The sequence below is a fragment of the Microbacterium testaceum StLB037 genome, from assembly GCF_008763945.1.
GTDB lineage: Bacteria > Actinomycetota > Actinomycetes > Actinomycetales > Microbacteriaceae > Microbacterium > Microbacterium testaceum_G.
Map to the genome: position 1 here is coordinate 495,045 of NZ_VTQH01000001.1, position 57,671 is coordinate 552,715.

The 57,671-nt window shown below is 69.7% G+C and carries 48 protein-coding genes (1 of these 48 only partly in view); 23 read left to right on the forward strand and 25 right to left on the reverse strand.

The genetic code is table 11. The features are described from left to right. The first annotated feature begins 197 nt into the window (after window positions 1-197). From F9B98_RS02355 to F9B98_RS02380, 6 genes are all read left to right on the forward strand, one after another. The gene (locus F9B98_RS02355; protein WP_191966635.1) at window positions 198-1,334 is read left to right on the forward strand and encodes an NAD-dependent epimerase/dehydratase family protein; all 1,137 of its coding nucleotides are present in this window, start codon (window positions 198-200) and stop codon (window positions 1,332-1,334) included. A gap of 242 nt (window positions 1,335-1,576) precedes the next feature. Further along, window positions 1,577-3,571, forward strand: a complete 1,995-nt coding sequence (locus F9B98_RS02360; protein WP_150952326.1) for a hypothetical protein — start codon at window positions 1,577-1,579, stop codon at window positions 3,569-3,571. Between the two features lie 46 nt (window positions 3,572-3,617). Next, entirely contained in the window at window positions 3,618-4,490 is an 873-nt protein-coding gene (gene rfbA, locus F9B98_RS02365) for a glucose-1-phosphate thymidylyltransferase RfbA (protein WP_150952329.1), read from the forward strand. Beyond that, on the forward strand, window positions 4,487-5,485 hold the full coding sequence (gene rfbB / locus F9B98_RS02370; protein WP_150952332.1) for a dTDP-glucose 4,6-dehydratase: 999 nt from the start codon (window positions 4,487-4,489) through the stop codon (window positions 5,483-5,485). Before rfbA ends, rfbB begins: the two co-directional genes overlap by 4 nt. A gap of 12 nt (window positions 5,486-5,497) precedes the next feature. Further along, window positions 5,498-6,922, forward strand: coding sequence for a dTDP-4-dehydrorhamnose reductase (rfbD, locus tag F9B98_RS02375; RefSeq protein WP_150952335.1), 1,425 nt, complete (start codon window positions 5,498-5,500; stop codon window positions 6,920-6,922). A 236-nt stretch (window positions 6,923-7,158) separates the two neighbouring features. Then, window positions 7,159-7,482, forward strand: a complete 324-nt coding sequence (locus F9B98_RS02380; protein ID WP_150952338.1) for a hypothetical protein — start codon at window positions 7,159-7,161, stop codon at window positions 7,480-7,482. Between the two features lie 2 nt (window positions 7,483-7,484). Here F9B98_RS02380 and F9B98_RS02385 read toward each other — a convergent pair whose 3' ends face one another. The 17 genes from F9B98_RS02385 to F9B98_RS02460 all read right to left on the reverse strand — a co-directional run bounded on the left by F9B98_RS02385 (window position 7,485) and on the right by F9B98_RS02460 (window position 25,050). After that, window positions 7,485-8,357 carry an NAD-dependent epimerase/dehydratase family protein gene (locus F9B98_RS02385; RefSeq protein WP_150952341.1) on the reverse strand — a complete coding sequence of 291 codons (873 nt, stop codon included), beginning with the start codon at window positions 8,355-8,357 and terminating at the stop codon, window positions 7,485-7,487. 54 nt (window positions 8,358-8,411) lie between these two features. Further along, a complete protein-coding gene (locus tag F9B98_RS02390) occupies window positions 8,412-9,350 on the reverse strand; it encodes a glycosyltransferase family 2 protein (protein ID WP_150952344.1) in 939 nt (312 codons plus the stop codon). Between the two features lie 65 nt (window positions 9,351-9,415). Further along, the gene (locus F9B98_RS02395) at window positions 9,416-11,524 is read right to left on the reverse strand and encodes a hypothetical protein (protein ID WP_150952347.1); all 2,109 of its coding nucleotides are present in this window, start codon (window positions 11,522-11,524) and stop codon (window positions 9,416-9,418) included. A 114-nt stretch (window positions 11,525-11,638) separates the two neighbouring features. Continuing rightward, on the reverse strand, window positions 11,639-12,589 hold the full coding sequence (locus F9B98_RS02400; protein WP_150952350.1) for a glycosyltransferase family 2 protein: 951 nt from the start codon (window positions 12,587-12,589) through the stop codon (window positions 11,639-11,641). Beyond that, window positions 12,589-13,737, reverse strand: a complete 1,149-nt coding sequence (locus tag F9B98_RS02405; protein ID WP_150952353.1) for a DegT/DnrJ/EryC1/StrS family aminotransferase — start codon at window positions 13,735-13,737, stop codon at window positions 12,589-12,591. Before F9B98_RS02405 ends, F9B98_RS02400 begins: the two co-directional genes overlap by 1 nt. Further along, a complete protein-coding gene (locus tag F9B98_RS02410) occupies window positions 13,727-14,371 on the reverse strand; it encodes a DapH/DapD/GlmU-related protein (RefSeq protein ID WP_150952356.1) in 645 nt (214 codons plus the stop codon). Before F9B98_RS02410 ends, F9B98_RS02405 begins: the two co-directional genes overlap by 11 nt. Beyond that, window positions 14,368-15,471 (reverse strand): glycosyltransferase family 2 protein, encoded by a 1,104-nt coding sequence (locus F9B98_RS02415; RefSeq protein WP_191966636.1) that lies wholly within the window; start codon window positions 15,469-15,471, stop codon window positions 14,368-14,370. Before F9B98_RS02415 ends, F9B98_RS02410 begins: the two co-directional genes overlap by 4 nt. A 13-nt stretch (window positions 15,472-15,484) precedes the next feature. Further along, the gene (locus F9B98_RS15830; protein WP_191966637.1) at window positions 15,485-16,363 is read right to left on the reverse strand and encodes a glycosyltransferase family 2 protein; all 879 of its coding nucleotides are present in this window, start codon (window positions 16,361-16,363) and stop codon (window positions 15,485-15,487) included. Between the two features lie 22 nt (window positions 16,364-16,385). Beyond that, window positions 16,386-17,618 (reverse strand): acyltransferase family protein, encoded by a 1,233-nt coding sequence (locus F9B98_RS02420; protein WP_150952362.1) that lies wholly within the window; start codon window positions 17,616-17,618, stop codon window positions 16,386-16,388. 27 nt (window positions 17,619-17,645) lie between these two features. Further along, complete coding sequence (locus F9B98_RS02425; protein ID WP_225310193.1) at window positions 17,646-18,386, reverse strand: ABC transporter ATP-binding protein; 741 nt, start codon at window positions 18,384-18,386, stop codon at window positions 17,646-17,648. Further along, complete coding sequence (locus F9B98_RS02430; RefSeq protein WP_150952365.1) at window positions 18,383-19,219, reverse strand: ABC transporter permease; 837 nt, start codon at window positions 19,217-19,219, stop codon at window positions 18,383-18,385. Before F9B98_RS02430 ends, F9B98_RS02425 begins: the two co-directional genes overlap by 4 nt. Before the next feature lie 79 nt (window positions 19,220-19,298). Next, window positions 19,299-20,402, reverse strand: a complete 1,104-nt coding sequence (locus F9B98_RS02435; RefSeq protein WP_150952368.1) for a glycosyltransferase family 4 protein — start codon at window positions 20,400-20,402, stop codon at window positions 19,299-19,301. Beyond that, entirely contained in the window at window positions 20,399-21,805 is a 1,407-nt protein-coding gene (locus F9B98_RS02440) for an LCP family protein (protein ID WP_150952371.1), read from the reverse strand. Before F9B98_RS02440 ends, F9B98_RS02435 begins: the two co-directional genes overlap by 4 nt. Before the next feature lie 53 nt (window positions 21,806-21,858). Beyond that, window positions 21,859-22,326, reverse strand: a complete 468-nt coding sequence (gene purE / locus F9B98_RS02445; RefSeq protein ID WP_150955774.1) for a 5-(carboxyamino)imidazole ribonucleotide mutase — start codon at window positions 22,324-22,326, stop codon at window positions 21,859-21,861. A 120-nt stretch (window positions 22,327-22,446) separates the two neighbouring features. Continuing rightward, a complete protein-coding gene (locus F9B98_RS02450) occupies window positions 22,447-23,580 on the reverse strand; it encodes a 5-(carboxyamino)imidazole ribonucleotide synthase (RefSeq protein WP_150952373.1) in 1,134 nt (377 codons plus the stop codon). Between the two features lie 73 nt (window positions 23,581-23,653). Further along, a complete protein-coding gene (locus tag F9B98_RS02455; protein WP_150952376.1) occupies window positions 23,654-24,208 on the reverse strand; it encodes a PH domain-containing protein in 555 nt (184 codons plus the stop codon). Window positions 24,209-24,267: 59 nt separating this feature from the next. Beyond that, complete coding sequence (locus F9B98_RS02460) at window positions 24,268-25,050, reverse strand: biotin--[acetyl-CoA-carboxylase] ligase (protein ID WP_150952379.1); 783 nt, start codon at window positions 25,048-25,050, stop codon at window positions 24,268-24,270. 158 nt (window positions 25,051-25,208) lie between these two features. On the opposite strand from F9B98_RS02460, the gene F9B98_RS02465 reads away from it, so the two are divergent. After that, complete coding sequence (locus tag F9B98_RS02465) at window positions 25,209-26,798, forward strand: acyl-CoA carboxylase subunit beta (RefSeq protein ID WP_412177022.1); 1,590 nt, start codon at window positions 25,209-25,211, stop codon at window positions 26,796-26,798. Further along, window positions 26,795-27,031 (forward strand): acyl-CoA carboxylase subunit epsilon, encoded by a 237-nt coding sequence (locus F9B98_RS02470; RefSeq protein ID WP_150952385.1) that lies wholly within the window; start codon window positions 26,795-26,797, stop codon window positions 27,029-27,031. The genes F9B98_RS02465 and F9B98_RS02470 overlap by 4 nt, the downstream gene beginning before the upstream one ends. Window positions 27,032-27,559: 528 nt before the next feature. On the opposite strand, the gene F9B98_RS02475 is transcribed toward F9B98_RS02470, so the two are convergent. Genes F9B98_RS02475 through F9B98_RS02490 form a run of 4 tightly spaced genes read right to left on the reverse strand, consistent with a single transcriptional unit; the run spans window position 27,560 to window position 31,818 of the window. Further along, the gene (locus F9B98_RS02475) at window positions 27,560-28,588 is read right to left on the reverse strand and encodes a hypothetical protein (RefSeq protein ID WP_150952388.1); all 1,029 of its coding nucleotides are present in this window, start codon (window positions 28,586-28,588) and stop codon (window positions 27,560-27,562) included. After that, window positions 28,582-29,838: an ATP-binding protein gene (locus F9B98_RS02480; RefSeq protein WP_225310194.1), complete on the reverse strand. Its 1,257-nt coding sequence runs from the start codon at window positions 29,836-29,838 to the stop codon at window positions 28,582-28,584. Before F9B98_RS02480 ends, F9B98_RS02475 begins: the two co-directional genes overlap by 7 nt. Further along, on the reverse strand, window positions 29,831-30,499 hold the full coding sequence (locus tag F9B98_RS02485; RefSeq protein WP_150952391.1) for a response regulator transcription factor: 669 nt from the start codon (window positions 30,497-30,499) through the stop codon (window positions 29,831-29,833). Before F9B98_RS02485 ends, F9B98_RS02480 begins: the two co-directional genes overlap by 8 nt. A gap of 59 nt (window positions 30,500-30,558) precedes the next feature. Then, complete coding sequence (locus F9B98_RS02490) at window positions 30,559-31,818, reverse strand: class I SAM-dependent RNA methyltransferase (RefSeq protein WP_150952394.1); 1,260 nt, start codon at window positions 31,816-31,818, stop codon at window positions 30,559-30,561. A 108-nt stretch (window positions 31,819-31,926) separates the two neighbouring features. On the opposite strand from F9B98_RS02490, the gene F9B98_RS02495 reads away from it, so the two are divergent. Next, window positions 31,927-32,574: a Maf family protein gene (locus F9B98_RS02495; protein ID WP_150952397.1), complete on the forward strand. Its 648-nt coding sequence runs from the start codon at window positions 31,927-31,929 to the stop codon at window positions 32,572-32,574. Between the two features lie 77 nt (window positions 32,575-32,651). Beyond that, complete coding sequence (locus tag F9B98_RS02500) at window positions 32,652-34,418, forward strand: biotin carboxylase N-terminal domain-containing protein (RefSeq protein WP_150952400.1); 1,767 nt, start codon at window positions 32,652-32,654, stop codon at window positions 34,416-34,418. Between the two features lie 368 nt (window positions 34,419-34,786). On the opposite strand, the gene F9B98_RS02505 is transcribed toward F9B98_RS02500, so the two are convergent. Then, on the reverse strand, window positions 34,787-36,247 hold the full coding sequence (locus F9B98_RS02505) for an NAD(P)H-quinone dehydrogenase (RefSeq protein ID WP_191966639.1): 1,461 nt from the start codon (window positions 36,245-36,247) through the stop codon (window positions 34,787-34,789). Between the two features lie 73 nt (window positions 36,248-36,320). Between F9B98_RS02505 and F9B98_RS02510 the strand changes: the two genes are divergently transcribed. From F9B98_RS02510 to F9B98_RS02520, 3 genes are all read left to right on the forward strand, one after another. Further along, window positions 36,321-37,154, forward strand: coding sequence for a purine-nucleoside phosphorylase (locus F9B98_RS02510; protein WP_150952407.1), 834 nt, complete (start codon window positions 36,321-36,323; stop codon window positions 37,152-37,154). Beyond that, on the forward strand, window positions 37,151-38,842 hold the full coding sequence (locus F9B98_RS02515; RefSeq protein ID WP_150952411.1) for a phospho-sugar mutase: 1,692 nt from the start codon (window positions 37,151-37,153) through the stop codon (window positions 38,840-38,842). The genes F9B98_RS02510 and F9B98_RS02515 overlap by 4 nt, the downstream gene beginning before the upstream one ends. 295 nt (window positions 38,843-39,137) lie before the next feature. Continuing rightward, window positions 39,138-39,998, forward strand: coding sequence for a hypothetical protein (locus F9B98_RS02520; RefSeq protein ID WP_150952413.1), 861 nt, complete (start codon window positions 39,138-39,140; stop codon window positions 39,996-39,998). 295 nt (window positions 39,999-40,293) lie between these two features. Here F9B98_RS02520 and F9B98_RS02525 read toward each other — a convergent pair whose 3' ends face one another. After that, the gene (locus F9B98_RS02525) at window positions 40,294-42,222 is read right to left on the reverse strand and encodes a BglG family transcription antiterminator (protein ID WP_191966640.1); all 1,929 of its coding nucleotides are present in this window, start codon (window positions 42,220-42,222) and stop codon (window positions 40,294-40,296) included. Between the two features lie 189 nt (window positions 42,223-42,411). Here F9B98_RS02525 and F9B98_RS02530 point away from each other — a divergent pair, with 189 nt between their 5' ends. From F9B98_RS02530 to F9B98_RS02575, 10 genes are all read left to right on the forward strand, one after another. After that, complete coding sequence (locus F9B98_RS02530; protein ID WP_150952416.1) at window positions 42,412-42,738, forward strand: PTS sugar transporter subunit IIB; 327 nt, start codon at window positions 42,412-42,414, stop codon at window positions 42,736-42,738. 19 nt (window positions 42,739-42,757) lie between these two features. Beyond that, entirely contained in the window at window positions 42,758-43,033 is a 276-nt protein-coding gene (locus tag F9B98_RS02535) for an HPr family phosphocarrier protein (protein ID WP_150952419.1), read from the forward strand. Between the two features lie 15 nt (window positions 43,034-43,048). Next, entirely contained in the window at window positions 43,049-44,734 is a 1,686-nt protein-coding gene (gene ptsP / locus F9B98_RS02540) for a phosphoenolpyruvate--protein phosphotransferase (RefSeq protein ID WP_150952422.1), read from the forward strand. A 52-nt stretch (window positions 44,735-44,786) separates the two neighbouring features. Beyond that, window positions 44,787-46,451 (forward strand): PTS mannitol transporter subunit IICB, encoded by a 1,665-nt coding sequence (locus tag F9B98_RS02545; protein ID WP_150952424.1) that lies wholly within the window; start codon window positions 44,787-44,789, stop codon window positions 46,449-46,451. Window positions 46,452-46,554: 103 nt separating this feature from the next. Beyond that, window positions 46,555-46,992: a PTS sugar transporter subunit IIA gene (locus F9B98_RS02550; RefSeq protein ID WP_150952427.1), complete on the forward strand. Its 438-nt coding sequence runs from the start codon at window positions 46,555-46,557 to the stop codon at window positions 46,990-46,992. After that, entirely contained in the window at window positions 46,989-48,140 is a 1,152-nt protein-coding gene (locus F9B98_RS02555) for a mannitol-1-phosphate 5-dehydrogenase (protein ID WP_150952430.1), read from the forward strand. The genes F9B98_RS02550 and F9B98_RS02555 overlap by 4 nt, the downstream gene beginning before the upstream one ends. Before the next feature lie 21 nt (window positions 48,141-48,161). Further along, on the forward strand, window positions 48,162-48,944 hold the full coding sequence (locus tag F9B98_RS02560) for an alpha/beta hydrolase (RefSeq protein WP_150952433.1): 783 nt from the start codon (window positions 48,162-48,164) through the stop codon (window positions 48,942-48,944). A gap of 223 nt (window positions 48,945-49,167) precedes the next feature. Next, complete coding sequence (locus F9B98_RS02565; RefSeq protein ID WP_150952436.1) at window positions 49,168-53,508, forward strand: LPXTG cell wall anchor domain-containing protein; 4,341 nt, start codon at window positions 49,168-49,170, stop codon at window positions 53,506-53,508. Window positions 53,509-53,573: 65 nt separating this feature from the next. Then, entirely contained in the window at window positions 53,574-55,106 is a 1,533-nt protein-coding gene (locus F9B98_RS02570) for a SpaH/EbpB family LPXTG-anchored major pilin (RefSeq protein ID WP_263641776.1), read from the forward strand. Between the two features lie 101 nt (window positions 55,107-55,207). After that, entirely contained in the window at window positions 55,208-56,110 is a 903-nt protein-coding gene (locus tag F9B98_RS02575) for a class C sortase (protein WP_225310195.1), read from the forward strand. An 85-nt stretch (window positions 56,111-56,195) separates the two neighbouring features. Here F9B98_RS02575 and F9B98_RS02580 read toward each other — a convergent pair whose 3' ends face one another. Then, complete coding sequence (locus F9B98_RS02580; RefSeq protein ID WP_225310196.1) at window positions 56,196-57,326, reverse strand: adenosine deaminase; 1,131 nt, start codon at window positions 57,324-57,326, stop codon at window positions 56,196-56,198. Next, window positions 57,326-57,671 carry the final stretch of a thymidine phosphorylase gene (locus F9B98_RS02585; protein ID WP_150952449.1) on the reverse strand. It continues 944 nt past the right edge of the window, so only the last 346 of its 1,290 coding nucleotides appear in the window; its start codon lies beyond the right edge, outside the window; it ends in the stop codon at window positions 57,326-57,328. Before F9B98_RS02585 ends, F9B98_RS02580 begins: the two co-directional genes overlap by 1 nt.

The window sequence follows — 57,671 nt, forward strand, 5'->3', positions numbered from 1 at the left end:
CACCGATGCCTGCCTCGCTAAATCGCACCGACCCTCACCCCAATCATCGACGGCTTGCTCCACCCGCGGAACCCTCGCACGACGCGCATCTGGCCCGGCCTGATATGACACGATGAAGAGCGACGACAACTGCTCCCCGCGCTCGCCGAAGTGGAACTCGCACCCGGAGCCCTGTACTGAACCAGCGGAGTGAGATCTTGCCCGAACGCGTACTAATAACCGGAGGAGCCGGATTCATCGGCGGCCGACTCGCCGTGCGCCTGCACCGCGAGGGGCACGATGTGAGGGTTCTGGACAATCTCATTCCCCAGGTCCATGGACCGGACCCCGAGCGGAACTCTCCCCTTCTCGGCACAGTGCGTGGGGTCGCTGAGGTGCGACGCGGATCGGTGACGTCTCTGACAGATCTCCGAAGCGCCATCTCTGACATCGATATCGTCGTGCATCTCGCTGCCGAGACGGGTACCGGGCAGTCGATGTACGAGATCGATCGATACGTCGAAACGAACGTGGGTGGCACCGCAAAGCTCATGGATCTGTTGACGAACGAGTCCCATGAGGTTCGACGGGTAGTGGTCGCGTCGTCGCGAGCCGTCTACGGCGAGGGTGCGTACCGCTCTCGCACAGGCCGTGTCGTCTACCCCCCGCATCGAGACGAGCACTCGATGGCCGCGGGGGTCTTCGACGTTCTCGATGAGAACGATGAGGTGCTCGTCAGCATCCCTACGGCCGAGGACGCTCTCCTCCAACCCTCGTCGGTGTACGGCATCACCAAGCAGGTACAGGAATCCCTCGTAATGACCGTCGCCGCGTCAATCGGCGTGGATGCGGTCGCGCTTCGCTACCAGAACGTCTACGGTCCCGGTCAGTCCCTGCAAAACCCGTACACGGGCATTCTCTCCATCTTCAGCACCCTGATTCGGCGCGCGGAAGCCATAGACATCTTCGAGGACGGTGAGGAGAGTCGCGACTTCGTCTACATTGACGACGTCGTCGAGGCGACCCTGCGTGCCATGAGCCGCCCGGAGGCCGTCGGTCAGATCCTCAACGTGGGGTCTGGCGTCGCCACAACGGTCAACGAGGTCGTCGAGACCCTGATGCGACATTTTGGGGAGACAGTCCCCTCGCGGGTCACCGGACGCTTTCGCGTCGGCGACATCCGGCACAACGTTGCCGATACCGCCCGACTCTCGGCCGCGCTCGACTTCACGCCCGCTGTGTCCTTCGACGAAGGCGTGCGCCAATTCGTGGACTGGGCCCGGACCGAGCCAGTCAGCTCCGCCGCTTATCAACGTTCGCTAGAGGAGATGACTGCTCGGAGCCTCCTCAAATGAGGACATTCGGTGGCACGCGCCAATGGGAGGCCTTCATCGAACGCCTCCGGCGACATCGCCTCCTTGGCCGTGTCGCGCGGCAGGTCGATCGAACCTGGTGGGCTTGGGTCATCCTCCGTGCCCGCGTCGTCGACACTGCCTACGTGAGTGCGCAACTCGGACGCAGGGTTGGCGTCGTCGGCGCGGTAGTTCGATACGTCGCGCGCGGATACGGCCGGGGGCTCCGTCTGAACCCACTGTTCGTGGACACCTCCGTCGGCGATCACCTCCCCGATGCACATCGGGTTCCCGCGTTGTACGCCTACCTCATTGCCGACCCGCGCCGTCTGACGATCAGCCCTGTATGGGACGCTGCGGGATATCTGGAGAGGCATCCGGCTCGCGCGGCTGAGCGCGGCGGGGCCGTGGGCGCCGCCTGGCGCCGCAGGAACATCGAATCTCTTCCCATCGATCCACCCGCCGGCCCTCCTGTGCCGTGGTCGCACCTTCATTCGCGGGTATTAGACGCCACGTCACGTGCCCGCCGGGGCCAGACCGACGCGGAAAGCTGGAACCGTAGCGGTCGTTATGTCGGAGTCGAATACTTCCTCATCCTCGACGCGGACGAATGGGATTTCGACGAGTCGATCGCCCTCGCGGCAGAGCTGGCGGGAGAACCGGACTCGGGAGTCACAATCGTGCAACGCGGCGGTCGCGTAGAGGATTGGGCGCAGACCGTCCTACTCGCGGAGGCCACGTACAACATCCGCGCGATCCGCACGAGTGGATCCACGCCGGCCTCGGAGTCCATCGATCTCGCCGATGGATGCCACGCCGAAGTAGTGGTGTGGCGTGGACCCAACGTCGACGCCACCGCCGACACCCTGCGAGGGCTCGCCGCGACCGCAAGCCGCGGTGCCGTCGTCGGCCCCCTCTGGCTGGATGGGGACGGCACCATCGCCGCGGCAGGTGCAGCCTCAGAGGGACGGCTGCTAGCCGGACACCCTCGGGAGGACGCGGACGAGCTGCCCGGCGCACCCGATACGGCTCCTCCGGCGATAGCCGGAGCGACATTCGCCGCCCCCCGCACCCTCGCCACGTTCTCGCGGGTGGACAGCGCTGATCACGCCGCCTGGGCCTCGCTCGACGCACGTCTCCGGGGCATACCGGTCTCCGTCCGAACCGATGTGAGCGTGAGAACCCGGTCGGTCGCTCCCCTGCCCGACCTTCCCGCGGGTCTCGACGGGGCGAAGGACCTTATCTCAGCCGCGGGCTGGACTGCGGTCGCTGACGGGCCGATGCCTCGCCTGCGCCGCCGACTCGAAAACGTCACCTTGGAGGACGGGATGGTCGTGCCCTCGCTGCGCTGGGCACTGCGCACCGCAGCTCCCGTAGGGCCACGCGGCGAATGGTGGGGCGATGTGCACTTCGCGCGAGCGCTGGCGGATGCTCTTCGCAAACTCGGCCAGAACGTGGTCGTCGACGCCTATCCCGCCCGGAATCGGAGCACCCGTCATCTCGACGACGTGACGGTGGCGCTGCGCGGGCCAGAACCGATCGATCCTAGTCCGTATGGGCTCTCCGTCCTGTGGATCATCAGTCATCCCGACGACATCGACCTCCGCGCCCTAAGCGGTTTCGGGCTGATATACGCCGCTTCCACCCCGTGGGCCGCCCGCGCCACCGCCGAATCCGGCCGACTGATTTCCCCGTTGCTCCAATGCACCGACCCCTCGCGCTTCCGTCCGTCAGGACGAGCCCGCACCTCGGACATCGTCTTCGTTGGCACGGCCCGAGGCATCCATCGCCCCTCCATCGTCGAACCGGTCCGCGCCGGTATTCCCGTCCGCGTCTACGGCCCTGATTGGCGGGGGTGGATTCCCGCTTCCTCCATCGCAGGCACGGGAGTCCCGAATGCAGACCTACCGGGGCTGTACGAGAGCGCGTCGGTCGTCTTGAACGATCACTGGCCCTCCATGCAGCGCCACGGGTTCATCGCCAACCGTCCCTACGACGTCGTCGCGGCCGGCGGACGCGTGATCAGCGACGAGGTGACCGGCATCTCCGAGGTTTTCCAAGGCGCCGTCGCCACGTATCGGACCACTGACGAGCTTCTCGATTTGCTGCGCGGCGACCTTGACGATGCCTTTCCCACGCCCGAGCACCTGGCCGACGTCTCGCGAACCATTCGCGAGCGGGATTCCTTCCTCGCACGCGCCCGGACCCTCCTGCACGACGTGACGGCGACTCTCGGCTGAGAACCCCGGACGGGCGGCATGACTCGCGTATGACACGATGAGTCGTGTGAAGGGCATCATTCTCGCCGGCGGTTCCGGTACCCGACTTCATCCGATCACACTGGGCGTCTCGAAGCAGCTGATCCCCGTGTACGACAAGCCGATGGTGTACTACCCGCTGTCCACCCTCATGCTCGCCGGCATCCGTGACATCCTGGTGATCACGACCCCCCACGATGCCCCGTTCTTCCATCGTCTGCTGGGTGACGGGTCGCAGTTTGGAATCGACCTCTCGTTCGCAGAGCAGCCCTCGCCCGATGGGTTGGCGCAGGCGTTCACCATCGGCGCCGACTTCATCGGAGACGACAGTGTCGCTCTCGTCCTGGGCGACAACCTGCTCTACGGCCCGGGACTCGGCTCGCAGCTCAAGCGGCACAACGACGTCGACGGCGGGGCGGTCTTTGCGTACTGGGTGGCGGAGCCCGAGGCCTACGGTGTTGTCGAGTTCGACCGGCACGGACGGGCAGTCTCCCTCGAAGAGAAACCCACCCATCCGAAGAGCAACTACGCGGTCCCCGGACTGTACTTCTACGACAAGGACGTCGTGGAGATCGCGAGAGGCCTGCGCCCTTCGGCACGCGGCGAGTACGAGATCACAGACGTGAACGCGGAATATCTCCGACGTGGAAAACTGCAGGTCGAAGTGCTTCCCAGGGGCACGGCATGGCTGGACACGGGGACCTTCGACCAGATGACGGATGCCGCCGACTACGTGCGCACCATCGAGCGTCGGACCGGGTTGCGCATCGGCGTCCCGGAGGAGGTGGCGTGGCGACAGGGGTTCCTGAGTGATGAAGCCCTGCGCGATCGGGCGAACCGGCTCGTGAAATCCGGTTACGGAACGTACCTTTTCGAAGTTCTTGAAAGAGGACGCGGATGACCCATCTGCTCGTGACCGGCGGAGCCGGTTTCATCGGCTCCAACTTCGTGCATCACGTCGTGGCGAACACCGACGACACGGTGACGGTGCTCGACAAGCTCACCTACGCGGGCAATCGTGCGTCTCTGGCGGGCCTGCCCGAGGACCGCGTGCGCCTGGTGGTGGGCGATATCGCGGAGGCCTCCGTCGTCGACCCCCTGATGGCCGAGGCCGACGCCGTCGTTCACTACGCGGCGGAATCCCACAACGACAACTCGCTGCACGACCCCCGCCCGTTCCTGGACACGAACATCATCGGCACGTACACGCTGCTCGAGTCGGCGCGCCGGCACGACGTCCGCTTCCACCACATCTCCACCGACGAGGTGTACGGCGATCTCGAGTTGAACGACCCGGCGCGATTCACCGAACAGACGCCATACAACCCCTCGTCCCCGTATTCGTCCACCAAAGCCGGATCGGACCTTCTCGTGCGCGCCTGGGTTCGTTCCTTCGGCGTCCGAGCGACCATCAGCAACTGCTCGAACAACTACGGGCCCTACCAGCACGTGGAGAAGTTCATCCCGCGCCAGATCACCAACGTTCTGCGCGGCGAACGGCCCAAGCTGTACGGCGCCGGTCAGAACGTCCGAGATTGGATTCATGCAGATGACCACTCCTCCGCGGTCCTCGCGATCCTCGCGAAGGGCGAGATCGGCGAGACCTACCTCATCGGAGCGGACGGCGAGAAGAGTAACAGGGACGTCGTTGAACTCATCCTGGAGCTGACAGGGCAGCCCGCCGACGCCTACGATCTGGTCGCGGACCGCCCCGGGCACGACATGCGGTACGCCATCGATTCGAGCAAGCTCAGATCATCGCTCGGATGGTCGCCCTCCTACGCCGACTTCACCGCCGGCCTCGCAGCGACGATCGAGTGGTATCGGGCCAACGAGTCTTGGTGGGCTCCCGCCAAAGACGGCGTCGAAGCCTTCTACGCTAGCAAGGGTCAGTGAGGACGAAGCTTCATGCAATTCGGTAAGGCTCTTGCCTCGCACACCACATCGATCCCGGGTCTGCTGGTGATCGATCTCCCGGTTCACGGCGATGATCGCGGTTGGTTCAAAGAGAACTGGCAGCGGCAGAAGATGACGGCCGCAGACATCGGTCTGCCCGATTTCGCTCCGGTGCAGAACAACATTTCCTTCAACGACGAAGTGGGCACCACGCGGGGGATCCACGCGGAGCCGTGGGACAAATTGGTATCGGTGGCGAGCGGACGCATCTTCGGCGCGTGGGTCGACCTGCGCGAGGGCGAAAGCTTCGGCTCCGTCTTCAGTGCGGAGATCGATCCGTCCACCGCAATCTTCGTGCCGCGAGGAGTGGGGAACTCCTATCAGACGCTCGAGGCCGACACGGCGTACTCCTACCTGGTCAACGACCATTGGGCACACGACGCGACCTACACCTTCCTGAACCTCGCGGATGAGACCGTCGCGATCGATTGGCCGATCCCCCTGGACCGGGTGCCGATCAGTCAGAAGGACAGAGTCCACCCGCGGCTGGCCGATGTTGTGCCCATGCCCCCGAAGAAGATCCTCGTCGTCGGCGCGGACGGCCAGCTCGGGCGAGCCCTCGAGGCCGAATTCGGACGTCATTCGTGGATCGAGTACGCGGGACGTGACGCGTTCGATCTCTCCTCGGACGACATGACCTCCTCACGCCGATGGCGCGACTACACCGCGATCGTGAACGCTGCGGGCTTCACGGACGTCGACGGGGCTGAGACGCACGACGGGCGCGCCGAAGCGTGGGCCACCAATGTCAGCGCACTGTCCGCCCTCGCCCGTGTCGCCGTCACGAATGACCTTCTGCTCGTGCATGTCTCCAGCGACTATGTCTTCGACGGCCGGAAGCCGGATGCCTACACGGAAACGGACCGGCTCAGTCCTCTGGGCGTCTACGGACAGACCAAGGCAGCGGGCGAAGCGGTCGCCTCGGTCGTGCCGCGCCACTACATCCTGCGAACGAGCTGGCTGATCGGGGATGGTGCCAATTTCGTGAAGACGATGGTGCACCTGGCTCAGACGGGAGCGGCTCCGACGGTCGTGGACGATCAGGTGGGCTCTCTGACCTTCGCCCGAGATCTCGCCAAGGTGGTGAAAGAGCTGCTCGAGACCCGCGCCCCGTACGGGATCTACAACTTCGTGGGTCGAGAGGGAGCCAAATCGTGGTTCGGGTGGGCGCAGGACGTCTTCGCCGCGCTCGGTCACGACCCCGCTCGTGTCGCCCCCATCGGAACCGCGTCCTATTCGAAGAAGCACGGTGGCGAAATCGCCCCGCGACCCGCGAACAGCATCCTCTCCACGCAGAAGATCGAAGCGACTCTGAAAGGGCTCACGCCGACCGCGTCGCTCGCGGACTACCTCGAGAGCATCAACTCGGTAAGGTAACGCCTTCCTGGTGCGTCGCCTCCGGGTGGGACCCGCACCCGATCTATCATCAGGGTGTGTCCCGTACTCTCCCGTCCCTGCTCACCGGCGCGATCATCGTCATCGCTCTGAGCGGCTGCGCCCAGCAAGCTCCCTCGACGAGCGGAATGGGCTCGGAGAGCGCGCGGCCGTCCGCTACATCGCCGGCTCCGACGGCGACTCCGTCACCCACCCCTTCGGCTTCGGCGTCACCCACGGTGGCACCGAGCCGCAACTCTGAACCCGCCGACGATCCCTTCCCCACGTCGGCACTCGCGGACGTGTGCGTCACGGGCGTGCTCGAATCGGGCGCACCGACCGCTCGTACCGATATCGGCGCAGCCGAACGGGCACAGGAGGCGAACGGATTGTGGGCCGTCGCAGTGCCCGGAGTGACCGATGCGGGGGCCGACGTCCTCTTCCTCTGCACCGTGTCGGGTACCGCGGACGCCTTCCAGCTCGAGCTCCGCGCTCAGATTGACGGTCGACTCGATACGTCCTGGCAGTCGCGGCTGGGTGATCTCGAAGCGGGCCGGATCTGACGCTACCGGTTCGAACGATCCTGATGCAGGATCTCCCGCACGCGCGTCGCGTCACCCCACACAGCGGGTGAATCGTAGGGGCGGTCCGGGAAAGCGCCGTAATCCAGCCGAATGGGCAGCGCGTTGTCCGCGATGAAACTCTCCACCTGGTCGGCGAGAGCGACCGGTACCCCGCTGCAGCAATTGATCACGCCCGTGGCCCCGGCGGTCAGGGCGACGGCCGAGATCTGATCGGCCAGTGCGCGGACATCGATGAAGTCGTACCGATTCCGCCCCGTGGTGAATGGAATCGACTCCTTCCCCTCATCCACCGCATCGAGCAGACGCGCGAAGATCGATTTGTTGCGGCGATCGTCACCATGGATGTAGAAGCAACGGACCCAGCTCAGCTCGGCCCGCTCCCAGGACTCCGAGGAGAGCATCAGGGACCGTCGAAGCGCGTCCTTGGCGATACCGTACTGAGAACGCGGCGCCGTCGGGGTCTCGGCGGTGATCGCGCCCTCCCAGTACCCGACCTCATGCATCGTGCCCAGCACGACGACTCGGTCCACGAGATGAGCCACCGTCTCGATGAAACGCACGTGGGCCGACAGGTTACCCATGTGAGTGGGGGCGCTGTGCTGGAAGCCGTCCTGCCACGCCAGATGGATGAGCCGACTCGACGTCTCGCCCACGATGGATGCGACGTCGGTCGACGGATCGAGGACGTCGGCGATCACGGTCGTGGCACGCGGATCGACGTCCGCGCCCGCCTGACGAACGACAGCCCGGACGGCGTGCCCCCGATCGAGGAGGTCTGTCACGACGTGTCGCCCGACGTACCCGCCCGCCCCGGTCACGACCACCGTCTCGCGGCGTGGGACTTCACTGGTCATCGGCTCTCCTCTGTCTCGTTCGTGCGTGGACGACCCCCTCGGGGCATCTCGTCCTCAGCTGTCCCCACCACCTCGGATGAGCCGACGCTTCATGCGTCGCCATCGCCTTCCGAGCGGTGATCGCGCTTCCAGCTCTTCCGCGACGATCCTCCTGACCTCGTCGCGCACGATGGTCCGCATCTGCTCCGACAGTCGTTCGACGGTCTGCCTCTGAAGATGGGCGAGGTAGAGGGGCAGCCCCGTGCCGTTCTGCTGCACCCACGACGTGAGTTCTCGGTCCCGCACGGTCAGATCGTCGCGGATGTGCTCGTGCTGCAGCCCCAGTGTCGAGTTGGCCTCCGACTGAGTCGCCCCGGGACGATGCACCCAGTAGGCGAGTGGCGGCCCGCTGATGAACCCGATGGGGAAACGGGGTAGCACCCGCAGGTAGAAGTCCCAGTCCTCGACCGCGTCGAGGCTCTCGTCGTACCACCCCACGGCATCGTGGACGCTCCGACGGTAGAGGAACGAGATGGGTACGGCGCGATTGATCTCGAGGAGCTCGGTGAGGGAGACACGCTCCATTCCCGACCAGAACGGAACGCGATCGATCTCGCGCCAGGCCGACCCGTCTCGTTCCTCGAGAACGATGGCGGTGCTCGTCATCACGCCCGCGCACCCGGTGTCGGCATCCAATCGCTCCACCGTCCGCAACAGGAATTCGGGGTGCCAGCGGTCGTCGTCGTCGTGCAGGACGACGTACTCCCCCCTCGATTCCCGGATGCCGAGGTTCGCCGCTCGGCACCGCCCGCGAGGCTCGACCGTGTCGACGACGCGAACGGTGTTCACACCGGACCGGGCGGCGATGTCCCGCAGATGCTCGCCGCCGTCACCGTCGTTGACCAGGACGACCTCAAGATCGGTGAACTTCTGCGCCGCCACATCGTCCAGTGCGCGCTGCACGAAGTCGGGCCTGTTCCGGGTACGGATGACGACAGAGACACGAACCGGCACCGCACCAGCCTAAATGACGCGTCGGACCGCCGCCGGACCATCCCCGCTCGCGATCCGGGGTGATCTCACGGCGTTCGCACCTGCACGCACTCGGGTTTGGTGTCCGCGCCCGAATTGCGGTTCACCGCGTAGGCGCACACCCAGTGCGTCCCCGCAGCCACCGGCACCTCGCCGTAGTACCCGCGGGTCTGACCGGCAGAGGGGTAGGTGTCCGCGAGCGGGGCGTATCCGAGGTTCGCCGGCCAACGGAACCACTGCGAATCGACCTGGACGATCACATCCGTCGTCGCGTCGAGGGCGTCGGGATCGAAGGCGTAACCCCACACCGCCAGCCCCTTGCCTGCCGGGTAGGCGCCCATCATGCGGGTGACCGGTGACTGGTCGGCAGGCTGCGGGACCTGCACCTGACGACAATCCGCGGCGGGGTCCGCCCCGTCGTTGGCGTTCAGGTAGTAGATGCAGATCCAATGAGTGCCGGGGGTGGTGGGGACGCTTCCGGCATAACCGTGGTCCGCCCCGGCATCGGGGAACGTGGCGAGCGAGTCGCGGTTCGGCTTGTCGGCCGACCAGCGGTACCACTGGGAGTCGACCTGAACGATCACGGGAACGGCCGCCGCGGCTGCGTCGGGATCCACGACCCATCCGGACACGTTGATCACGCGGCCGTCGGTGGTGACGCTCTGGACCGCGCCCTGCGGCGAGACGTCCGCGATCGAGGGGACCTTGACGTCACGGCAACCGAACGGGACATTCGTCCCGGCGTTCTTGTTGATCATCGTAAGGCAGATGGTGTGCGCGCCCGCCGGGATCGGAAGGACAGCTCCGAAGCCATGCTGGTAGTTCGCGCCGGCGACGAGCTCCGGTCCGAGAGCGTAGGGCTGATTCGCCGTCACGACGTACCAGGTCTTGTCGACCAGGACGTGCAAATCCACACTCGCGTCGACCGCGTCGGGATCGATCGCCCACCCCCAGAAGTGGATTCCGCGAACCGTCGTCCAGAGGTCCTTGAGCTCCCCGCGAGGTGAGACGCGAGCAGGGAAGTCGACGGCACGGCATCCCAGAGACTGATCTGTTCCCGTGTTCTGGTTCACCGCCGTCACGCAGACGTTCTGCGTCGACCCCGGCGGGCCGGGAATGAGGCCCCTGAACCCGTGATTCGGGCCCGCCCCCGGGAAGTTGTCGGCGACCGGTTGATACGGCTGATCGGCCGTCAGGTAGGACGTGCTCCCTCCGACGTCGATCTTGATCTGCAGTGCCGAGGTGAGCGCATCCCCGTCCACGGCCCAGCCACCGATCCAGACTCCGTCTTCGGTCGCGCTCATCTCGGTGAGGACGCCCACCGGAGACTTGACGTTCTTGGTGGGATCACCGAACCAGTCGGTCCACATCCGCCAGAAATTGCGATTGCCGTACGCCGAGCAGCGATCGCCCTCACCGTAGAGGTTCCGCATGGCGGCGTCGTTGGGGGTGTACGGGGTGTAGATGTACAGACCGGCGGTCGCCTGGTTCTGGATGAAGACGGCTTTCGTGCCGCAGTTGCGCGCGGGATCCGGGTGGTAGTTGATGTTGTTCACCCGACCGGCGACATAATTCCATCCGCCGGTCGTCGCCGTGACGCGATAGATCTGGAACTGCCGGGCGCCGTAGTACAGCTGCGAGAAGAAGCCCGCGAACGCGGGGTCGCAGGGCGCCGTATCCGGACATGATTGGCCGAGCGCGTGGTCCAGCGCGTACTGCGACGGGTTCGACGACGTGATGAGGCCCTGCTCCTTCTGGAGCATCACGAGGAGCGTCCGCTGGCTGATGCTGCAGGCAGCGCCGACCCTCGCGATCATGCTCGCGGCGGTTTCCTGGGTCCGGCCGTCCATCGCCTTGCAGTACCGTGAAGCGGCCATCGAAGGGGTGTTGCCCTTCAGCGCGGCGACGCAGTTCGCCTTCTGTCCGCATCGGTTGTTCGCATCGAGGAACGATTGAACCTCGGACGCGGACATCGCCGACCCGTCGTAGAAATTCTCGTCGGTGATGATCAGCCCCGGGTCGAACCTCGACGCGTCGGCCGCCGCAGCGGGCTGCGAATCGAGAAGGCCCGTCGCGGGGAGCCCCGCACCGAGAATCAACGCGGCGAAAGCCACCACCGCGAACAGCCGGCGGAGGATCGGCGATGGTTCACGCATGGAGGGGCCTCTCTGACACGGGCGCCCGCCGTACCCGCACGCCATCGCGTTAGCGTCTCACACTCGATGCGATGACACGTGCAGCACGCCGGGAAGACCGGATGTCGTCCGGTCTCAGGCGTCGTCGCGCTTGTCGAAGCGGACCATGTTCATGAAGGCGTGCACGTCACGGGTCGAACTCATCCTGACCCCGGCCGCGACCATACGACGAGCCAGGTTCCAATCGCCGGGCTCGTCCACGCGCCAGCTCTCCGTGTCGTACTCGAAGAAGCGCAGACCGGAGAGGTACAGAGTCGATTGGAAGCTGAATCCGCCCGCCGCGGGCGGGTCGCTGAAGATCACGCGGTCGACACCCTCGGTCCGGTCGCGCTGGATGAGGGCGCCGTAGACCAGTTCGGCCCGCTCGGCACGCGCCAGCTCGAGCAGTCTCTCGATATGGTCCGCCGCGAACTCGTCGTCGTCGTCCAGCGGGGCGATCCAGGCTCCCTCCGCACGACGAGCAGCTTCGTTCATGGCGGGGGACCCCGCGACCATCCACCGCAGGTGCTGATGAGCCGGGTATGCCGCTCGTTCCGGCAGCTCGAAGTAGCGCACGCGCGGATCGCCCAGGCCCTCGAGGGCAGCGCGCGTCGCGGGGTTCGGACCGTCGTTGACAACGACGATCTCGAGGCGCTGATAGGTCTGCTGCAGGACGGACGCCAGCGCGGTCTCGACGAGCTCGCGCGTCCGGTTGTAGCTCGCGATACGGATGGTCACCAGCGGCTCGGTCTCGTCCCACAGTGCGTCGTAGCCGGGCGACATCCGGAAACCGTCGAGCGCGGCCCGAAGATCCTCGATGCCGTCCCGCTCTCGACGGGCGGATTCGATCTGGGCTTGCGAACGCAACTCGAGATGGCGAAGAAGTCCGTCCGTCTCGCGCCACCACTCGCGGGTCTCATCCCTGAAGCCGAGCTGAACCGCCGCGGACTCGTTCACCGAATCTTCGAGACGTTGCATGCGAGCCGCCAGATCGGCGACGGCCCACTCCAGCGAACCGGGGGTGGGGCCTGTTACGGGGTCGGTCATCAGGTGCTCCGGGGGGTAAGGCGGTCGATGATGTCGGCGAGATGGTGGAAGACCTGTTCCGGAAGGCCTTCGAAGACGGGCAGGGCGATGCACCGTCGGCTCATCGCGTCGGTTGTCGCCAGGGTCCCCTGGCGGACGGCTCCGACGAATCGAGGCTGCTGATGAACCGGCGGCGCGTAGTAGACCCTCGCCTCCACGCCGGCTGCGCGCATCCCCGCGAGGATGGCATCCCTCGTCCCCTCGTCGGGCAGGACGATCGTGGCGAAGCAGACGGAGGACAGCTCGGCATGAGGGACGAGGCGAGCCCCCGGAAGGGCTTCGAAGACGAGGGCGTAGCGTCGCAGCAACTCGCGACGGCGGCTGAGCGACTCCTCGAAACGCTCGAGTTGCCTCAGACCGATCGCGGCGTTGATCTCCTGCAGCTTGCCGTTCAAGCCGGCACGGACCGACCCGCCGGACGCGAAGCCGAAGTTCGAGTACGAGCGGGCGGACTCGATCAGGTCGAGGTCGCGCGAGATGATCGCACCCCCCTCGCCGATGGCGAAGGGTTTGGTCGCGTGGAACGAGAAGACCTCGCATGTGCCGCGCGCTCCGACGGGCGCCCCATCGGGATACACGGAGCCGAATCCGGCCGCCGAATCGATTACGAGCGGCACGCCGTGCTCTGCGGCCAATTCCTCCCACGCTCCGACGTCAGGATTGCCGACGCCGAACGAATTGCACAGAAGGATGCCGTCGATCTCGGATCGTCGGTCGCGCAGAGCATTGCGTGCCGCAGCCAAGGACGGCTGGAGGGTCTCGCCGTCGACGTCGATGAGGAGCGGTTCGCGGCCGACGGCGTGAATCGACTGCGGCCCCGCGGCGAAAGTGAACGACGGCACGATGACGAACCGTCGTCGAACAGGGGTGTCGGTCGGCACCGGGTCGCCCAGGACGACCGACAGCGCCGCGACCAGCGCGATGGTCGCATTGCAGAATGTCGCCGCACCGAAGTCGTCGCCGACGAACGCGGCGATCCGAGTCGCGAAGTCCCGCTCCTTCGGCCCGAAATTCGTGAACCAGTTGGATTCGACGATGTCGGTGACATCGCTCGCGATGGTCGCGGCAGGCGGGAAGACGGGCCGGATGAAAGGGATCTCATACGACATCGAGCCACCCCCTCTCGACGCGAAGGATCCGGGCGGGGACCCCGACGTGCACTTCGAGCGCGGGGACGTCGTGACGGACGACGGCGCCGGCGCCGACCACCGCGCCCTCTTCGACGCGCACACCCTGGAAGATCGTGGCCCCTAGGCCGATGAACGCTCCCGCACCGATGGCAGTCCGCCCGCCGATCCGCACCCCGGGAGAGATCGTGGCGTAGGCGCCGATCACCGTATCGTGGCCGACCGTGGCCCCCGCGTTGATCAGCGCGTGCTCACCCACGACAACCCCCGACATGATGATCGCGCCGGGAGCGACCATCGTTCCCACGCCCAACCGCGCGTCAACGGCCACATACGCCGCCCGCGACACCGCTTGGGCGAAGAGCGAACCAGGCCATCGCTGAACGATACCCCGGCGCGCTCCGGGCGCTCCCAGCGCCGCGACGACGGGTACACTCCGCTCCCCCTCCGCGGAGGAGAGGCTGACGACGGGGGTGGGTCCGTTGATCGCTGCCCGAGCGGTGGGGAGATGCTCGTCGTCGACGGCGAAGAAGGCGACCGTCTCGCGCAGGAACTCTGCGACCTCACGCGCCTGACCACCCGCCCCCAGGATGCCGATCCGGAGCGCCTCGGTCACGGCCGCGATCGATTCGCCACTCTCGCGCGAAGGCCTTGCGTCTTCCGACGACCGAAATCGGCCACCCGCATGGCGAACCGGATCGGGGCGGCGTATCGGAAGCCGCGGCTCCGCAGGAGCGCATCGAGATCGCCGCGGACGCGTCGCAGTTCATCGCGATCGTTCAGAAGCGACACGATCTCGGCGACGGTCCCGCCCCGGCCCAGCACGACGTGCTCATCGATCTTGGCCGACACCCTCAGCTGAGAGGCCTGCCATTGCGTCTGATCGTGGGCGGTGTAGGACGACTCCCGTCCTTCCCATCGCCGGTAGATCGCTGTCATCTCCCCCGCGTCGGCGACTCCCAGGAGCAGCGATCCTCGCAGGATCATGTCCCAGTCCTCGCAGACGTAGAGCTCCTCGTCGAACCGCAGGCCCAGGACGGTGAACAGTTGAACAGGAAAGGCCCACCCCATGAAGGGAGAGAAATTCATCCGCAGGTGGGCGAACTGGTCGAATGTGGCCGGGTATTCCGCGCGAGGCCATGAGGTGTGACGGAAGCCGTCCTTTCCGCCCGCCCACGACTCGTGGTGCGCTTTCTGCGAGGCGACGACCGAGCGCACGAGCTTTCCCGGCTCGCGTTCGGCGATCTTCGCGAACGTCTCGACCCAATTGCCGAAGACCAGATCGTCGTCGTCGAAGAAGGAGAGGTATCGCCCGCGGGAGAGTTCGATGGCCTCGTTCAAGGGCCTGGCCCGGCGCCCGCCTCCGACGCGGACGACGCGGATGCGTTCCCGGAAGCTCGCGGGCTGCGCCGCCACGAGCTCCTCGACGATCTGCTGCTCCGCGGGATCGGTGTGATGGCACATCACCAGGACCTCGAAATCCTGGGAGGTCTGGCCCGCGAGACAGAGGAGGGAGTCCTTGAGCGTCTCGGGGCGACGGCCCTGGGTTCGGAGGACCACGGTGAGGAAGCAGGTGCGCGTCGCACCCGCCTGGGACAACTCCACCGTGAGCAGGTCGGTGAGGCGGTGGGCCCCACGGCTGGACGCGGGCTGCTCTTCGATGTGGTGGAACAGAGCGGTGAGCGAGTCCGCGCGCGCCGCAGGTATGCGCTCCACCCGGTTGGTCCGATCAGAAGCGGTGCTGTGCATAGTGATCTCCGATGAATCTGGCCACGGTGTGCTCAGGGTCGAGAGGGCTCGGCAGATCCCCCGCCGCGCGTCGGGAATTGAATGCGCGCCCAGCTCGCTCGAGGAACTCGACGTCGCTGGTGCGGAACACCTCCAGCAGCTGCTCGACGCGCTCGGAATGGGAGTACTTCCAGGCGAGCATGAGCGACGCTTCGGCGGAGTAGTAGCGTTCGGCCGGCGTGGTGGGCCATGACGCGTCGACCAGGAGGCGCTTGTCGTGGAACACGGCCGCAGCGGGCTCGAAGAGGACACGAAGTCCCTCGAGCCGCACGCGCCAGGAGTAGTCCACATCGTCGCCGTAGAGGAAGAACGTCTCGGAGTCGAAACCGCCCACGCGTTCGAAGAGTTCCCGCGGGGTGACCGCGCAGGCGGTCGACGCCCAGCTCGTGTCGCCGGTCCCGGGCTCGTAGTCCTTGGGGTGATCGAGGGGGACCTGCCGCGCCTCGACGACCCCGACGTCGCCGCGCAATGCACGCACGAGGGATTCGACGGCGTCCGGGGCCATCCTGGCATCCGGATTCAGGAAGAGCAGGACGTCCGCATCGGACCGCGCCGCGAGCCTGTTGTGCCCGGCGGCCGAGCCGAGGTTCGCCGCGAAGAACTCGACGTCGGACCGACCGCCCGCCTCGACGGCCGACCGGCCGATCTCGGCGACGACCTCGTCCGGCAGCGTGGGCGAGGGGGCGCAGTCACCGAGGCGGTAGTCCCACCCGCTCACCACTCCCGCGGCCATCGCACGCTCTAGAGAGTTGAAGGCCGCCTCGGCGGCCCGTCGGACGTCTTCCGGCGAGTTGGCGTACAGGACCGATTGCACGGTCACTCGTCTACTCATTCGTCTTTCCCTACTCCACTCCGATGGGCGACGCCGAGGCGTCCGTCGATGCACTTCGCGATCGTGACGTCCAGCGCGAACGCCAGAACGCGATCCCCTTGCCGGGGCCCCAGTTCTTCAGCGCGAGGGCGCGCTTCTCGATCACATGCCAACTCAACCATGCCAAGAAGAACGTGATGGGCACGGCCGCGAGGGTGAAGAGCACGTAGCCGGCGCGGAAGACCCCGAGGTAGGCCAAGCACTGCTGGACGAGGAAGCCGTAGACGTACACGCCGTAGGAGTAGTCGTTCTTCGCACCGATCCACTGCAGCCACCGCGGCAGACGGGCGGCCAGGTACAGCACCAGGTATCCCCCGGCGGGGATACCGAGGACGGCGAACCCGCCCGTGAACATCGTGCCGATCAGTACCACGGCGGCGAGAATCCCCAGTCGATCGTCGTAGGCGATGCGCTCGGAGTAGATGCCGAGCGTCGAGCCCACGAGGAAGGCGGTGCCGAGGAAGATGACTTGCGGATCCGCCAGCAAGGGCAGGATCGCGCCCATGCGATCGGGGGCGACCACCGAGGCCACATGCGCGACCAGAAACGCACCGGTCAGGGCCGGCACGACGATCCGCGCGCGCGCCAGGACCGCCGAGACCGCGAGGACCGCGATCAGAAGATAGAAGCCCCACTCGTAGGCCAGCGTCCACAGCGACCCGTTCAGAACGCTCGCTTGCACGGTTTGCCCGTACGGCGTCTCGACGAAGAGGTCGTGGATGCCGTACGCACCGATCGACAGGGTCCAGTTGGCGGTCACGTAGCCGAACGGACCTCCGGGGCCGAGGGTGAAGTATTCGCCCAGCGGGCGCCCCTCCGCCCACCAGACGGATGGGCCGACGACGAACGCCGCGAAGACGAGCACCCCCCAGAAAGCGGGGAAGATGCGGATGGCACGTCGCCACAGGAACTGGACGACGTCGGTCGCGACGCCGCTCTTGACGATGAGGTACCCGCTCACCGCGAAGAAGCCGCCGACCGCGAGACCACCGAGGGAGGTTTGTCCGTTGGTGTACCTCCAGAACGGGTCCTCGTCGAAACCGCCGAGCGGGAACGCGTGGTCGACGATGACCAGGGAGGCGAGGATCAGCCGCAGGACGCCGAGGGAGTTGCGATGACCGTCGAGAGCCTCGCCGAGCGAGACCCCTGAGCCCCGAAGCAGATTCGAGCGGGGAACATCCGTCGTCGAACTCACCGAGACCATGTCTTCGCCCCTCCTCGGAACGTTCCGTCAGCCACCATGATGCAGGGAGGCGAGATAACGCTCGATGACGATATCCGCGGCGCCGGTCTCGACCAAAGACCCGTCCTTCATCCACGCGACGTTGTCGCACATTTCTTTCACCGCTTCCATGGCGTGGCTCACGAGGATGACCGTCTTGCCCTGGCGCTTGAATTCGACGAACTTCTCCGCGCATTTCTCCTGGAACTCGACGTCACCGACCGCCAGCACCTCGTCCACGACGAGGATGTCGGGATCGACGTTGATGGCCACAGCGAACCCCAGACGCACGTACATGCCCGACGAGTAGTTCTTCACGGGCTGATCGATGAAGTCCGCGACGCCCGAGAAGTCGACGATCTCGTCGAACTTCGCCTTGATCTCCCGTTGCGACATCCCCAGGATGGAGCCGTTCAGGTACACGTTCTCTCGACCCGTCAATTCGGGGTGGAATCCCGATCCGACTTCGAGCAGCGCCGCGATCTTGCCCTGCGGGCGGATGTCGCCCTCATCGGGGACCAGGATGCGAGCCAGGCACTTCAAGAGGGTCGACTTACCCGACCCGTTGCTCCCGATGAGCCCGAAGGTCGAACCGGCCGGGACCGTGAAGCTGACATCGCGCACGGCCCAGAAGTCCTTGTGGACGGAGATGCGACCCCGCATGACCGCCGATTTGAGGCTCTGATTGCGCTCTTTGTAGAGACGGAACTTCTTGCCCACGCCCTCGATGTCGACCTGACCGATGCTCACAGGACCTCCGCCAATCGTCTTTCGCTCCGACGGAAGACCCACAGGCCGACGACGAGAGCGGCCAATGCCCACGCCGCCGCCGCCGCCCAGTCACCGGGTTCCGGGAACGTGTTGTCGTAAAGAAGTGTGCGGAAGATCTCGACGAACCGATCCATCGGGTTGATGCGATAGAGATCCAGCACGGTGAGGGACGTCCCGAAGAGCGGTCCCGTCGTCGCCGAGAGGTTCTCGACGTAGGAGACGGGATAGATGATGGGCGTCAGGTAGAGCCAGAACTGCATGACCAACCCGAGCAGGTACTGCGTGTCCCGGAAGTACACGTTGGCGACCGAGAGCATTAGCGCGAGTCCCGCGGAGAACAGGACGAGGAGCACCATCCCTGCGAGCACGAGCGGGATCCACGGCCACACGACCGCGCCGAAAAGGCTGAGGATGACGATCAGAACAGCCGTCTCGATCAGCCAGGTGTACGCGATCGACAGCACGATGGAAAGCGGGAGCACGATCCGGGGGAAATACACCTTCTGGATCAGGCTCGCATTGTCGACGAGAGAGCCCATGCCCACGGACACCGCGTTCGAGAAGAACAACCACGGCAGCAGTCCGGACAACAACCACAAGGCGAAGACGTCGAGACCGCTGGGGTCACCCGGGTCCGGCTTGACGCGCAGGATGAGCGAGAAGACCGCCGTGTAGATGAGCATCAAGGCGAGCGGGTTCGCGAGCGACCACAGCTGGCCGAGAACGGTCCTCTTGTACTTCCCCCTGATTTCGCGGAGGGCGAGGTTCGCCAGCAGTTCGCGCGCCGAGAGGAGCTCTCTCACATACCCCATGAAACCTCGTGTCGATCAGGGAACACAACAACGGTCAAATGTATCCCAATCGCACCTGGGGAATAGGCGGGAGCCGCCCTCACAGCTCCGCGTGCAGCGCCCACACCCGGTCGGCCGACGCACCCCAGGCGAAGCCCTTCGCGCGGTCGCCGGCCAGGACGCGCAGGCGGTCGGCGTCCTCCCCCAGCGCCCGGGCGAGGGCGTCGCCGAGCTGGTCGGCGGGGGCGAAGGCGGCGGCGTCGGCCAGCACCTCGCGCAGCACGGGGGCGTCGACGGCGGCGATGGGGACCCCTACCGCGAGGGCGTCGACCGCGCGCCAGGGCCAGTCGGCTCGGGCGCAGGAGGCGACGAAGGCGGCGGCGTGCGACAGCACGGCAGCCCGGTCCCAGCGGTCCAGGGACCCGCGCGCGTGCAGGCGCCCCTCGGCCAGGCCCGCGGCGGAGGCCACGTCGGCGACGGCGGGTTCGTCTCCCTCCGGGACGTCGAGGACGACCACGTCGCCCTCCCACCCGGAGGCGACGACGGCTGCGAAGGCCGACTGGAGGGCGTCCGAGGGGCAGCTGCCGCCGGCGAGCGCCACGAACGTCGACGGCAAGTCGAGGGCGCGAAGGCGCCCCACGGCATCCGAGGGCACGCGCAGGCCCTCGGCGGGGGCGCCGCCGATCACGCGCACCTTCTTCACGAGCTTCGACTTCGCGACCTCCGCGAGGCGCTCCGCCATCGCGTGCGTGGGGACGATGACCGCGTCGGCGTGCTTGCCCACGCGCGAGAGCAACGCACGGGCGGCGAGCACCTCCGCCTTGGGCAGCTCGTCGGGCGTCTCCCACGCCCGCAGGTCCCACAGCGTCACGACGATCTGGTGCGTCTCGTTGACGCGGTCGTGACGCACGAGCGGGGCGAGGGCGGTCGGCGAGTGGATGAGCCCCTTGCCGATGCCGGGGGCGACGCCGAGCTGCCAGGATGCCGCGAGCTCGCGGCGGCGCACGGCCAGGCGGGTCTCGGAGGTGAGGCCGGCGATCGCGTGCTCCTCGGGGATGCCCGGGGAGGGGACGATCGCCGCGACGTCGCAGCCGCGCGGTGCCGTGGCCACGAGCGCCTCGGCGAGCGAGGCGGAGGCCTCGGCGAGGTCGCGGGAGGTCGAGGCGACGAGCTGGTCGAGCACGACGCGCAGGGTCACGGTCACGAGGAGGGCGCCTCCGTCTCGGTCGCCGGGTGCAGCTTGTCGTGCACCATCTTCTGCACCTGGGCGTAGTCGGGGTCGAACTCGTCGACACCGCCCGCCGGGGTGAGCTCGAGGGTGCCGACCGGCTGGTCCTTCGCCTTGAGGGCGAGGTTCACCAGGGTCGGGGCGATGAGCCCCTGCGGCAGGTCGGTCTCGACGATGTTGGTGCCCGCGGCGGCGACCTCCTGGAAGTGCGTCAGCACGTTCTGCGGCGTGGTCTGGGCCAGGATCGCCTCCTGCAGCTCGCGCTGGCGCCGCATGCGGTCGAAGTCGCTCGTGGTGTAGCGCGAGCGGGCGTACCACTGGGCGGTGTCGCCGTCCATGTGCTGCTGGCCGGGCTCGACCCAGCCGAAGGCCCAGTCGTCGACCGGCTGGCCGTCGTAGGCGGGACCGCCCTTAGGCAGGCGCTCCTTCACGTCGATGTCGACGCCGCCGAGCGCGTCGATCAGGTCGGCGAAGCCTTTCATGTCGATGAGCACGTAATACGGGATCTGGATGCCCATGATCCCCTCGGCGGCGTCCTTGGTCGCCTCGATACCGGGCTCGGACCCCTCGGCTTTCGCCTTGGGGTAGAGCTTGTTGCCGTCCTGGCAGACCTCGACCTCGGTGCGGAGCTGGTTGATGCCGCTCCCCCACCCGCAGGTCGCGTTGGCGTAGCCGGTGTGCCCGTCGGGGTACTTGTCCTGCATGGGCCCGGCGGCGAAGGGGAAGTGCGGCATGTCGCGCGGGATGCCGGTGATCGTCGTCGCGCCGGTGTCGGCGTTGATCGAGACCACCGAGATGCTGTCGAAGCGCATCGAGTCGCGCCCCTCGCCGGAGTCGGCGCCCAGCAGGAGGATGTTGTAGTACCCGTCGGAGGGCGGCACGACCGGCGCCGACTCGGCGAACAGCTCCGCAAAAGCGTCGCGCGTGGTCCCCGCCGCCTGGGCCGCCCAGGCCGCACCCGAGCCCGAGACCACGAGCAGAGCCACCGAGACGATGGCCATGGCCACGCGCGACAGGGGCCCGACCTTGACCAGGCGCACCAGGCGCAGGGTGTCGACGGTCAACACGATCCACAGCACGACGTAGCCGATGAGGGCGATCTGCACGAGGGTCAGCGGCAGGGGGCGGAACCACGACAGGAAGTCGGGGATGAACGATCCGGTCGCCAGTGCGAACAGCCCGCTGGGCATGAGGAGGGCGCCGAGCCCCGCGAGCACGAGGATCGTCCACATCGCCAGCGTCGCGCCCAGACCGAAGCGCCCGAGGCGCCGGTTGCCCGCGACCACCTGCGCGGAACCGGGCAGCAGGAAGTTGAGCGCCACCAGCCACCAGCCGCGACGGGTCATGACCGCCGTCGAGCCCGCGTCGGGGTTGCGCATCGGGAGCTGCTCCACGACGTGCGCCCGAGAGCGGGGACGGGCGGCCGCGAGCGTCACAGGGAGTCCTTCAGACGCCGGTTCTTCTCGTCGACCTGCGCCTCGAGATCCCGCGCGTACGCCTCGACGCGCTCGGCGAGCTCGGCGTCGGCGCTGCCGAGGATGCGAGCCGCCAAGAGCCCGGCGTTCTTCGCCCCGTTGATCGAGACGGTCGCGACGGGAATGCCCGCGGGCATCTGCACGATCGACAGCAGAGAGTCGAGCCCGTCGAGGGTCGCCAGCTGTACCGGCACACCGATGACGGGAAGGGCGGTGACGGATGCCAACATGCCCGGCAGGTGCGCAGCACCCCCGGCCCCGGCGATGATGGCGCGCAGCCCACGCCCGCGCGCCTCGCGCCCGTAGCGGATGAGCTTGTCGGGCGTGCGATGGGCCGAGACCACCTCGACCTCGTGCGCGATGCCGAACTCGGTCAACACCTCGCTGGCCGCGTTCATCACGCGCCAGTCGGAGTCGGAGCCCATGACGACGCCGACCACGGGCGTCTCGGAAGAATGCAGCGGCCGGGTCACTGGTCCAGGCTAGGGCGGCTCGCTGGAAGATCGCGGAGCGGCACGCTCACACGCCGTGGTCCGCCGCGGGCTTCAGTCGAAGAATGCGGCGGCGGCACGCCCCTCGTAGACGATCTCGTCGAGGTCGTCGCCGATGACGTTGACGTGTCCGACCTTGCGGCCCGGGCGCGGCGCCTTGCCGTAGGTGTGGATCTTCGCGGACGGGTGCGCGGCCATGGCGGCGGCGAACCGCTCGTCGAGGCTGCCCTCGGCGGGGCCGCCCAGGACGTTGATCATCACCGACCACGGGGCCACGGCATCCGTCGATCCGAGGGGCAGGTCGAGGACCGCCCGCAGGTGCTGCTCGAACTGGCTCGTGACCGCGCCGTCCTGCGTCCAGTGCCCGCTGTTGTGGGGGCGCATGGCGAGTTCGTTGATGAGGATGCGCTCGTCGCTCGTCTCGAACAGCTCGACGGCGAGCATGCCGGTGACGCCGAGCCCCTCGGCCACGGCGACGCCGATCTCGGCGGCCACGCGCTGCACGCGGGCGTCGGCGCGCGGAGCCGGAGCGACGACCTCGGCGCACACCCCGTCGCGCTGCACCGTCTCGACGACGGGGTAGGCGCGCACCTCACCCGAGGGACGACGGGCGACCTGCTGAGCGAGCTCGCGCGTGAAGTCGACGAGCTCCTCGACCAGGAGCGAACCGCCGTTGCCGTCCTCGGCGAGGGCGGCGAACCAGTCGTCGGCCTCGGTCGCGGCCGAGACCACGCGCACTCCCTTGCCGTCGTACCCGCCGCGCGGCGTCTTCACGACGGCGCGGCCGCCGTGTGCGTCGAGGAAGTCCTGCAGCTCGGATGCCGAGGACACGGCGGCCCAGTCCGGCTGCGGGAGTCCGAGTTCCGCCATCTTCGCGCGCATGACGAGCTTGTCCTGGGCGACGCCGAGGGGCGCGGGTCCGGGGTGGACGGCGACGCCGGCGTCGACGAGGGTGGCCAGCACATCCTGCGGCACGTGCTCGTGATCGAAGGTGATGACGTCGACGTCACGGGCGAAGTGCAGCACGGTCTCGGCGTCGCGGTAGTCGCCGACGGCCGTTGCGGCGAGCGCCGCGGACATGCCCTCGTCCTCCGCGAGGACGCGGATCTCGACCCCCAGCTCCACGGCGGGCGCGATCATCATCCGCGCCAGCTGTCCGCCACCGACCACTCCGACTCGCAGCGCCATGCCGCTCCTTCCGTCGGCATCCATTCTGTCGGGCCACCCGCGAAGGCGCGAGCCGGACCGGAGCCGGCGGGGGTCAGAGAGTGACGGAGCCCGAGCCGAAGGACTGCGCGTCGCGGTGCGCGAGGATCTGGTTGACCTCGACCTGGTCGACGAGGGTCTCGTGCACGAGCACCGCGTGCGGAATGTTCTTCAGCCGCAGCACCGGTTCGACGCCGTTCGACAGCGACAGCGTCCCCGCTCCCCACATGCGCTGCAGGATCCCGCGACGCATCTGGATCGCGTAGCCGCGCACGTGCGAGATCTCGCGGCGGTTCGCACCGAAGGGGCCCGAGCGCTCGATGACGCGGCGGGTCGTGATGGTCCACGTGTGCGAGAGCCACACGAGGAAGGGGATGACCACGAGCAGCAGGACGAGGACCCCGGCTGCCGTCAGCAGCATCCAGTTCTCGTACGGCGCGGGCAGGTTGTCATAGAAGTAGGCCGTGGCCCCGGCGACTCCGACGAGCACGAGGGCCGACCAGAACAGCCGCCGCGCGTGCGAGCGCAGCCGGGCGATGCGCAGCTCGGGCGCGACCGTACCCGGCGCCGGCATCCGCGGGCGCCCGATCGAGTTCGACGGCTGGGTCACGCTCTCATTGTGCGGTGCGGGAGCGTCGTCGCCCCGCTGCCACGCGGAGCGCCGCGCCCTCAGCGCACGTGGACGACGTCTCCGGCCGAGACGGCGGTCTCGATCGTGCCCGCCTCGACGACGAGGCGGCCGTCGCGGTCGAGCCGTGCGGCGGTGCCCTGCAGCGTCGAGCCGTCGGGCATCGCGACGGTCACCTCTTTGCCGACGGTGACGCAGAGCTTCTCGATCTCGTGGTGGATCCGATCGACGTCGTCGTGCGCGAGCCGCGCGAGCGTCTTGCCGAGATCGTCGAGGTAGTCGGCGAGCAGCCGGTCGTCGTCGCACGCGGCCCCGATCGCGGCGAACGAGGTCGCGGTGGTCACCGGAAGATCGGCTCGACTCATCCGGGTGTTGACGCCCGCGCCCACCACGACGGTGTCGGGGGCACCGGGGACGACCTCGGCCAGGATGCCGCAGATCTTGCCGCCGTCGACGAGCACGTCGTTCGGCCACTTCAGCTCGGCCGTCGAGCCGTGGCCGGTGAGCTGGGCACGGACGGCGCGGGTCATGGCCGCCCCGGCGGCGAGCGGGACCCACCCGCGCTGCTCGGCCGGGATCATGGTGGCGTCGACGACGACCGAGACGGCGAGCGCGGTCCCGGCGGGAGCCGTCCAGGTGCGGTCGAGGCGCCCGCGTCCGGCGCGCTGGTCGTCGGTGACGAGCACGGACAGGTGCGGCCAGCCGGCGGGGTCGGCGGTGACCGCGGCGATGACGTCGGCGTTCGTGGAGTCGGTTGTCTCGACGACCTGCACGCGGGGGCTGTGGGCGGCGGTGTGCGGGTATCCGGCAGCGGGGATCGGCATGAGCACACCCTAGAGATTCGGCCGGGGTCCCGGCATCCACTTGCCTTTTCCTCCTGCGCTCGACTTGGCCGCGCCTCAGTGAATGCCACAGCGCCTCGCGCATTCGCTTGTGCGCACCCTCCAACGCGGGCGGCGGTGCGGTCGCTAGGGTGGAAAGCGTGACCGACCAGCCCGATCTCTTCACCACCGCCGGCAAGATCGCGGACCTCCGCAGCAGGTTCCAGGAGGCGGTCGTCGATGCCGAAGCCACCGCCCGCGACAAGCAGCACGCGAAGGGCAAGCTCACCGCCCGCGAGCGCCTCGAGATGCTCGTCGACCCGGGCTCCTTCGTCGAGCTCGACGAGTATGTGCGCCACCGCACCACCGCATTCGGCATGGACAAGTCCCGCCCCTACGGCGACTCCGTCGTCACCGGCACCGGCACGATCCACGGCCGCACGGTCGCCGTCTACGCGCAGGACTTCTCCACCTTCGGCGGATCGCTCGGCGAGGTCGCCGGCGACAAGATCATCAAGGTGATGGAGCTGGCTCTGCGCAGCGGCATCCCGATCATCGGCATCCTGGACTCCGGCGGAGCCCGCATTCAGGAGGGCGTCGTCGCCCTCGGCAAGTACGGCGAGATCTTCCGCCTGAACACCGCGGCATCCGGGGTCATCCCCCAGATCTCGATCATCATGGGCCCCGCCGCCGGTGGAGCGGTGTACTCCCCCGCCCTGACCGACTTCGTCATCATGGTCGACAAGACCAGCCAGATGTTCGTCACCGGCCCCGACGTCATCAAGACCGTCACCGGCGAAGACGTGGGCATGGAGGAGCTCGGCGGAGCGCACACCCACAACACCCGCTCGGGCGTGGCGCACTACCTCGCCGACGACGAGGACGACGCGATCGACTACGCGCGGGGCCTTATCAGCTACCTCCCCGACAACAACCTCGCCGAGATCCCGGTCTACGACACCCCCTTCGAATTCGAGACGACGGATGCCGATCGCTCGCTGAACACCATCATCCCCGACTCCCCGAACCAGCCGTACGACATCCACACCGTCATCGACGGGATCGTGGATGCCGCGGAGTTCCTCGAGGTGCAGCCGCTTTTCGCGCCGAACATCGTCATCGGCTTCGGCCGCATCGAGGGGCGCACGGTCGGCATCATCGCCAACCAGCCCTCGCAGATGGCCGGAACCCTCAACATCGACGCGGGCGAGAAGGCCAGCCGGTTCGTGCGCTTCTGCGACGCGTTCTCGGTGCCGATCGTCACCCTCGTCGACGTGCCCGGCTACCTCCCCGGCACCGACCAGGAGTGGACCGGCGTCATCCGCCGCGGCGCGAAGCTGCTCTACGCCTACGCCGAGGCCACCGTTCCCCTGGTGACGGTGATCCTGCGCAAGGCCTACGGCGGGGCGTACATCGTCATGGGCTCCAAGCAGCTGGGCGCCGACATCAACCTCGCGTGGCCCACGGCCGAGATCGCCGTCATGGGCGGCCAGGGAGCGGTCAACATCCTGTACCGCGGCGAGATCAAGCGCGCCGAGGAAGCCGGCGAAGACGTCGCCGCCGTGCGCACGCGCCTCGCGAACGAGTACACCTACAACGTGGCATCCCCGTTCCTCGCCGCCGAGCGCGGCGAGCTCGACGGGATCATCGAGCCCGCGCAGACGCGCGTGTCGATCGCCAAGGCGCTGCGGGCCCTGCGCAACAAGCGTGCGAGCCTGCCCGCGAAGAAGCACGGGAACATCCCGCTGTGAGCGGCGATCTCGACGCAGACGACCCCCGCCCGTTCGTGGCGGAGGTCGTGCGCGGCACGCCCACCGAAGAGGAGCTGGCCGCGGCGATCGTCGTGGTCGGCGAGGCCTATGAGCGCGAGGTGGCCGACGCCACCGCCGCCGACGACACCCCGCGCTCGCGGTGGGAACTGTCGGCCCGGGGCTTGCGGACCCCGCTGAACCGCACCGCGGGCTGGCACGGCTTCACGGGCTGAGCGCTCGGGACGGAATGTCCCCCGAAATACCTACAGACGGCCGTCGCTCACTGTCGAATACTGGAGGAGCTGGAACGCATCACGCGTTCGGTCGGACCGCTCCTTCGAGCCGGATCCGGCCGCGCGGACGGTTTTCGGGTAACCGTTCGCACGGGTGAGGGGCAGGCGCTATCGCCGCCCCTCACCCTCATCCTCTTCCCCCGCGGAGGGCATGGCAGCGTCGACGGATCCCCCCAAATTCCCCCCCACCGTCGTCGCCGCCGGCCGCGGGTGCGCCGGGGATGAGGGTGTCGCCCACAGGCCAGAGACGGACGGTGCTCGGAGCCGCGATTCGGCTTCGAGCACCGGTCGGGCCCTGCGTTCGGGAAGGGGCTCGGCGCTGCTCGCACCGCGCTTTCCGCCCGGTGAGCCCGACGCTCGGGTAGGGCTTCGCGCTGCTCGCACCGCGCTTTCCGCCCGGCCGAGCCCGGCGCTCGGGTGGGGCTTCGCTCTGCCTCGAGCACCCCGCCCGCTAGGCCGCGGCCGCGCTCAGCGCGGGCGACGGATTTCGCGCCAGAGATCGACCTGGTCGTCGTCTCCGCCGGCGCTCTCGCCGGTCGAGCGGCCGACGATGGTCACGGCGATCTCGTGATGCGGCGAGGTACGGATGATGACGCGCTCGGAGGCCACCTCACGCAGGATCGCGGCGAGCTCGGCCCGGATGCAGGTGAGATCGCCGATGCCGATCCCGTCGAGGCCGCCCTCATCGAACAGGCTCACCGCGGATCCGCGACGCCGCGCGGCGTCGATCTCGGCGCGCACGTCGTCATCGAGAAGGCGGTTGCCGCGCAGCTCGTCGCGCAGGCTCGCCTCGGCGCGTCGGGCCGCCTGCTTGTCGGCGGCCCGCAGGTTGCCGCCGTTCTCGATCGTGCGCGCGAGGATCGGTCCCGCCGCCTGCAGGGCCCGCTGGACGTGCAGGCGACGCTCGCGCTGCCGACCGCTCTGCGAGGCCTGCCACGCCGAAGCCGCCTGCTGGAGCTCGGCGAGACGCTCGGCGTCTCGGGCCGCGCGATCCAGCGCGATGGTGACGAGCTGGGCGGCGGTGACCCAGACGATCGATCCCACCAGGCCCAGGCTCAGCGCCTGCAGGGGGCCGAGCCAGAGGGAGGTCGAGACGGCCAGGATGAGCATGCCGCCCCAGGCCACGATCGGGCGACGGCGCACCATCACGATGGTCATGAGCGCGCCGACGCCGCCGATCACCCACGTGACGAACGGCTGGGTGCGACCGGCGTCGGTCACCGCGAGGAACGGGGCGTTCGAGACGACGAGAGCGACGACGAGCGCCAGGGCGACGCCCAGCACCGGCAGCCGCGACGCCGGGGCCTCGCCCGACCGGTCGCGGGCGCCGATCGCGAAGATCCAGAGCCACGTCACGGGGAGGTACAGCACCAGGGCGGCCACGATGAGCCACCCGCGCTCGACGGTCTCGGGCGAGGTCCAGATCAGACCGCGCGCCGCCAGGTAGGCGGTGAACGCCAGACCGATGACGGACAGGATCGAGCGGACGCTCACCATCGGTCCCCGCTCTCCCATTCGAGGGTCACGGTGGTCCCCCCGGCGTGCGAGTCGATCTCGCTGCGACCGCCGACGGCGGCCAGCCGCGCGTCGATCGAGCCGCGGATGCCGAGACGGTCGGCCGGGATCGCCGAGACGTCGAAGCCCGGGCCGGTGTCGCGAACCCGCACCGACACGCTCCCCGGCGAGGCGTACCCCGTCAGCTGGACGGTCAGTCCCTGGGCGTCGGCGTGCTGCACCGCGTTGGCGACGGCCTGCATCGCGGCGAGCACGAGGGCGCGGGCGATGCGGCCGGGTGCGTGGGGCGTGCCCTCCTCGACGCGGCGGATGACGGTGAGCTCGACGCCGAGGTCGCGAGCCGCCTCTTCGATGTCGTCGGCCAGACGCAGCGCCGACACGGGTTCGTCGCTGCCCTCGAGGGAGTCCTTCTCGGCGTTGGCCAGTCGCGTGAGCGCCTCTCGAGCCATGCTGACAGCCAGGGTGCGCTCGCGCGGCGTCGTCGCACGGTCGGCGGCGAGCAGAGCGCCCAGGACGCTGTCGTGCATGAGGGCCGCGACGGCCACGCGCTCGTGCTCGGTCGCGGCGGTGGCGGCCGCCGCCGCGTAGCTCGCAACGGCCGAGGCGCGGGCCTGGTCGACGTTCGCCGCGATCGAGCGGTACATCCACCCGAGGGTCACCAGGACGCTGCCGAGGATGAGCGCGAACGAGACGTCGAGGGCGATCGGGACGAAGAACTCGCTGCGGCCGCCGGCCTGCAGCAGGCGCACCACACCGAACAGCAAGGGGGCGGCGACGGTCCACGCCACCTGCAGCGAGAGCGGGAAGGCCACCACGGTGGCGACCGTGGCGACGTTGATGAGATAGAAGATCCAGGGGTTCTCGGTGGGCACCGGCGTCGGGCCGCCGTTGGTCGCGACCGGCCACAGCGCGAGGGCGAGGACGAAGACGACCGCGAAGATGCCCGAGAACACGCGGGCGAAACGCCCGACGGTGCACGCCACGATCATCGCCACCAGGGGCACGAAGACGGACAGCACGAGCGGCATGTGCCATCCCTCGGCCTCGTCGCCCGGCCCGAAGGCGGCGGCGAAGGCCTGCAGACCCAGCACGAGCGATCCGGGGCCCACGATCAGCGTGATCACGCGTTCGATGCGGGTCTGCGTGAACGATCCCTGTTCCGCCTGCCCTTCGCGCGTGTGGGGGATGCGTCCCCACGCCTCGTCGAGGACGGACCGCTGGTTCTCAGGCATCGCGGGGAGCGTCATCCGGTGCGTCCTGCAGGATGCCGTCTTCCATGGCGCGCCGCAGCAGGTCGACCTTCGTCGGTGCCGGGCGCCCCACTTCGACGTACTTCACACGGACACGGGTGATGTTCTCCTTGGCGGTGGAGTACGCCACGCCGAGCCTGTCGGCCACGGCCTTGAGCGGAAGACCCGCCGCGTACAGACGGAGGACCTCGCGCTCGCGCGCCGACAGTTGCGCATCGGCGAACTCCCGGTCGCCCTCGACGGCGCTGGCCCACTCGACGTTGTCGAGCACCTCCCCGCGGGCGACGGTGCTGATCGCGCCGAGCACCTCGTGCGTCGGCGACGACTTGCTGACGATTCCCGCGGCGCCCGCGGCGAGGGCCTCGCGGACCGCGGCGGCGCGGTCGGCGACGCTGTGGATGATGACGCTCGAACCGTCGCGCACGACGCGATCGACGTTCTCGGACACGGTCGTGCCGTCACCGAGCGTCAGATCGAGCACGACGACGTCGGCGGGGGTGGCCGCCGCGGCCTGCCGCCACGACAGATACGACGAGACGTTCGCGCCCGAGAAAACGACCTCGGTCGCCTCGGTGCGCGCGAGGGCGGCCTCCAGCCCGAGTCGGACCGACTCGTGGTCATCGATGAGGGCGACGCGCGTCATCCCCACATCGTATCGGCGCGGGAGCCGCCGTGCGGGAGGTGATCGCGCGGCTCGGCGCGTCAGCGGCGCAGGACGGTGACGGCCTCGACGTGATGGGAGTTCGGGAAGAGGTCGACGCCCCGGATCCCGCGCTCGGATCGATAGCCGAGTTCCGCGAAGAGGGCCAGATCGCGCGCGAGCGCCACCGGATCGCACGCGACGTAGACGATCGCCGAGGGCGACAGCGCGGCGATCGCCTCGACCGCGGGGCGTCCCGCACCCGCTCGCGGCGGATCGAGCAGCACCACGCCGCGCTCGAGCCGCTGAAGTTCTCGCGCGGAGGCGGTGGATGCCAGGGTCTGCACGTAGCGGTCGACTCGCGCCGTCTCGGCCCGGGCGCCCACCCACTCGGCGAGATTTTCGCCGGCGTGCTCGGTCGCCCGCGGGTCGGACTCCACGCTGATCACGCGCGTGGATGCTCCGCCCACCTCGGCGAGGGTCGCCGCGAAGAGGCCGACGCCGCCGTAGAGGTCGAGGTGCGTCGCCTCGGGGTCGAGCTCCCCGACGGAGGCGACGAGCTCCGCGGTCACGAGGGAGGTGAGGGTGCGGGCGGCGAGGCGGTGCACCTGCCAGAATCCGCCGACGTCCACGCGGAACGCGCGATCGCCCACGCGCTCCTCGACGACCTCGGGCGCCGCGCTCGAGCGCTCGCCCTCGGGGCGCGGCAGCACGCGGACGCGCCCGTCGGCCGGCTGCACGAGATCGATGCGTCCGGGCCGCGCTCCCGCGCGCACCTCGGCGGCGGTCCGCGCGACGGCCTCGGTCGCGAGAGGCAGATCCGGGGTCTCGATGACGCGGTGCGAGCGCGCGGCGTACGCACCGACGCGGCCCTCGTCGTCGACGTGCAGGCTCACGCGCGTGCGCCACCCGGTCCCGTCGACGCTCTCGCGGTCATCCGCATCGCCGGCGGCGCGCACGTCGACGGGCAGCTCGAGGCGCCCCACGCGCTCCATCGCCTCGCGCACGACGCGCTCCTTGAGGGCGCGTTGGTGCGACAGTTCGATGTGGCCGAACTCGGCCCCGCCCACGCGCTCGGCGGGGTCGACGTCGATGTCGGCCGAACGCCACACGTGCGGACGGCGCTCGGGCGCGGCATCCACGACCTCGACGGCCTCGGCGCGCCAGAACGCCTTCTTGCGCGTGTCGGTGAGTCGGGCACGGACGCGCTCGCCCGGCAGGGTGTCCGAGACGAAGACGACGCGGCCCTCGTGCCGCCCGACGAAGACACCGCCGTGGGCGATGCCGGTGATGTCGAGTTCGATGAGGTCGCCGTCGTGCATGCTCCGAGCCTGTCACATGCGGCCGGGAGGGAGCCGGGGGCCGGGTGGCCCAGGGGCTTCGGCGCCGGGATCGGCGACGTCGGGCGGGCGCGTCGCTAGCGTGGACGCATGCGCGTGTGCTTGGCATCCACTTCTCCCGCCCGTCTGATGCTGTTGCGCCAGGCGGGGATCGAACCCGAGGCGCGCGCGCCGCAGGTCGACGAAGAGGCCGTCATCGCCCAGGTCGAGGCCGCCGAGGGGCGGCGACTGCCCGCGGCGGAGCACGTCCTGCTGCTCGCGCGGCGCAAGGCCGAGGACGTCGCCCGGCGTCTGCGAGCCGAGCAGCCCGGGTTCGACGGGTTCGTCATCGGCGGCGACTCGATGTTCGCGCTCGGCGACGAGATCCTCGGAAAGCCTTACACCCCGGATGCCGCGACCGCGCGCTGGCGAGGGATGCGGGGCCGCACCGGGGTGCTGCACTCCGGGCACAGTGTCTTCCGACTCTCGCCCGGGGCCGAGCCGCAGGAGGCCCACGCCGTGGCCGAGGCCGCGGTGACGTTCGCCGCCGACGTCGACGACGACGAGATCGCGGCGTACGTCGCCAGCGGCGAACCCCTGCTCGTGGCGGGGGCCTTCACCGTCGACAGTCTCGGGGGCGCGTTCATCGAGCGCGTGGAGGGCGACCCCTCCACGGTGGTCGGGATGTCGCTGTCGACCATCCGCCGCCTGGTGCGGGAGCTGGGCGGTTCGTGGACCGCGCTGTGGAACCGTTCGTAGACTCCCCCACACGATTTCCGGCGTTTCTTGTCGAACAGGGTCAAAAGCCGGGGGTGACCCCTCGCTAGGCTGGGAGGATGCCGAAGATCGCCAAGGTCCTTGTCGCCAACCGCGGCGAGATCGCCGTCCGAGTCATCCGCGCCGCCCGTGATTCGGGGAAGGCCTCCGTCGCCGTCTACGCCGATCAGGATCGCGACGCCCTGCACACCCGTCTCGCCGACGAGGCGTACGCCCTCGACGGGGCGACGAGTGCCGACACCTACCTCTCGATCGAGAAGATCCTCTCGGTCGCCCGCCGCTCCGGTGCCGACGCCGTGCACCCCGGCTACGGCTTCCTCGCCGAGAACGCCGACTTCGCCCGCGCCGTGATCGGGGCGGGCCTGATCTGGATCGGCCCCTCGCCCGACGCCATCGAGGCGCTCGGCGACAAGGTCACCGCGCGCCACGTCGCCGAGAAGGTCGGCGCACCGCTGGCTCCCGGAACCCCCGGCCCCGTCTCGGGCGCCGACGAGGTCATCGCCTTCGCGAACGAGGTCGGGCTGCCGATCGCGATCAAGGCCGCGTACGGCGGCGGCGGACGCGGCCTCAAGGTCGCGCGCGAGCTCGACGAGGTCGCCGAGATGTTCGAGTCGGCCACGCGCGAGGCGATCGCCGCCTTCGGCCGCGGCGAATGCTTCGTCGAGAAGTACCTCGACAAGCCGCGCCACGTCGAGACGCAGTGCCTGGCCGATGCCGCCGGCAACGTCGTGGTCGTCTCCACGCGCGACTGCTCGCTGCAGCGCCGCCACCAGAAGCTCGTGGAAGAGGCACCGGCCCCGTTCCTCAGCGACGAGCAGAACGCGGTGCTCTACTCGGCATCCAAGGCCATCCTGAAAGAGGTCGGCTACGTCGGTGCGGGCACCTGCGAGTTCCTCATCGGCGCCGACGGCACCATCTCGTTCCTCGAGGTCAACACGCGCCTGCAGGTCGAGCACCCCGTGTCTGAGGAGGTCACGGGCATCGACCTCGTGCGCGAGCAGTTCCGCATCGCCGAGGGCGAGGAGCTCGGGTACGACGACCCCGCGCCGACCGGCCACTCGATCGAGTTCCGCATCAACGGCGAAGACCCGGGCCGCGGGTTCCTCCCCCAGCCCGGACCGATCCACGTCTTCAAGACGTTCGGCGGTCCCGGCATCCGCCTCGACTCGGGGGTGACCGCGGGCGACAGCGTCTCGGGCGCCTTCGACTCGCTGCTGGCGAAGATCATCGTCACCGGCCGTGACCGCGCCGAGGCGCTCGAGCGCTCGCGCCGCGCCCTCGACGAGTTCGAGGTCGCCGGTATGCCGACCGTGCTCCCCTTCCACCGCAAGGTCGTCCGCGACCCCGCCTTCACCGCCGAGAGCGGCGAGTTCGGCGTCTTCACGCGCTGGATCGAGACCGAGTTCGAAGGCGACATCCCCGCGTGGGACGGCGAGCTCGAGGCCCCCGCCGCGGCCCCGGGCCGCCACACCGTCGTCGTCGAGGTCGGCGGCAAGCGCCTCGAGGTGAGCCTGCCCGATCGCATCACGGCCGCAGCTCCCCAGGTCGGGCGCCCGGCCGCCGCTCCCCCGACGCGTCGCTCGCACGGGGCGTCGCCCACCGCCGGTGCCACCGGGGACGCGGTCAAGTCGCCGATGCAGGCGACCATCGTCAAGGTCGCCGTCGAAGAGGGCCAGCAGGTCGTCAAGGGCGACCTGGTCGTGGTGCTCGAGGCCATGAAGATGGAGCAGCCCATCCAAGCCCATAAGGACGGCACGGTCGCGGGCATCGACGCCGCGCCCGGCACGACGGTCTCGGCCGGACACCAGCTCCTGCTGATCAGCTGACGGGGTCTTCCCCTCGCACGGCGCCGCGCTCCCTCGGGGGCGCGGCGCCGTCGTTCGTGCGGGGTCTGGCCGCTGCAAGCGCCCCGGTGCGGGGGAAGCGCCCCGACACGGCGTGTGCAACGTGACGCAGCGTCTACAGCGCGCCCCGCGAGGCGACGGATGCCGCGAGACCGCGGCATCCGGGAAGCTCATTCCCCGCGCACCGGACGCTCCACCCCGCCGGCGACGCCCACCCCGCGATAAACGCGCGCTGCACCGGCAAACGCCCGCCGAGAGCGTTTCTCAGTGCAGGGAGCGTTTATCGACGACCGCGCCCGCCGGGGCGCCGAAGGGCGACGGATGCCGCGAGACCGCGGCATCCGGAATGCTCAGTCCTCGCCGGGGTCGTCGCGGTCGACGATGTGCATGGCCCGTGCCGCGTCGGTGATGCTCGAGGTGAGCGAGGGGTAGACGGCGAACACGCGGGCGACCTGGTCGACGGTGAGGCGGCGCTCGACCGCGATCGCGATCGGGTAGATGAGCTCCGACGCCTTGGGGCCGACGATCACGCCGCCCATCACGGTGCCGCTGCCCGCGCGGGCGATGAGCTTGACGAAGCCGTCGGTGATGCCCTGCATCTTCGCGCGCGGGTTGGCCGACAGGGGGAGCTTGCGCACCACGCCGGCGATGCGGCCCTCGGTCACGTCCTGCTCGCTGAAGCCGACCGTGGCGATCTCGGGCGCGGTGAAGATGTTGGCCGTGATGCGGCGCGTCTCGAGCGGGATCACGATGTCGCCGAGGGCGTGGAAGATCGCCTGTCGGCCCTGCATCGAGGCGACGGATGCCAAGGGGTAGAAGTTCGTGCAATCGCCGGCGGCGTAGATGTTGGGCACCGAGGTGCGCGCGACGCGGTTGACGCGGATGTGACCGGAGGGCGTCATCTGCACCCCCGCCTGCTCGAGGCCGAGGCCGGCGGTGTTGGGGATCGAGCCGACGGCCATGAGGCAGTGGCTGCCGGTGATCGTGCGTCCGTCGGCGAGGGTCACGACGACCTCGTCGCCGGTGTTCACGACCGAATCGGCCCGCGCCTTCGACAACAGCGTCATGCCGCCGCGCTGGAAGACGCGTTCGAGGACGGCCGCGGCATCCTGATCCTCGCCCGGCAGAACCTGGTCGCGGCTCGAGACGAGCGTGACCTTGGCGCCGAGGTTCATGTACGCCGAGGCGAACTCCGCACCGGTCACGCCCGAGCCCACCACGATGAGGTGCGAGGGCACCGACTTCATGTTGTACAGCTGCGTCCACGTGAGGATGCGCTCGCCGTCGGGCTGCGCCGAGGGGAGCTCGCGGGGCGAGGCGCCGACCGAGACGACGAGGGTCTCGGCCTCGATGCGGTCGAAGTCGGTGCCGCCGGCCTCGGTCGAGACGACGACGGCGCCGTTGCCGTCGAGGCGGCCGTGGCCCGAGATGATGCGGACCCCGGCGTCGAGGAGCGAGGAGCGCATGTCGTCGGACTGCTGGCGGGCGAGCGAGAGCAGGCGCTGGTTGACGGCGGCGAGGTTGATGGCGACCTCGGGGGTGAGGGGCTTGCCGCGGTCGTCCTTCGCGAACAACTGCACGCCGAGGCTGCTGGCGTTGCGGATCGCGACGGCGGCGTCGGCGGTGGCGATGAGGGTCTTCGAGGGCACGACGTCGGTGATGACGGCCGAGCCGCCCACACCCGCGCGCTCGACGAGGGTGACGTCCGCACCGAGCTGGGCCGCGGAGAGGGCCGCCTCGTAGCCGCCGGGGCCACCGCCGACGATCGCGACGGACTGCTTGCGCTCGAAGCTCTGCACCATGGCATCCATTCTGTCAGCGCTGGGCGGATACCGAGACGCCGCACAGGTGGCCCATGTGCCCCGCAGTTTCTAGAGTGGGGGGATGTCCAACAGCACTTCTCACCCGCTCGACGATCCCGCGGTCGATCCCTTCGAGGTCGCCGCGACCGCCGCGGCCGACATCGCCCGCCTCTCGGGCGTCGAGCACCACGACATCGCCGTCACCCTCGGGTCGGGCTGGGGCCGCGCCGCCGAGCTCATCGGCGAGGAGACGGCGTCGTTCCCCGCCACCGAGGTCACCGGTTTCTCCAAGCCCGCCCTCGAGGGCCACGTCGGCACGCTCCGGAGCGTCCGCACCCCCGGCGGCAAGAACGTCCTGGTCATCGGCGCCCGCACGCACTACTACGAGGGCCCCGGCGTCCGACGGGTCGTGCACAGCGTGCGCACCGCGGCCGCGACGGGTGCTTCGACGATGATCCTCACCAACGGCGCCGGGGGCATCCGCGAGACGTGGAAGCCCGGCCAGCCCGTGCTCATCAGCGACCACATCAACCTCACCGCCGACTCGCCCCTCGAGGGCGCGACCTTCATCGACCTCACCGACCTCTACTCGAAGCGCCTGCGCGACGTCGCCCGCTCGATCGACCCCTCGCTCGACGAGGGCGTGTACACGCAGTTCCGCGGGCCCCACTACGAGACCCCCGCCGAGGTGCAGATGGCCAAGACCATCGGCGGCCACATCGTCGGCATGTCGACCGCCCTCGAGGCGATCGCCGCGCGTCAGGCCGGCATGGAGATCCTGGGCTTCTCGCTCATCACGAACCTGGCCGCCGGCATCCAGCAGACGCCGCTCAGCCACGAAGAGGTGCTCGAGGCCGGTCGCGAGGCCGAGCCCGTGATCTCGGCGCTCCTCGCCCGCGTGATCGGCGCCCTGTGAGCGGGTACGTCGAGGCGGCCCGCGCCTGGCTCGCCCAGGACCCGGATGCCGTGACCCGCGAGGAACTGACCGGGATCATCGCCCGGGTCGAAGACGGTGACGCCGCAGCGGCCGCCGACCTCGAGGATCGTTTCTCGACCCGCCTGGCGTTCGGCACGGCGGGCCTGCGCGGAACCCTCGGCGCCGGCTCCAACCGCATGAACCGCGTGCTCGTGGCCCAGGCGGCGGCCGGTTTCGCCGCGTACCTGCTCGAGCGCTCGGGCGGCTCGACGCCGACGGTCGTCGTGGGGTACGACGGGCGCCGCAACTCCGACGTCTTCGCGCGCGACTCGGTCGAGATCTTCGCCGGCGCGGGGCTCAACGCGATCCTGCTCCCCCGCCTGCTGCCCACGCCCGTGCTCGCCTTCGCCGTGCGCCACCTCGGTGCCGACGCGGGCGTCATGGTCACCGCGAGCCACAACCCGCCCGACGACAACGGCTACAAGGTGTACCTCGGCGGCGACGACCAGGGCGCGCAAATCGTTTCGCCCGCGGATGCCGAGATCGCGGCGCACATCCAGCGGATCGCCGACGAGGGCAACATCACCACCCTCCCCCGGTCGGTGGGCTACGCCAACGCCCCCGAGTCGGTCGTCGAGGCGTACGTCTCCGCGACGGCCGCGGTGGCGCCCGCACCCGCCGGAGCCGATGGCCTGAACTGGGTCTACACCGCGATGCACGGCGTCGGGTGGGAGACCGTCTCGCGCGTGCTCACCGAGGCCGGATACCCCCGGCCCACGGTCGTCGAGGCGCAGATCCACCCCGACGGGCGCTTCCCGACCGTCGCGTTCCCCAACCCCGAAGAGCCCGGGGCCATGGACCTCTCGTTCGAGACCGCGCGCGCGGTCGACGCCGAGCTCGTCATCGCCAATGATCCGGATGCCGATCGCCTCGCCGTCGCCATCCCCGACGCCGACGCCGAGGGCGGCTGGCGCCGGTTGACCGGCAACGAGATCGGGCTGCTGCTCGGGTGGCGCGCGGCGCGGCTCGCGACGGACGCCTCCGACGGCTCCGGAGACGCCGGGGTGCCGGCATCCCTCGCCTGTTCGCTCGTCTCGTCGCCGGGGCTCCAGGCCGTGGCGGAGCATTACGGTCTCGAATTCCATTCGACCCTCACGGGCTTCAAGTGGATCTCGCGCGCGCCGGGCTTGGTGTTCGGGTTCGAGGAGGCCCTGGGTTACCTCGTCAACCCGGCGACCGTGCGCGACAAGGACGGGATCTCGGCCGCCGTGGCGCTTCTGGGCATGGCATCCGAGGCCCGTGGCCAGGGCCGGACGGTGGCCGATCTGCTGCAGGAGTTCCGCGACACGTTCGGCGCATTCGCGAGCGACCAGATCTCGGTGCGCGTGAGCGATGTGAGCGAGATCGCCGGGATCATGGCCGCGCTGCGCGCCCAGCCGCCCGCCGCGGTGGGCGAGATCGCCGTGTCGCGCATCGACGACCTGCTGCTCGGCGTCGACGGGCTGCCCCCGGGAGACGTGCTGCGCCTGTGGCTCGACGACGGCTCGCGCCTGATCGTGCGGCCGAGCGGCACCGAGCCCAAGCTCAAGCTGTACCTCGACGTGCGAGGGTCGTCGGCGAAGAAGGCGCGACGGCGTCTCGAGGCCCTGCGCGCCGGGGCCGAGGAGCTGTTGGCGTCGGTGCGCTGACGGCTCCCTCCTCCCACCCCGGTTTGGGGCGCATTCCGTCGCTTGGGGCGCATTTCGTTCGCCCCGAACGACGGAATGCGCCCCAAACCCGATCGTGGTCTGCTCTTCGGCGGCTCCTCCCCAACCGCGTTCCTCAGGCGACTCTCCCCAGAGAGGGCGGAGAGAGGCATGCATGCGCCCCGCGCCGCGCACACTCGGGATCATGCTCGCGCTTCCACCCCTCCTCTCGTGGGAACAACTGCGGGCCGACGGCGTCGGTCCTGCGCAGAGCAGGCGGATGATTCGATCGGGCGACTTGGTTCGAATTCGCCCCGGCATCTACGTCCGCAAAGACCCGGCGCATCCTCCCTCTCCGGAGGAGTGGATCGTCTTGCGGGCTCGCGCGTTGGCCCGGACCAGCGCTGAGTCTCCGCTCTTCTCCCACCTGACCGCGGCCGCTCTGCACGGACTCCCGGTCCGGGCACCGAACTCGCCGAAGGTGCACATCACCCTGCCGCCCGAACGGCCCGGCGCGCAGTCCTTCGTGGTGCGGCATCGCGGTGAGGTGCCCGCCGAACAACAGGTGGAGCGCTACGGCGTGCGGTTCACGAGCATCGAGCGCACGATGGCCGATGTCGCGCGGACCGCGTCGTTCGATACCGCGGTCTGCTCGCTTGACGCAGCGTTCCGACCCGTGACCGCCCCGGAGCCGGGCGTCAACGACGTCGCGGCCGCCGCCGAGCTGCGAGCGAAGGTGCTCGAGATCGCGTCGCGCTCGGCCCACGGTCGCGCTCGTGCGCTCCGTGCGCTCACCTTCGCCGACGGCCGCGCCCAGCTGCCGGGTGAAAGCATCAGCCGCATCCGCCTCGCGGAGCTGGGATTCACCCGGATCGACCTCCAAGTGCACGTGGCAGGTCCCTCCGGCCGCGACTACTTCGTCGACTTCGGCCTCGACGAGGCGAACGCGTGGGGCGAGTTCGACGGCGAGCAGAAATACCGCGACGAGTCGTTGCGTTCGGGTCTCACTCTCGACGACGTCATGCTGCGGGAGAAGCAGCGCGAGGACTGGATCCGGGGGACGACCCAGCGGCCCTTTGCGCGCTGGAAGTGGGCTCACCTGCGCTCGGCCGAAACGCTCGCTCAGCGGTTGGTGAGCTTCGGCATCCGCCCGCGTTGACCCGCCCCCTGTGCTGGTTGGGGCGGTTTCCGTCATTTGGGGCGAGTTTCCTTCGCCCCGAGGTGCGATCTTCGCCCCAAACCGCAGATCTGACCGTCCCGGCGCACCACGGACGCGCTCTGCGGCTGTCGTGGAAGCTGACTCGCGCGGCGACGGGGCGACACAAGGCTGGGTTTGGGGCGGGGTCCGTCGGTTGGGGCGTGAGAATGCCGCCCCGAAGTGCAGAATGCGCCCCAAGCCAAGAAGAGAGGCGGCGGCGCGCGCCATGACCGTGCGGCGGCCGCGGGACCAGACGTCAGCCGTCGATCACCGCCACCAGCTCGTCCAGGAACGCGGGGAACGACGTCGCGCGGCGCACGATGCGCTGCACGCTGTCGCGCTCGCTGAAGACCTCGACGAACTGCTCGAACACCGTCTGGAAGGCCTCGCGGTCGGTCTCGCTGAAGGCCACGAGCGCCACCACCTGCACGCGGCCCTCGCCCCACGCGATCGAGGGGTCGGCGATGCCGATCGCGATGCGGGTCTGGGTCGCGGTCATGCCCATCGCGTGCGGAACGGCGAGCGCGTCGGTGAAGGCGGTCGACGAGATCGCCTCGCGCTCCACGGCCCGGGCCACGTAGGCCTCATCGATGACGCTCTGGTCCACGAGCATCCCGCCGAGGCGTCGAATGACGCCGGCCTCGCCCTCCGCGGCATCCAGCCCCCGAACGAAGGCCTCGGGCGCGAAGTACCGCTCGAGCTCGGCCCGCAGACGCGCCAGGCGCCGCCCACGGCGGATGCGCCCGGCGGCGGCCTGCACGCGTTCGACGTCGGCGTCGGTGAGGAACGGCTGGATCCGCACGAAGCGGTCGCCCGGCCGGGGCGGGTCGATGGTCGTGAGCACGAGGTCGGTCTCGATCGAGTCCCACGCCGGGTCGATGCGCGTCTCGACCCCGACGACCTCGATCGCCTGGCCGAGCGAGCGGTCGACACTCGAGCGCAGCAATTCGTGCAGCTCGTAGTACCCGGGGCACACGATGGTCGCGGTCAGCAGCTGGTCGGCGCGGCGGCTGCGCTCGAGGCGGCCGCCCACGTGCATCGCGATGTAGGCGATCTCGTCGTCGAGGATCGGGATGCCGAGGCCGTCCTGCAGCCCCTTGGCGATGTAGACCGCGACCTCGAAGATCATCGGGTACGTCGACTTCAGCGACCGCGTCAGCGGGTTGCGCGACCAGGCCTGCTCGCGCGAGCGGTGCAGCAGGTTCTGCACGTGCAGCGCCAGGCGCAGGATGAAGTCGTCGTGGGCGATGTCGACGAGGAACTCGGATGCCGCGTTCTCGACGACCCGCCGCACGGCCGCTTCGACCGACGGGTCGAGGCGAGAGCGCACGTCGTCGCCGCCCGGGGATCCCGGGGCGACGATGCGGGTCAGCACGAGGGTCGCGAGGTGGCGCAGGTCGCCCGAGCCGAGCTGGACGCCGATGTGCTTGAGGGTCAGCCGGTCGAGGACGTCGACCACCGCGGCCGCCGCATCCGACGAATCCCCGCCCGGCGAGCCGAGGGCGCGGTCGCGGGTGGTGCGGTCGGCGGCGATCGCGATGTGCATCACGACGTCGCCGATGCCGATCTCGTTCACGTAGTAGCCGAGGGCGCCGAGCTCGGCAACGAGCTCGGCCTTGAACGGCCCGAACGCGCGCGCCCCGACGGACTGCTCGCCGAGCGTGCGGCGCAGGGCGTCGAGGTCGAAGAGCCCGGCGTCCATCTCGTCGTGCGCGAGCTTCGACAGCAGTCGGCGTTGGGCGACCTCCGTCCCCCGCAGACGGGCGGTGGATGCCGAGCGCTCGAGGGTCAGTTCGGTTCCGCCGAGCAGTCCGCGCACGCGCGACAGGTCGGCTTCGAGGGTCGCGGCACTGACGTGCAGGGCGTCGGCGGTGTCGAAGACGTCGATGCCATCGGCGGAGTCCAGGAGCCGACGCACCAGGGTGTGGAGGCGGTCGCGCGGGGTACCGGCATCCGTTCCCGTGAGGGCTCGCAGGGCCGAGGCCGCCTCCGACCCGGCGCGATAGCCCAGCGGACCCGACTCGATCGCGGCGCCGCCGGCGACCCGGGCGTTGACGGCGGTGACGTAGGAGCGGATGCTGCGCGGGGTCACTCCGAGGGCATCGGCGAGCGAGGCCGCGGTCGACCACTCCCCGTCCCGCAGCAACAGGGCCAGCAGGCGGTCTTGGCGAGCCTTCGTCGTCACGATCCGTCCTCCGCGCCGCCCCGGTGGACAGCGATTGCTCCATCCTTTCACGCCCTTCCCCTCCGGGCGCGGGCGCGTCGCCGCGCGCTTCGGACGGGCTGCGGCATCCGCGTTCCGGGGGGTGGGAAACGAACCTGGTTGTCGGCTGTGAACGGGGTGCGCACAATCGAGAGGAAGAAAGGCCGGTCGATGAGGATCCTCGTGGTGTGTGGAGCGGGTGCGTCGAGCACGTTCGTCGCGCAGCGCGTTCGTCGTGCTGCGCACGAGAAGGGCCTGGACTACTCCGCCTCGGCGGGAACGTCGCGGTCCCTCCCGATCGACCTCGACGCCGCCGATCTCGTTCTCGTCGGGCCGCATCTGGCCGACGAGATGGAGAACATCCGCTCGGCCGCCGCTCCCCGCGGCGTGACCGTCGTGCTGCTGCCCGACGACGTCTTCGCCGACCAGAGCGGCGCCCGAACCCTCGCCCTGGTCGAGGACGCCCTGCGTTCCCGTCAGCCCGCGGACACGATCTGAACTCGACGGAGAGGACACCATGCCCCATTTGACCCGCACCGTCCGCATCGGATCGTCGCACGGCCTGCACGCCCGCCCCGCCAAGCTCTTCGCGCAGGCGGCGAAGGACTCCGGCATCCCCGTGACCCTCGCCAAGGACGCCGGCAAGCCGGTCAACGCCGCGAGCATCCTCGGGATCATCGCGCTCGGGCTCGAGCAGGGCGACTATGTGACCCTCACCGCCGACGGCGACAACGCCGAAGCGACGCTGGAGCGCCTCGCGGAGCTCCTGACCACCGACCACGACGCCGAGTAAAGGAAACACAGCACCATGACGGAACTCCGTGGAGTCGGAATCGGACTGGGCGTGGCCCAGGGACCCATCGCGCGCATGGCCGAGCCCCTGCCCGCCCCGAAGGACGCGAAGAGCGAGCTGAGCGTCGAGGACGAGACGGCACGCGTGCGCGAGGCCATCGGCGCCGTCGCCCGCGAGCTCGAGGCCCGTGGCGCACAGGCCGGCGGAGCCGCCCGGGACGTGCTCGAGGCGCAGGCGATGATCGCCGAAGACCCCACCCTCGAGGCCGAGGTCGACTCCCGCCTGGCCGCCGGCAAGACCGGTGAGTTCGCCGTGCACGATGCCTTCGCCTCCTTCCGTGAGCAGCTCGTTGCCCTCGGCGGCTACCTCGGCGAGCGCGCGGCCGACCTCGACGACGTCGCCCAGCGGGTCATCGCGCGTCTGCGGGGCGTCGCCGCTCCCGGCATCCCGGATCCGGGTCACCCGTTCGTGCTCGTCGCGAAGGACCTCGCCCCCGCCGACACCGCCCTGCTCGACCTCGACAAGGTGCTGGCCCTGGTCACCACCGAGGGCGGCCCGACCTCGCACACCGCGATCCTGGCCCGCGAGAAGTCGATCGTCGCCGTGGTGGGCGCGGCCGGCGCGAAGGACCTCGTCGACGGGCAGCAGGTGATCGTGGACGCCGCCGCCGGCGTCGTGACCGTCGACCCCACCGACGACGACCTCGATCGCGCGCAGAACCGCGCCGATGCCCGCAAGGCCGCGGCATCCGCCCCCATCACCGACGGCGCCCTCGCCGACGGCACGAAGGTTCCGCTGCTGGCCAACCTCGGCAAGCCCGGCGGAGCCGCCGAGGCCGTCGAGCTCGGCGCCGAGGGCGTGGGCCTGTTCCGCACCGAGTTCCTCTTCCTCAGCTCGAGCTCGGCCCCCACCGTCGAGGAGCAGCGCGCGGCCTACACCGAGCTGCTGAGCGCTTTCCCCGGCAAGAAGGTCGTCGTGCGCGTGCTCGACGCCGGCGCCGACAAGCCGCTGCCCTTCCTCAACGACGCGCACGAGGAGAACCCGGCGCTGGGCCTGCGGGGCCTGCGCGCCCTCCGCGCCAGCGAGGACATCCTGCGCGAGCAGCTCACGGCCCTCGCCGAGGCGGATGCCGCGACCCGGGCGTCCGAGGCCGGTCCCGCCGACCTGTGGGTGATGGCGCCGATGGTCTCGACCGTCGAGGAGACCCGCTACTTCACCGCGCTGGCGAAGGACTACGGCCTGAAGACGACCGGCGTGATGGTCGAGGTGCCCTCCTCGGCTCTGCTGGCCGACCGCATCCTCGAGATCGCCGACTTCGCCTCGATCGGCACGAACGACCTGACGCAGTACACCCTCGCCGCCGACCGCCTGCTCGGTTCGGTCGCGTCGTTCCAGGACCCCTGGCATCCGGCCGTCCTCCGCCTCATCCGCGAGGTCGGGGCCGCGGGCCGCACGCACGGCAAGCCCGTGGGCATCTGCGGCGAGGCGGCGGCCGACCCGCTGCTCGCCGTCGTGCTCGTCGGCCTCGGCGCCACCACGCTGTCGATGGCCCCCACCGCCCTCGCCGATGTGCGCGCCACCCTGCTCACCCACACTCTCGACGATGCCCGCCGCATCGCCGAGGCAGCCCTGGCCGCGGACGACGCGGCCTCCGCCCGAGAGGCCGCCCAGGCAGCCTCTTCGAACACCGTCGCGGCGTGAGCCGCACCCCCCAAACGGCTCCGGCCGTGCAGTCACTCAAGGAGACACAGCAATGACGACGACGTCACCCACCAAGAAGCCGGGAGGGGCACGGATCGCGGTCCAGCGATTCGGCACGTTCCTCTCCGGCATGATCATGCCGAACATCGCGGCATTCATCGCATGGGGATTCATCACCATGCTCTTCATCCCCGCCGGCTTCTTCGGGGCCAACAGCCCCTTCGGGTGGCACTGGGCCCCGGTCGCCGAGATCCTCGGCGGCGGCGGCGACGCCGCGGTCATCCAGTGGCCCGGTGCGGCCACCGCGCTGACGGCGAACGCCGACGGCGGCACCTACCAGGGCTACGTCGGCCTGGTCAGCGTGATGATCACGTACCTGCTGCCGCTGCTCATCGCCAACACCGGTGGACGCATCGTCTACGGTGCGCGCGGTGGCGTGGTCGCCACGATCGCCGTGATGGGTGTCATCGTCGGCACGAACATCCCCATGTTCCTCGGCGCGATGATCATGGGCCCGCTCGCGGCCTGGATCACCAAGCAGATGGACAAGCTGTGGGACGGCAAGATCCGCCCCGGCTTCGAGATGCTCGTGAACAACTTCTCCGCCGGCATCCTCGGCATGGTGCTCGCGATCGTCGGCTTCTTCGCCTTCGGTCCGGTCTTCCTCGGCATCAGCGCGGTCCTCGGCAGCATCGTGGCGTTCCTCGTGCAGTTCAACCTGCTGCCGGTGCTGTCGATCATCGTCGAGCCGGCCAAGGTGCTGTTCCTCAACAACGCCATCAACCACGGCGTCTTCACCCCGCTCGGCATCGAGCAGGCCGCCGACACGGGCAAGTCGATCCTCTTCCTCATCGAGGCGAACCCCGGCCCGGGCCTCGGTCTGCTGTTGGCCTTCACTTTCTTCGGTGTCGGCGCGGCGAAGGCTTCGGCTCCCGGCGCCATCGTGATCCAGTTCCTCGGTGGCATCCACGAGATCTACTTCCCGTACGCCCTCGCCAAGCCCATGACGATCCTCGCCCTGATCGCCGGCGGCGCCTCGGGCGTGGCGACGAACATGATCTTCCAGGGTGGCCTGGCCTTCCCGGCCGCTCCCGGCAGCATCATCGCCGTCACCGTCGCCGCCATCGGCGCCGGCCCCGCGAACCTGCTGGTGGTCTACCTGTCGGTGGTCGTCGCCGCCGTCGTGACCTTCCTCATCGCGGGCATCATCCTCCGCGCCTCGCGCAAGCGCGACGCCGAGGCCGAGGGCGACAGCTTCGCCGCCGCGATCGACCAGACCGCGGCCAACAAGGGCAAGGAGTCGTCGACCCTCGGCGCTCTGCGCACCCGCGCCGCCGGCACCACCGGTTCGGGCACGACCGAGACCGCCGACCGCGACGTCGACGCGGCCCTCGGCGACCTCGAGGGCACCGTCGCTACGAAGCAGCTGAACAACATCGTGTTCGCCTGCGACGCCGGCATGGGCTCCTCGGCCATGGGCGCCAGCGTCCTGCGCAACAAGATCAAGAAGGCCGGCATCGACGGCGTCACGGTCACCAACCAGGCGATCGCGAACCTCGACGGCTCCGCCGACCTGGTCATCACGCAGAACCAGCTCACCGACCGCGCCAAGGCGCAGTCGCCCGACTCGATGCACGTGTCGGTCGACAACTTCATGAACTCGCCGCGGTACGACGAGGTCGTGGAGATGGTGCGCGCCCAGCACGAGGCGAAGTAATCCCTAGCACGCCAGGGGCCGGAGCGTCAGCCCGGCCCCTGGCGTCTTCCCGTCCGGCCCGCGGTTTGCGAGGCTGGGCAGCACGACGAGAAAGGCGAGAACCATGTCGAACGTCCTTCGGAGCGAATCCGTCCGCATCCACCCCGGCGCGGCCACCCGCGAGGAGGCGATGAAGGAGGCCGCCGACCTGCTCCAGGCCACGGGCGCCGTCACCGCCGACTACTTCGCCGCCATGCAGCAGCGCGAAGAGACCGTGTCGACGTACATGGGCAACGAGCTCGCGATCCCCCACGGCACCAACGAGACCAAGCAGGCGATCCTCGAGTCAGGCCTGTCCGTCGTGCGCTACGACGGCGGCGTCGACTGGGGCGGAGAGCCCGTCACCTTCGTCATCGGCATCGCCGGCAAGGGCGACGAGCACCTCGAGATCCTCTCGCAGATCGCCATCCTGTTCTCCGAGGAGGACGATGTCGCGCGCCTGAAGGCCGCCTCCTCCCCCGAGGAGCTCTTCGAGGCCCTCTCCGGATCCGTCAACGCATGAAGGCCGTCCACTTCGGCGCGGGCAACATCGGTCGCGGCTTCGTCGGTCTGCTGCTGCACGAGGGCGGGTACGAGCTCGTCTTCTCCGACGTCTCGGCTGCGCTGGTCGAGGCGATCAACGCAGCCTCCTCGTACACCGTCCACGAGGTCGGCGAAGGCGGCGTCGACAAAGAGGTGACCGGCTTCCGCGCGATCGACAGCTCGGTGGATGCCGAGGCGCTCGTCGACGAGATCGCGACCGCCGACGTGGTGACCACCGCCGTCGGCCCCACCATCTTGAAATTCGTGGCCCCGCACATCGTGGCGGGACTCGCCCTGCGCGACCCCTCGCTCCCCCCGCTGCAGATCATGGCGTGCGAGAACGCGATCGGCGCGACCGACCAGCTGCGCGAGCACGTCGTCGAGCTCGCGGGCGAGTCGTGGGACGCCCTCGCGTCACGTGCCGTCTTCGCCAACACCGCGGTCGACCGCATCGTCCCGGCCCAGTCCGGCCAAGGCGTCGACGTCACCGTCGAGCCGTTCTACGAGTGGGCGATCGAGCGGCCGCCGTTCGGCGACACCCCGCCGAACATCCCCGGCGCGCACTTCGTCGACGACCTCGAGCCCTACATCGAGCGCAAGCTCTTCACGGTCAACACCGGGCACGCCACCACGGCGTACTTCGGCGCGCAGGCCGGAATCGACCGCATCTCCGACGCCCTCGCCGACGCGGGGATTGCGGCGAAGGTCGAGGCGGCCCTCGAGGAGACGAGCGCTCTGCTGGTCGAGAAGCACGAGCTCGACGCCGACGTGCAGGGCGAGTACCGCGCGACGATCCTGCGCCGGTTCCGCAACGCCGCCCTCCCCGACACGGTGTGGCGCGTGGGTCGGCAGCCGCTGCGCAAGCTCTCGCGACACGAGCGCTTCGTCGGCCCCGCCGCCGAGGCCGTGGAGCGGGGCCTGCCCGTGGACGCCCTGGTGGCCGCGATGGCCGCCGCCCTCGAATTCTCGGATGCCGAGGACGCCCAGGCCGTCGACCTGCAGCGGATGCTGCGCGAGCTCGACGCCGAGACCTTCACCGCCGAGGTGACCGGCCTCGACGGCGAGCACCCGCTGTACGCGCGCATCGTCGAGATCGTCGCGGCGCGCAAGGCGGCGCTGACCGCCTGAGCCCGGGATTACCCTCGAAGGGTGACCGACACGACCCCGTCCGACGCCGGCGGAGCGCCCCGAGCGCCCCGCCGGCGTCGTCGTCTGCTGCGCTGGATCCTCGGCGGCCTCGGCGCGATCGTGGTGCTGCTGGTCGCCGGCATCCTGATCTACAGCCAGGTGGGAGTCATGGGCGCCGAGGCCGAGCCGCTCGCGGCCGCGCGGGAGAACCCCGGCCTGACGATCACCGACGACGCATCGGGCATCGTCCTCTCCCCCACCTCGGGGGCGACCGGCCAGGGCCTGGTCTTCATCCCCGGCGCGAAGGTCGAGGCCGAGGGATACATCGCCACGTTCGCCGACACGGTCGTCGACGACGGCATCACGGTGGTCATCACGAAGCCCTGGCTCAACCTCGCCTTCTTCGACCCACGTCCCCTGTCGACCTTCACCGACCTCGCCCCCGACATCACCCGCTGGGCCGTGGGCGGTCACTCCCTCGGAGGTGTGCGCGCCTGCCAGCTGGCACCCGACGCCGACGCCCTCGTGCTCTTCGCCTCGTACTGCGCGAACGACCTCTCGGCATCCGGCCTCCCCGTCCTCAGCCTCTCGGGATCGGAAGACGGCCTGTCCACCCCGCAGAAGATCGCGGATGCCAAGGGCGAGCTGCCTGCGACCGCGACCTTCGTCGAGATCCCCGGCGCCTCGCACGCCTCGTTCGGGTCGTACGGTCCGCAGCCCGGCGACGGCACACCGACCGCGTCGGACGACATCGTGCAGCGGGTGATCGCCGATCAGCTGGCGGGCTTCCTCGTCGCCCCGTGACACCCCCCGCCGACCGTCTAAGTAGTCATCTCGGTAGTCGAACCGGTAGTCCTCAGCATTGAGGGTGTCCGTGGTGGCTTCTTAGCATTTTCACAACCGGTTCTCTCGCGAGTCGCGAACGGACGAAAGCCCGGCTCCCCCCACCGCTCTCGATCACCGTCGTCTCCGGACGACCGGTATTCGTCGTTCCCACACGGCGCCTCACGCGCCGTGCGAGAGGCCCATGTTCGTTTCGCGCCGTATCGTCGCGCGCTCCCGCGTCCGCCGGGGGGCGCCGACCGCCCGACCGCTGCTGCGGCTGTGGACCGCGCGGGCCGCCGCCGTCACCGCCACCGCGGCGCTCGTGGCCGGTCTCACGGCGTCGCCAGCCGGGGCGGTCGCCGGTGCGACCCCGACGCCGACGCCCGGTGCCGGCCAGACGACGACGCCCACCGCCGCTCCCGAACCGACGACGACGCAGACCCCGACACCCTCGCCCTCTGCAGAGCAGACGGCAACCACCGCTCCCCGGGCCCCGGACGCCCCGACCGACACCGCGACGGTCTCGCCTCCCGCTGCTCCCGTCCCGGTGCCGTCCTCGACGCCCGCACCGACGGTCTCTGCGGGCTCCACCGCCGCCCCGACCGAGACGGCGGCGCCCCGCGCGCCCCCGGCCCGTCTGTCCGCCGGCAGCATCGGCATCCTGGCCGCCGGCGTTCCGGAGGCACCCGCAGAGGTGTGGACCGAGAACTTCGAGCTGGGGCTCGGGACTACCGCCCCAACTGCCCTCACGGCGTATGCCGGGGGCCGCTACTCCGCCTCGACCGGGTGGGCCGCCCCGACGAGTTGCACGGGCGTCCTGGTCAACTTCTCGGCGCCCTACCCGAACAACGCCTTCTGCCCGAACCAGCTCCTGACGGGCGGGATCAACTCCACGCTCTCCGCACGCGAGGTGCGGCGGTTGGCGGACGTCCTCGGGCAACTGAGCGCCGGCACCCCCGGGTCGACGAACGCGAACGCCCCCGCCAACGGATCCACCCCCGCCAGCCGCTCCAACCACGCGCTGGTCGGCCTGCCCTACACGGCTGTCGCGGGCGGTACGACCGTGGCCCAGACCACCACACCCGCCGGCGTCACCGCGAACGCGTCCCGCTACTACACCCTCCGCTTCGACGCCGCCGGGGCGCCGTGCACGAGCAACAACCCCGCCCTCTCTCTCTCGCTGTTCACGGGGAACACGGTCCTGCTCAACGCCTTCCCTTCCGCGGTCAACCCGTGCGCGGCCTCGGGTGCGGTGTTCTACACCTCGCCGACGCAGACCCCGAGCGGCGGGGTGATCGGCATCGGCGACCCGGCCATCAGCACCTCCGCCCGCGCGGCCACCTACACCGGCACCGCGTCGGCGTTGCTCACGCCCGCGCAGATCGCCTCGGCGCAGGTGCGGCTGTCGAACGCGACCACGGCAGCCGGCAGTGGCTTCGGGGTCGACAACATCCGCATCCTCGACGCCACGCCCAGCTTGGACCAGTCCTTCGGTTCCGCGAGCGTCCCCGTCGGCACCCCCACGACGCTGACCTACACGATCACCAATACCTCGGAGCTCGCGGCGAAGAACGACTGGACCTTCACCAACACCCTCCCCGCGGGACTCACCGTCGCCCCGACCCCCGCGGTGGGCGGCACCTGCACGCAGGTCACGGGTACCGCCTTCGCCGTCACCGCCCTGGCCGGTTCGTCCACCATCGCCGCCGTCGGCGGGGACCTCGCCGCGGGAACGGCGGGCTCGAGCTGCACGATCACGGTCGACGTCGTGGCATCCGCCGAGGGGACGTACACCAACGCCGCCGCGAACGTGGTCACCCCGCTGGTGGCACCCGAAGCGGCGACGCTCACGGTCACCCCCGCGACGCGCCTGACCGTCCGCAAGAACCTCCCCGCGCGCCTGTCCTCCACCGACCAGTTCACCCTCGCGGTGCGCAGCGGCACCACCGTCCTCGGCTCCGCGACGACGACCGGCAATGCCACCGGCATCCAGGCCGCGCAGGTGTCGCGCCTGATCGTCGACGCCGGCGGCACGTACACGATCAGCGAAGCCCCCACCTCGGGCGCCGGTCTCGGCTACGCCAGCTCCTACGAGTGCACGCGCGACAGCACCGTCATCGCGGTGGGATCGTCGCGCTCGGGCTCGCTCACCCTGCCGAACGACCCCGGCGCGGAGGTCGTGTGCACCTTCACCAACACGGTGCAGCAGGTCCGTCTCGCGTGCGACACCAGCCTGTTCTACGGCATCACCGCCACCGGTGCCCTCATCCAGGGCGACAGCGTCTCGGGAGGCCAGGCCACCATCGGCACGTGGTCGAACGTGACCGCGGCCAACTCGCTCGGCATCAGCGCCGACGGATCGACGGCCTACGCCCTGAACCGGTCCGCCGAACCCGGCAGCAACGTGGTGTCCATCTTGAAGTGGTCGAGCACCGGCGGGTTCGAGACCCTGGCGAACACGGCGTACACGACGGTCGGCCCGGGCGGCACGACCATCGCCGGCAGCATCGTCGCCGGCGCCGTCGACCTGACCACCGGCCGGTTCATCTTCGGCAAGTTCGTCAACGGCGTGTTCTACCTGTGGAGCTTCACCGAGTCCGCGCCCGCGGCCTCGCGCTACGCCTATCTCGGCTCGTTCAGCGCCGGCTCCGGCCCCAACGGCAACGGCGACATGGCCTTCGACGCCCGCGGCAACCTCTTCGTGCTCGGCGCGACGACGAACAACAACGTCGCCATCTTCTCCGTCACCGCCGCCAACCTCGCCGCGGCGAACGGCGGCACCATCCCGGTGAGCATCTCGAACACCCGCACCCTCAACCAGGGCGGCGACACCGCCCTCACGAGCGGGAACGGCCTGGCCTTCTCGCCGCGGGGCACCGCCTACGTCTCGGACTCCAGCCGGACCTACGAGTTCGACCCCACGACCTGGACCCGCATCCCCGGCTCGTCGCGCGTCGACTTCGCCGCGACCGACCTCGCCACCTGCAGCTCCCCCGCGACCGTGTCGGTGCTGAAGAACGTCGTCGGCCGCGCCGCGGCGGCGGACCAGTTCCAGATCACCCTCACCGACGCCAACGGCACCGCTGTCGCCTCGGCCACGACCACCGGCACGGCCACCGGCCGACAGGCCGCCCAGGTGGGCCCGTTCCCCGTGCAGGTGGGTACGAGCCTCAACCTGTCCGAGGCGATGGCGAGCGGGTCGACGTCGGTGATCGGCGCGTATACCGTCCGACTCGAGTGCTGGTCCGATGGCATCCGGATCTCGAATTCGAGCACAACGACCGGCACGCTCACGGTGCCGGACCGCCTCGGCGCGAACGTGGTGTGCACGTTCTTCAACTCGCCGAGCCCGGTCACCACGGTGACCATCACCAAGCTCGTGCTCGATCCGGCGACCGGGCAGTCGACACCGGCAGCCGGGTGGAGCCTGGGTACCGCCGCGACCGCGACCACCGGCACGGCCACCGCGCTGCCGAGCGAGGCGCCGCGACAGAACTCCGACGCCTCGGGCAACGCCGTGTGGACGGTGTTGTACGGATCCGCGGCCTCCCGGGCCACGCTGACCATCTCGGAGGTGCAGCAGTCGCGGTTCACCTTCGTCAGCGGAACCTGCACGATCCAGACCGCGAGCGGGACGACCACCGCGCCGATCACCTTCACCACCACGGGTGCCGCCGTGAGCGGGACCCTCGCCAACGTCGGACCGTCGTCGACGGTGGCCTGCACCCTCACGAACCAGGCGGTCACCTCGCTCACCCTCGTCAAGGCGGTGTCTTTCGGCTCGGCCGCGGCGACCGACTGGACGCTCTCGGCCACAGCACCGAGCGGCGCACTCGCGGGACCGACCGGACGCACGGGTGCGGCCTCCGCGACCAACGTCGCCGTGACGCCGGGGCGGGCGTACCGCCTGTCGGAGACGGGCACCAACGCGGCGTACGTGCAGGTGGGGACCTGGCGGTGCGTCGAATCGACCGGCACCGAGGTGGCGGTGAACGCCACGAGCGACGTGACCCTGCGTACGGGGGCGGCGGTCACCTGCACCGTCACCAACGCCACCGCGACGATGACCCTGCTGAAGGACGTGGTCTCCCCCACCTCCGGCTTCCAGCCGTCGACCTGGACCGTGACGGCGACTCCCGCCGCGCTGACCGGGAGCACCCTGCCCACGCAGAGTCGTGTCGGAGCGGCCTACGCCGCCGGCCAGAACGCGGCGAGCACCTTCGAGGTGCGCCCCGGCCACGGCTACACCCTGTCGGAGGCGCCGACCGTCTCGGGCACCCGCCTCAGCTACCAGACGCTCCGCCTCGAACGTCTCGACGGAACGACGTGGACGACGGTGACGAGCCGCTCGGTCACCGCCCCGGCCGCCGGCCAGAACGTCGTCTACCGGTTCGTCAACGCCCCGGTCGTCAGACCCCGACTTCCCCTCACGGGCGGGATGGGCGCCGACGCGTTCATCCTCGCCGGAGGCCTGCTCGTCGCCCTCACCGTCGCGGGCGCCGTGATCCTACGCAGACGCAAGGGAGGGAGCCTTTCGACATGACTCCCCCCGTCGCGCGACGCCGCCGACCGCACCATTTCCCATCCGAAGCACTCATTCATTCATCCATGAGGAGAGAATCCATGTCCATCCGAAAGAGAGCAGGCGCCGTTCTGAGCGTCCTCGCGCTCGGAGCCCTCACCGCCGTCGGTGCTGTCGCACCGGCCTCGGCTGTGACGCTTCCGGGCAACATCGACACGACCGTCGCCCGCTCACTCACTATTCACAAGCACGCGCTCGGGCCGTCGACGCCGCTGAACCCGGTTTCCACGGGCCAGCAGCTCGCGAACCCGCCGGCCGACCCGCTGGCCGGCGCGCAGTTCACCGCGACGCTCGTGTCGGGCATCGACCTGACCACGGCGGCGGGGTGGACGGCGGCTGCGTCGCTGACCCCGGCTCAGGCGGCGCAGCGGCCGAACACGGAGAACTTCGTCTCCACTGTTTCGGACAGCAACGGTGTCGCCACCTTCCCCGTCCCCACCACGCGCTACCCCGACGGCCAGCTTCCCATCGGTCTGTACCTCATCACCGAGACTCAGCTGCCGCCGGGCGCCACCAACCCGGCCGCCCCGTTCCTCGTGACGCTGCCCACGCCCACCGGTGCCGCGGGCTCCCCCGCCAACCAGTGGATCTACGACGTGCACGTCTACCCCAAGAACGCCGTCACGCAGCTCACCAAGACGCGCGTTCCCGCTGCGGCCGGTTCCGTCGAGGCCCGTAACCCCGACCTCGTCCGCTGGGCCATCGCCTCGTCGATCCCGACGCTCGCCGCCGGCGACGCCATCGACGTCTTCACGCTCACCGACAACCTGCCGGCCGAGCTGACGTACCTCAACGCCGCCACGGTGCCCGCGGGCGTGACCCCGACGAACGTCGTGGTCACCAACGCGGCAGGGACCGCGCAGACCTTCACCGAGGGCACGGACTACACCATCACCAACACCGGTGGAGCGCTCACGCTCACCTTCACCGCGGCCGGCCGCACCCGCCTCGCGGGCCTGCAGGGCGGAACGGTGACGTTCAACGTGCTGACGCGCGCCACGGCCATCCCGGCGAGCGGCATCATCGTCAACTCCGCGACGGCCAACGTCAACGGGGCGACCGAGACGGTCACCGGCAGCACGCCGATCGGCCAGCTCACCGTGCGTGCGTACACCACCAGCAACAACGCCCAGGTCAACCTGGCCGGCGCGGTGTACCAGGTGTTCCTCACGGAGCAGGATGCCATCAACGGCGCCAACCCCATCGTGATCAACGGCAACGCCACGTGGACGACCGGGGCCGACGGCACGGTCAACATCCCGATCATCACGCCCGGCAACTACTGGGTCCGTGAGATCACCCCGCCCACCGGTTACCAGCTGCCCTCGCCCGACCGTGTGCTGACCGCGGTCGTGCCCGGCCCGACCTCGACCACGACGCCCGTGCGCAACTACGTCGAGTTCGCGCACAACCAGGTGCCCGCGTTCGCCCTGCCCATCACGGGTGGCGACGGCGGCCTGTGGTTCGGCGTCGGCGGTGCGGCGCTGCTGGCCGCCATGGTCGGTTCGGCGCTGGTCGTCGCGCGTCGGCGCGCCCGCGCCACCCAGGCCCCGGCCTGAGGGACGATCGCTCAGTGAACAGGGGGACGACGGCGCGGTCCGACGCACCGTCGTCCCCCTCCCCGGAGGGGAGGTCCGAGTCCCGGACCTCCCCTCCGTCGTTGCGCCGTGACCTCCGCCGGCCCCGGTGGAAGCTCTCGGTCGTCTCCCTCCTGCTCGCGGTCGGCGCTCTCGCGGGGGTGGCCCTGCTGATGTACCCCACCGTGGCCGCCTGGTTCGCGCAGTACGAGCAGTCGCAGATCATCGACGGGTACTCCGACCAGATCCGCGACCTGGGCGCCGACACCCTGGCCGAGAAGCTCGACGCGGCCCGCGACTACAACACCCGCCTCGTCGACGGTGGGGCCGAAATCGCCGCGAACGAACGCCTGCCCCTCGCCAACTCCCCCGACCAGTCGAGCGAGTACGCGGAGCAACTGCGCTCCGACGAGGGCGGTCTCATGGCGCGCCTGAAGATCCCGGCGATCGCCGTCGACCTGCCCATCTACCACGGCACGAGCGAAGACGTCCTCTACGCGGGCGTCGGTCATCTCGAGGGAACAGCCCTGCCCGTCGGAGGGGAGACCACCCACTCGGTGCTCACCGCGCACCGGGGGCTCGCGACCGCGGAGCTCTTCACCCACCTCGACCGCGTAAAGGCCGACGACACCTTCACCATCGAGGTCTTCGGCGAGGTGCTCGTGTACCGCGTCGTCGACACCCGCGTCGTCGAGCCGCAAGACACCGAGTCCCTCGTCCCCGTCGTCGGTCGCGACCTCGTCACCCTCGTCACCTGCACGCCGCTGGGCATCAACAGCCACCGCATCCTCGTGACCGGTGAGCGGGTGATCCCCACGCCTCAGGCCGACCTCGACGGCCTCGGCGCCCGCCCCGACGTCCCGAGCTTCCCCTGGTGGATCTTCGTCCTCGCCGCCGCCGTCCTGGTCGCCGCGACCTACGTCTGGTGGGCGGGCCGCCCGCCCCGCGCCCGCCGCCTCTCGCCGCCAGCAGCCCCCGGCCCGTGAGCCCGCCCGCAACACCCCCGCCCACGCAGAAGCGGGGCCGACACCTCACGGCGCGCCCCCGCTCCCGACGCGGATCCCCGGGCTCTTACCGCCCGAACCCGTCCGAGATGATCTCGATGAGCTCCTCGCGCTCCTCCACCGGCAGGAAGGCCCCCGCCGCCGCGTTCAGCTGGAACGCCTCGAGGTCGTCGAGGTCGTACTCGAAGGCCTGCGCCAGCAGTCCGAGCTCGCGCGTCAGCGTCGTCGCGCTCATCAGGCGGTTGTCGACGTTCACCGTGACCGAGAAATCGAGCTGGTACAGCAGGTCGAACGGGTGGGCGTCCATCGTGTCGCCCCAGGCCGTGACGGCTCCCGACTGCAGGTTCGACGTCGGCGACAGCTCGAGCGTGATCTCACGGTCGCGCACCCAGCGTGCCAGGTCACCGAACGTCACCTGCACCTCCTCGCCCTCGCGCGAGACGACGTCGAGATCGTTGGCGATGCGCACGCCATGGCCGAGGCGCAGCGCCCGCCCGTCGAGAAGAGCGGAGCGAATGGATGCCAGTCCCGCACCCTCCCCCGCGTGCACGGTCGTGGGGAAGAACTGCTCCGCCAGATAGTCGAACGCCGCGCGATGCCGCTGCGGCAGGAACCCGTCCTCGGGGCCGGCGAGGTCGAAGCCGACCACCCCGCGCCCGCGCCACGAGACCGCCAACTCGGCGATGTCGCGCGCGTTGTCGTTGTGGCGCAGCGCCGTGAGCAGCTGTCCCACGCGAATGTCGCGCCCGCGCGCATCCGCGGCATCCTCTCCCGCTTCGATGCCCTCCTGCACGGCGTCCACGACGTCGTCGAGGCTCAGTCCGCGGGTGAGGTGCTGCTCGGGAGCCCACCGCACCTCGCCGTAGACCACGCCGTCGGCGGCGAGGTCTTCGACGAACTCCTTGGCCGTGCGCACGAGCCCCTCGCGCGTCTGCATGACCCCGACGGTGACCGAGAACTTCTCGAGGTAGTCCTCGAGCGAGCCGCCGTCGATGTGGTCCGAGAACCACGAGGTGAGGCCCGTGACGTCATCGGCGGGCAGGTCGAGCCCGATCTCGTCGGCCAGCTCGAGCACCGTCTGCGGACGCAGCCCGCCGTCGAGGTGATCGTGCAACGAGACCTTCGGCAGGTCGACGATCTTCGTCCGTCCGATACGGAAGTCTTCGGATGCCACGGTGTCCTTCTTTCCGGATGCCATCACGCGGTGATGCGCTCACGCACGATCGACGAGGCCGCCGGGGCGGTGTCGCCGATCTCGAGCGCTCCCTCGACGGCTTCGAGCGCGCGCTCGAAGCGCGACGCGTCGTCGGCCGACAGGGTGAACAACGGCTGGCCCGCGGCGACCGACTGCCCGACGGTGACGTGCAGGTCGATGCCCGCGGCGTGCACGACGGCGTCCTCCGCCCGGGCACGGCCCGCGCCCAGACGCCAGGCGCCGATGCCGAAGGGCAGGGCCTCGACGCGCGAGACCACGCCCGAGCGCTCGGCGACGACCGTGTGCGTCTCGCGGGGCGTCGGGAGCGCGGCATCCGGATCACCGTCC

What these genes read in the sequence shown, in the direction of transcription:
- rfbB (WP_150952332.1), top strand. Translation starts at nt 4,487, where the DNA reads ATGACCCATCTGCTCGTGACCGGCGGAGCCGGTTTCATCGGCTCCAAC.
- rfbD (WP_150952335.1), top strand. Translation starts at nt 5,498, where the DNA reads ATGCAATTCGGTAAGGCTCTTGCCTCGCACACCACATCGATCCCGGGT.
- F9B98_RS02385 (WP_150952341.1), bottom strand. Translation starts at nt 8,357, where the DNA reads ATGACCAGTGAAGTCCCACGCCGCGAGACGGTGGTCGTGACCGGGGCG.
- F9B98_RS02395 (WP_150952347.1), bottom strand. Translation starts at nt 11,524, where the DNA reads ATGCGTGAACCATCGCCGATCCTCCGCCGGCTGTTCGCGGTGGTGGCT.
- F9B98_RS02400 (WP_150952350.1), bottom strand. Translation starts at nt 12,589, where the DNA reads ATGACCGACCCCGTAACAGGCCCCACCCCCGGTTCGCTGGAGTGGGCC.
- F9B98_RS02405 (WP_150952353.1), bottom strand. Translation starts at nt 13,737, where the DNA reads ATGTCGTATGAGATCCCTTTCATCCGGCCCGTCTTCCCGCCTGCCGCG.
- F9B98_RS02420 (WP_150952362.1), bottom strand. Translation starts at nt 17,618, where the DNA reads ATGGTCTCGGTGAGTTCGACGACGGATGTTCCCCGCTCGAATCTGCTT.
- F9B98_RS02430 (WP_150952365.1), bottom strand. Translation starts at nt 19,219, where the DNA reads ATGGGGTATGTGAGAGAGCTCCTCTCGGCGCGCGAACTGCTGGCGAAC.
- F9B98_RS02440 (WP_150952371.1), bottom strand. Translation starts at nt 21,805, where the DNA reads ATGCGCAACCCCGACGCGGGCTCGACGGCGGTCATGACCCGTCGCGGC.
- purE (WP_150955774.1), bottom strand. Translation starts at nt 22,326, where the DNA reads ATGGGCTCCGACTCCGACTGGCGCGTGATGAACGCGGCCAGCGAGGTG.
- F9B98_RS02450 (WP_150952373.1), bottom strand. Translation starts at nt 23,580, where the DNA reads ATGGCGCTGCGAGTCGGAGTGGTCGGTGGCGGACAGCTGGCGCGGATG.
- F9B98_RS02460 (WP_150952379.1), bottom strand. Translation starts at nt 25,050, where the DNA reads ATGCCGATCCCCGCTGCCGGATACCCGCACACCGCCGCCCACAGCCCC.
- F9B98_RS02475 (WP_150952388.1), bottom strand. Translation starts at nt 28,588, where the DNA reads ATGGTGAGCGTCCGCTCGATCCTGTCCGTCATCGGTCTGGCGTTCACC.
- F9B98_RS02480 (WP_225310194.1), bottom strand. Translation starts at nt 29,838, where the DNA reads ATGCCTGAGAACCAGCGGTCCGTCCTCGACGAGGCGTGGGGACGCATC.
- F9B98_RS02485 (WP_150952391.1), bottom strand. Translation starts at nt 30,499, where the DNA reads ATGACGCGCGTCGCCCTCATCGATGACCACGAGTCGGTCCGACTCGGG.
- F9B98_RS02490 (WP_150952394.1), bottom strand. Translation starts at nt 31,818, where the DNA reads ATGCACGACGGCGACCTCATCGAACTCGACATCACCGGCATCGCCCAC.
- F9B98_RS02495 (WP_150952397.1), top strand. Translation starts at nt 31,927, where the DNA reads ATGCGCGTGTGCTTGGCATCCACTTCTCCCGCCCGTCTGATGCTGTTG.
- F9B98_RS02500 (WP_150952400.1), top strand. Translation starts at nt 32,652, where the DNA reads ATGCCGAAGATCGCCAAGGTCCTTGTCGCCAACCGCGGCGAGATCGCC.
- F9B98_RS02505 (WP_191966639.1), bottom strand. Translation starts at nt 36,247, where the DNA reads ATGGATGCCATGGTGCAGAGCTTCGAGCGCAAGCAGTCCGTCGCGATC.
- F9B98_RS02510 (WP_150952407.1), top strand. Translation starts at nt 36,321, where the DNA reads ATGTCCAACAGCACTTCTCACCCGCTCGACGATCCCGCGGTCGATCCC.
- F9B98_RS02530 (WP_150952416.1), top strand. Translation starts at nt 42,412, where the DNA reads ATGAGGATCCTCGTGGTGTGTGGAGCGGGTGCGTCGAGCACGTTCGTC.
- F9B98_RS02535 (WP_150952419.1), top strand. Translation starts at nt 42,758, where the DNA reads ATGCCCCATTTGACCCGCACCGTCCGCATCGGATCGTCGCACGGCCTG.
- ptsP (WP_150952422.1), top strand. Translation starts at nt 43,049, where the DNA reads ATGACGGAACTCCGTGGAGTCGGAATCGGACTGGGCGTGGCCCAGGGA.
- F9B98_RS02545 (WP_150952424.1), top strand. Translation starts at nt 44,787, where the DNA reads ATGACGACGACGTCACCCACCAAGAAGCCGGGAGGGGCACGGATCGCG.
- F9B98_RS02550 (WP_150952427.1), top strand. Translation starts at nt 46,555, where the DNA reads ATGTCGAACGTCCTTCGGAGCGAATCCGTCCGCATCCACCCCGGCGCG.
- F9B98_RS02555 (WP_150952430.1), top strand. Translation starts at nt 46,989, where the DNA reads ATGAAGGCCGTCCACTTCGGCGCGGGCAACATCGGTCGCGGCTTCGTC.
- F9B98_RS02565 (WP_150952436.1), top strand. Translation starts at nt 49,168, where the DNA reads ATGTTCGTTTCGCGCCGTATCGTCGCGCGCTCCCGCGTCCGCCGGGGG.
- F9B98_RS02570 (WP_263641776.1), top strand. Translation starts at nt 53,574, where the DNA reads ATGAGGAGAGAATCCATGTCCATCCGAAAGAGAGCAGGCGCCGTTCTG.
- F9B98_RS02580 (WP_225310196.1), bottom strand. Translation starts at nt 57,326, where the DNA reads ATGGCATCCGGAAAGAAGGACACCGTGGCATCCGAAGACTTCCGTATC.